Source organism: Rhodococcus sp. FW305-130, assembly GCF_058788335.1.
Genome location: NZ_JBYTAP010000003.1, coordinates 170740 through 227546 on the forward strand (window position 1 = coordinate 170740; position 56807 = coordinate 227546).

At 62.0% G+C, this 56807-nt stretch carries 53 protein-coding genes (2 of these 53 only partly in view); 28 read left to right on the forward strand and 25 right to left on the reverse strand.

The window, feature by feature from the left end; translation table 11 throughout:
* Positions 1-655 carry the 5' end (the start) of an ABC transporter ATP-binding protein gene (locus tag AC3WQS_RS10825; RefSeq protein ID WP_492741459.1) on the reverse strand. 1127 nt of this gene lie to the left of the window's left edge, so only the first 655 of its 1782 coding nucleotides appear in the window; it begins with the start codon at positions 653-655; its stop codon lies beyond the left edge, outside the window.
* Entirely contained in the window at positions 652-2280 is a 1629-nt protein-coding gene (locus AC3WQS_RS10830; RefSeq protein ID WP_492713513.1) for an ABC transporter transmembrane domain-containing protein, read from the reverse strand. Before AC3WQS_RS10830 ends, AC3WQS_RS10825 begins: the two co-directional genes overlap by 4 nt.
* 199 nt (positions 2281-2479) lie before the next feature.
* Here AC3WQS_RS10830 and AC3WQS_RS10835 point away from each other — a divergent pair, with 199 nt between their 5' ends.
* Positions 2480-3469, forward strand: coding sequence for an iron-siderophore ABC transporter substrate-binding protein (locus AC3WQS_RS10835; RefSeq protein WP_202022448.1), 990 nt, complete (start codon positions 2480-2482; stop codon positions 3467-3469).
* A 4-nt stretch (positions 3470-3473) separates the two neighbouring features.
* Here the strand turns inward: AC3WQS_RS10835 and AC3WQS_RS10840 are convergent, their stop codons facing one another.
* Together AC3WQS_RS10840 and AC3WQS_RS10845 are read right to left on the reverse strand one after the other, a co-directional pair.
* Entirely contained in the window at positions 3474-4271 is a 798-nt protein-coding gene (locus AC3WQS_RS10840; protein ID WP_031332820.1) for a helix-turn-helix domain-containing protein, read from the reverse strand.
* Positions 4272-4443: 172 nt separating this feature from the next.
* Complete coding sequence (locus AC3WQS_RS10845; RefSeq protein ID WP_225989632.1) at positions 4444-5166, reverse strand: hypothetical protein; 723 nt, start codon at positions 5164-5166, stop codon at positions 4444-4446.
* A gap of 366 nt (positions 5167-5532) precedes the next feature.
* Here AC3WQS_RS10845 and AC3WQS_RS10850 point away from each other — a divergent pair, with 366 nt between their 5' ends.
* Positions 5533-6174, forward strand: a complete 642-nt coding sequence (locus AC3WQS_RS10850; RefSeq protein WP_060939425.1) for a hypothetical protein — start codon at positions 5533-5535, stop codon at positions 6172-6174.
* A gap of 88 nt (positions 6175-6262) precedes the next feature.
* On the opposite strand, the gene AC3WQS_RS10855 is transcribed toward AC3WQS_RS10850, so the two are convergent.
* From AC3WQS_RS10855 to AC3WQS_RS10885, 7 genes are all read right to left on the reverse strand, one after another.
* Positions 6263-6955: an LpqN/LpqT family lipoprotein gene (locus AC3WQS_RS10855; RefSeq protein WP_020968394.1), complete on the reverse strand. Its 693-nt coding sequence runs from the start codon at positions 6953-6955 to the stop codon at positions 6263-6265.
* Positions 6956-7032: 77 nt separating this feature from the next.
* Complete coding sequence (locus AC3WQS_RS10860) at positions 7033-7905, reverse strand: 5-oxoprolinase subunit C family protein (protein WP_172932251.1); 873 nt, start codon at positions 7903-7905, stop codon at positions 7033-7035.
* Positions 7906-7962: 57 nt separating this feature from the next.
* The gene (pxpB, locus tag AC3WQS_RS10865) at positions 7963-8577 is read right to left on the reverse strand and encodes a 5-oxoprolinase subunit PxpB (RefSeq protein ID WP_020968396.1); all 615 of its coding nucleotides are present in this window, start codon (positions 8575-8577) and stop codon (positions 7963-7965) included.
* Positions 8574-9335 carry a LamB/YcsF family protein gene (locus tag AC3WQS_RS10870; protein ID WP_153213487.1) on the reverse strand — a complete coding sequence of 254 codons (762 nt, stop codon included), beginning with the start codon at positions 9333-9335 and terminating at the stop codon, positions 8574-8576. The genes pxpB and AC3WQS_RS10870 overlap by 4 nt, the downstream gene beginning before the upstream one ends.
* A gap of 34 nt (positions 9336-9369) precedes the next feature.
* Complete coding sequence (locus tag AC3WQS_RS10875; RefSeq protein ID WP_003945811.1) at positions 9370-10251, reverse strand: metal ABC transporter permease; 882 nt, start codon at positions 10249-10251, stop codon at positions 9370-9372.
* Entirely contained in the window at positions 10248-11090 is an 843-nt protein-coding gene (locus tag AC3WQS_RS10880) for a metal ABC transporter ATP-binding protein (protein WP_492713515.1), read from the reverse strand. Before AC3WQS_RS10880 ends, AC3WQS_RS10875 begins: the two co-directional genes overlap by 4 nt.
* Positions 11091-11192: 102 nt before the next feature.
* Positions 11193-12143: a metal ABC transporter solute-binding protein, Zn/Mn family gene (locus AC3WQS_RS10885; protein WP_019746850.1), complete on the reverse strand. Its 951-nt coding sequence runs from the start codon at positions 12141-12143 to the stop codon at positions 11193-11195.
* A gap of 139 nt (positions 12144-12282) precedes the next feature.
* On the opposite strand from AC3WQS_RS10885, the gene AC3WQS_RS10890 reads away from it, so the two are divergent.
* On the forward strand, positions 12283-13371 hold the full coding sequence (locus AC3WQS_RS10890; RefSeq protein ID WP_007733995.1) for a LacI family DNA-binding transcriptional regulator: 1089 nt from the start codon (positions 12283-12285) through the stop codon (positions 13369-13371).
* Positions 13372-13374: 3 nt separating this feature from the next.
* Here the strand turns inward: AC3WQS_RS10890 and otsB are convergent, their stop codons facing one another.
* Both otsB and kstR read right to left on the reverse strand, forming a co-directional pair.
* Positions 13375-15915, reverse strand: coding sequence for a trehalose-phosphatase (otsB, locus tag AC3WQS_RS10895; protein WP_019746851.1), 2541 nt, complete (start codon positions 15913-15915; stop codon positions 13375-13377).
* 87 nt (positions 15916-16002) lie between these two features.
* Positions 16003-16641 (reverse strand): cholesterol catabolism transcriptional regulator KstR, encoded by a 639-nt coding sequence (gene kstR, locus AC3WQS_RS10900; RefSeq protein ID WP_003945752.1) that lies wholly within the window; start codon positions 16639-16641, stop codon positions 16003-16005.
* A gap of 94 nt (positions 16642-16735) precedes the next feature.
* Between kstR and AC3WQS_RS10905 the strand changes: the two genes are divergently transcribed.
* From AC3WQS_RS10905 to AC3WQS_RS10930, 6 genes are all read left to right on the forward strand, one after another.
* Positions 16736-18898, forward strand: coding sequence for an acyl-CoA dehydrogenase family protein (locus AC3WQS_RS10905; protein WP_019746852.1), 2163 nt, complete (start codon positions 16736-16738; stop codon positions 18896-18898).
* 83 nt (positions 18899-18981) lie between these two features.
* Positions 18982-20022, forward strand: a complete 1041-nt coding sequence (locus AC3WQS_RS10910; RefSeq protein WP_020968401.1) for an acyl-CoA dehydrogenase family protein — start codon at positions 18982-18984, stop codon at positions 20020-20022.
* Positions 20007-21158 (forward strand): acyl-CoA dehydrogenase family protein, encoded by a 1152-nt coding sequence (locus AC3WQS_RS10915; protein WP_020968402.1) that lies wholly within the window; start codon positions 20007-20009, stop codon positions 21156-21158. The genes AC3WQS_RS10910 and AC3WQS_RS10915 overlap by 16 nt, the downstream gene beginning before the upstream one ends.
* 10 nt (positions 21159-21168) lie before the next feature.
* Positions 21169-22176, forward strand: coding sequence for a bifunctional MaoC family dehydratase N-terminal/OB-fold nucleic acid binding domain-containing protein (locus AC3WQS_RS10920; protein WP_492713514.1), 1008 nt, complete (start codon positions 21169-21171; stop codon positions 22174-22176).
* A gap of 2 nt (positions 22177-22178) precedes the next feature.
* The gene (locus AC3WQS_RS10925) at positions 22179-22619 is read left to right on the forward strand and encodes a MaoC family dehydratase (RefSeq protein ID WP_020968404.1); all 441 of its coding nucleotides are present in this window, start codon (positions 22179-22181) and stop codon (positions 22617-22619) included.
* Positions 22616-23785, forward strand: a complete 1170-nt coding sequence (locus AC3WQS_RS10930; RefSeq protein ID WP_397524793.1) for a lipid-transfer protein — start codon at positions 22616-22618, stop codon at positions 23783-23785. The genes AC3WQS_RS10925 and AC3WQS_RS10930 overlap by 4 nt, the downstream gene beginning before the upstream one ends.
* Positions 23786-23892: 107 nt before the next feature.
* Here the strand turns inward: AC3WQS_RS10930 and AC3WQS_RS10935 are convergent, their stop codons facing one another.
* A complete protein-coding gene (locus AC3WQS_RS10935; RefSeq protein WP_492741462.1) occupies positions 23893-25197 on the reverse strand; it encodes an HNH endonuclease signature motif containing protein in 1305 nt (434 codons plus the stop codon).
* Between the two features lie 85 nt (positions 25198-25282).
* On the opposite strand from AC3WQS_RS10935, the gene AC3WQS_RS10940 reads away from it, so the two are divergent.
* The 6 genes from AC3WQS_RS10940 (at position 25283) to AC3WQS_RS10965 (ending at position 31156) form a co-directional block, all read left to right on the forward strand.
* The gene (locus tag AC3WQS_RS10940; protein ID WP_031332825.1) at positions 25283-25825 is read left to right on the forward strand and encodes a GNAT family N-acetyltransferase; all 543 of its coding nucleotides are present in this window, start codon (positions 25283-25285) and stop codon (positions 25823-25825) included.
* Positions 25826-25880: 55 nt separating this feature from the next.
* Complete coding sequence (locus AC3WQS_RS10945) at positions 25881-26882, forward strand: AraC family transcriptional regulator (protein WP_492712717.1); 1002 nt, start codon at positions 25881-25883, stop codon at positions 26880-26882.
* Between the two features lie 134 nt (positions 26883-27016).
* The gene (locus AC3WQS_RS10950; protein ID WP_003945857.1) at positions 27017-27427 is read left to right on the forward strand and encodes a VOC family protein; all 411 of its coding nucleotides are present in this window, start codon (positions 27017-27019) and stop codon (positions 27425-27427) included.
* 126 nt (positions 27428-27553) lie between these two features.
* A complete protein-coding gene (gene acmB / locus AC3WQS_RS10955) occupies positions 27554-28747 on the forward strand; it encodes a methyl acetate hydrolase AcmB (protein ID WP_084326827.1) in 1194 nt (397 codons plus the stop codon).
* Positions 28748-28850: 103 nt separating this feature from the next.
* Positions 28851-29699 (forward strand): mycofactocin-coupled SDR family oxidoreductase, encoded by an 849-nt coding sequence (locus AC3WQS_RS10960; RefSeq protein WP_003945658.1) that lies wholly within the window; start codon positions 28851-28853, stop codon positions 29697-29699.
* The gene (locus AC3WQS_RS10965) at positions 29696-31156 is read left to right on the forward strand and encodes an MFS transporter (protein ID WP_151530705.1); all 1461 of its coding nucleotides are present in this window, start codon (positions 29696-29698) and stop codon (positions 31154-31156) included. Before AC3WQS_RS10960 ends, AC3WQS_RS10965 begins: the two co-directional genes overlap by 4 nt.
* Positions 31157-31189: 33 nt before the next feature.
* On the opposite strand, the gene AC3WQS_RS10970 is transcribed toward AC3WQS_RS10965, so the two are convergent.
* Positions 31190-32752, reverse strand: coding sequence for a glycoside hydrolase family 71 protein (locus tag AC3WQS_RS10970; RefSeq protein WP_047890317.1), 1563 nt, complete (start codon positions 32750-32752; stop codon positions 31190-31192).
* A 440-nt stretch (positions 32753-33192) separates the two neighbouring features.
* Here AC3WQS_RS10970 and AC3WQS_RS10975 point away from each other — a divergent pair, with 440 nt between their 5' ends.
* From AC3WQS_RS10975 to AC3WQS_RS10985, 3 genes are read left to right on the forward strand one after another with little or no spacing between them, the layout of a single operon-like run.
* Positions 33193-34149, forward strand: a complete 957-nt coding sequence (locus AC3WQS_RS10975) for a daunorubicin resistance protein DrrA family ABC transporter ATP-binding protein (protein WP_003945489.1) — start codon at positions 33193-33195, stop codon at positions 34147-34149.
* On the forward strand, positions 34146-34946 hold the full coding sequence (locus AC3WQS_RS10980; protein ID WP_003945537.1) for an ABC transporter permease: 801 nt from the start codon (positions 34146-34148) through the stop codon (positions 34944-34946). Before AC3WQS_RS10975 ends, AC3WQS_RS10980 begins: the two co-directional genes overlap by 4 nt.
* Before the next feature lie 30 nt (positions 34947-34976).
* Complete coding sequence (locus AC3WQS_RS10985; protein ID WP_019746866.1) at positions 34977-35606, forward strand: TetR/AcrR family transcriptional regulator; 630 nt, start codon at positions 34977-34979, stop codon at positions 35604-35606.
* Here the strand turns inward: AC3WQS_RS10985 and AC3WQS_RS10990 are convergent.
* A complete protein-coding gene (locus tag AC3WQS_RS10990) occupies positions 35597-36391 on the reverse strand; it encodes a putative protein N(5)-glutamine methyltransferase (protein ID WP_020906129.1) in 795 nt (264 codons plus the stop codon). The two genes, AC3WQS_RS10985 and AC3WQS_RS10990, sit on opposite strands and share 10 nt — an antisense overlap.
* Positions 36392-36598: 207 nt before the next feature.
* On the opposite strand from AC3WQS_RS10990, the gene AC3WQS_RS10995 reads away from it, so the two are divergent.
* Positions 36599-37759 carry a lipase family protein gene (locus AC3WQS_RS10995; RefSeq protein ID WP_492712719.1) on the forward strand — a complete coding sequence of 387 codons (1161 nt, stop codon included), beginning with the start codon at positions 36599-36601 and terminating at the stop codon, positions 37757-37759.
* Positions 37760-37769: 10 nt separating this feature from the next.
* On the opposite strand, the gene AC3WQS_RS11000 is transcribed toward AC3WQS_RS10995, so the two are convergent.
* Positions 37770-38336, reverse strand: a complete 567-nt coding sequence (locus AC3WQS_RS11000) for a TetR/AcrR family transcriptional regulator (protein WP_438472930.1) — start codon at positions 38334-38336, stop codon at positions 37770-37772.
* A 127-nt stretch (positions 38337-38463) separates the two neighbouring features.
* Here AC3WQS_RS11000 and zapE point away from each other — a divergent pair, with 127 nt between their 5' ends.
* On the forward strand, positions 38464-39453 hold the full coding sequence (zapE, locus tag AC3WQS_RS11005; protein ID WP_492712720.1) for a cell division protein ZapE: 990 nt from the start codon (positions 38464-38466) through the stop codon (positions 39451-39453).
* Here zapE and AC3WQS_RS11010 read toward each other — a convergent pair.
* Positions 39440-40189: a helix-turn-helix domain-containing protein gene (locus AC3WQS_RS11010; RefSeq protein WP_070796446.1), complete on the reverse strand. Its 750-nt coding sequence runs from the start codon at positions 40187-40189 to the stop codon at positions 39440-39442. The genes zapE and AC3WQS_RS11010 overlap by 14 nt on opposite strands.
* Here AC3WQS_RS11010 and AC3WQS_RS11015 point away from each other — a divergent pair.
* Positions 40164-41009: an ABC transporter ATP-binding protein gene (locus AC3WQS_RS11015; protein ID WP_070796382.1), complete on the forward strand. Its 846-nt coding sequence runs from the start codon at positions 40164-40166 to the stop codon at positions 41007-41009. The genes AC3WQS_RS11010 and AC3WQS_RS11015 overlap by 26 nt on opposite strands.
* Entirely contained in the window at positions 41006-42313 is a 1308-nt protein-coding gene (locus AC3WQS_RS11020) for an FtsX-like permease family protein (protein ID WP_070796381.1), read from the forward strand. The genes AC3WQS_RS11015 and AC3WQS_RS11020 overlap by 4 nt, the downstream gene beginning before the upstream one ends.
* Positions 42314-42331: 18 nt before the next feature.
* Here AC3WQS_RS11020 and AC3WQS_RS11025 read toward each other — a convergent pair whose 3' ends face one another.
* The 7 genes from AC3WQS_RS11025 to kstD all read right to left on the reverse strand — a co-directional run bounded on the left by AC3WQS_RS11025 (position 42332) and on the right by kstD (position 51140).
* Positions 42332-43180 (reverse strand): sterol desaturase family protein, encoded by an 849-nt coding sequence (locus AC3WQS_RS11025; RefSeq protein WP_019746874.1) that lies wholly within the window; start codon positions 43178-43180, stop codon positions 42332-42334.
* Positions 43181-43262: 82 nt separating this feature from the next.
* Positions 43263-44072 (reverse strand): PE-PPE domain-containing protein, encoded by an 810-nt coding sequence (locus AC3WQS_RS11030; protein ID WP_020968420.1) that lies wholly within the window; start codon positions 44070-44072, stop codon positions 43263-43265.
* A 188-nt stretch (positions 44073-44260) separates the two neighbouring features.
* Positions 44261-45448 carry a serine hydrolase domain-containing protein gene (locus tag AC3WQS_RS11035; RefSeq protein WP_021342855.1) on the reverse strand — a complete coding sequence of 396 codons (1188 nt, stop codon included), beginning with the start codon at positions 45446-45448 and terminating at the stop codon, positions 44261-44263.
* Positions 45449-45592: 144 nt separating this feature from the next.
* Positions 45593-45880: a MerR family transcriptional regulator gene (locus AC3WQS_RS11040; protein ID WP_020906139.1), complete on the reverse strand. Its 288-nt coding sequence runs from the start codon at positions 45878-45880 to the stop codon at positions 45593-45595.
* Between the two features lie 855 nt (positions 45881-46735).
* Positions 46736-48499 (reverse strand): cholesterol oxidase substrate-binding domain-containing protein, encoded by a 1764-nt coding sequence (locus tag AC3WQS_RS11045; RefSeq protein WP_020906140.1) that lies wholly within the window; start codon positions 48497-48499, stop codon positions 46736-46738.
* 69 nt (positions 48500-48568) lie between these two features.
* Positions 48569-49426: a MaoC/PaaZ C-terminal domain-containing protein gene (locus tag AC3WQS_RS11050; RefSeq protein WP_003945880.1), complete on the reverse strand. Its 858-nt coding sequence runs from the start codon at positions 49424-49426 to the stop codon at positions 48569-48571.
* Positions 49416-51140: a 3-oxosteroid 1-dehydrogenase gene (gene kstD / locus AC3WQS_RS11055; protein ID WP_172932259.1), complete on the reverse strand. Its 1725-nt coding sequence runs from the start codon at positions 51138-51140 to the stop codon at positions 49416-49418. Before kstD ends, AC3WQS_RS11050 begins: the two co-directional genes overlap by 11 nt.
* A 115-nt stretch (positions 51141-51255) precedes the next feature.
* On the opposite strand from kstD, the gene AC3WQS_RS11060 reads away from it, so the two are divergent.
* The 6 genes in view from AC3WQS_RS11060 to AC3WQS_RS11085 are tightly spaced (at most 8 nt apart) and all read left to right on the forward strand, a layout consistent with a single transcriptional unit that may run on beyond the window.
* Positions 51256-52854, forward strand: coding sequence for an FAD-binding protein (locus tag AC3WQS_RS11060; protein WP_042950817.1), 1599 nt, complete (start codon positions 51256-51258; stop codon positions 52852-52854).
* Positions 52855-52857: 3 nt separating this feature from the next.
* The gene (locus AC3WQS_RS11065) at positions 52858-53643 is read left to right on the forward strand and encodes a 2-keto-4-pentenoate hydratase (protein ID WP_492712721.1); all 786 of its coding nucleotides are present in this window, start codon (positions 52858-52860) and stop codon (positions 53641-53643) included.
* Between the two features lie 8 nt (positions 53644-53651).
* Positions 53652-54554 (forward strand): acetaldehyde dehydrogenase (acetylating), encoded by a 903-nt coding sequence (locus tag AC3WQS_RS11070; RefSeq protein WP_019746894.1) that lies wholly within the window; start codon positions 53652-53654, stop codon positions 54552-54554.
* The gene (dmpG, locus tag AC3WQS_RS11075; protein WP_020906144.1) at positions 54551-55594 is read left to right on the forward strand and encodes a 4-hydroxy-2-oxovalerate aldolase; all 1044 of its coding nucleotides are present in this window, start codon (positions 54551-54553) and stop codon (positions 55592-55594) included. Before AC3WQS_RS11070 ends, dmpG begins: the two co-directional genes overlap by 4 nt.
* A gap of 3 nt (positions 55595-55597) precedes the next feature.
* Positions 55598-56350 carry an SDR family NAD(P)-dependent oxidoreductase gene (locus tag AC3WQS_RS11080; protein ID WP_020968425.1) on the forward strand — a complete coding sequence of 251 codons (753 nt, stop codon included), beginning with the start codon at positions 55598-55600 and terminating at the stop codon, positions 56348-56350.
* A protein-coding gene (locus AC3WQS_RS11085; RefSeq protein WP_020906146.1) for a VOC family protein crosses the window boundary here: on the forward strand, positions 56347-56807 show its 5' portion. It continues 28 nt past the right edge of the window; 461 of the gene's 489 nt are visible here — the first part of the coding sequence; the start codon lies at positions 56347-56349; the stop codon falls past the right edge of the window. The genes AC3WQS_RS11080 and AC3WQS_RS11085 overlap by 4 nt, the downstream gene beginning before the upstream one ends.

The window sequence follows — 56807 nt, forward strand, 5'->3', positions numbered from 1 at the left end:
GCTGTCCCCGCCTGGCCTGCGCAGCGCGAGAGCGTCGGTAGACGGGTCCGGAGCGTCGGAGGAAATGGCGAAGAGCGAAATAGTGAATTGGTGCAACGGCAACGATTGCCACGGTGAATCGCCAATCGATCACTCCCACACCGACAAGCGTCAGTGAAATCATGAACAGGGCGGACACCGTTGCGGGCAGCACCCGTGCGATAACGGTGTTGACCGCTTCGACGTCACCCGAGACCCGGGAAATCAGATCACCGGTTCCGGCATCCTCGACCAGTGGCGACGGCTGCGCGAGCGTGGCGGCGAACACGTCCTCACGAAGATCGGCCAGCACGTTCTGCGCGACATTCGCGAGAAGCTGTGTGCTCCACCAAGTCAGCGCAACTCCTGCTGCCGCTGCACCGAGCATGAATGCGGTGATACGCAGAAGTGAGACAAACGGTTTGCCCTCCGTAACCGCATCGACCATGAGCCCGAGCAGCGCCGGGGTGGACAGGCCGCAGGCCGTAGCGGAGAGAAGTACGACGGTCGTGAGTGCGAGCGCTCGCCCCCGTGGCCGAAGCAGTGCGATCAATGCGCGGACCGTCTGTGTGGTCGACGCGATCGGCAAGGCAGATGTAGCCGGAACAGCAGATGCATCCGGAAGGGTGTCGGTCACAGTGAGTCTCCGTCCCGAGCGGCGTGGTCGATCGTGACGACACGGTCACACGAATGGAGCAAGGTCGGACTCGAGGTGATCACCACAATGGCCTTGTCGGGAAAGTTTCTCAGTGAGTGTGCAATTCGATGTTCGGTGACAGAGTCCACGGAAGTGGTGGGTTCGTGGAGGACCAGGATCGGCTGGGGTTGATGCAAAGCGCGGGCGAGGAGAAGGCGTTGCCGCTGACCTCCGGAGAGTTTCTTTCCTTGCTCACCTACCTCGGAGAGGTGGCCGTCGGGCAGATGCGTCAACACGTCGTCGAGCGCAGATGACGTCATTGCCGACGAGTCGACGTTCGGTGCAGCCAGATTGTCGAAGACGGTGCCGGTGAACACGGTTCCTTCATGAGCGGAGACGAACACCTGATCGCGAACTCCGTCCGGACCGAGTTCGGTTGCATCGGTGCCGAATACGAAGTAGCGGTCGGGGTCCAGCGGAGTCTGAAAGGCGAGTTGGCGTGCCAGTCGGTGAGCGGAATCGTCCGCGCGCACGCCCACCACCTCGCCGCGGCGAGCTGAGACGACAGTTCCGTTGTCCGTCGAAATCAGCAGGGCGTCTTCACTTCTGACAGCGCTGATCGGGGCGGTGGAGGGCGGCGATTCGATCAGGTGCGGCTCGGCCAGGAGTTCGGACAGCCTGCGTGCGGAGCCTCGCTTGGCAGCGAGTTCTGCACCGAAGAACCCCAGAGTTTCCATCGGACCGGCAATGACCCTGCTCAAGCCGACAACGGTGACGAAGTTGCCCACGGTGATCGTGCCTTGATGCGCCATCCACGCGGCTCCAAGTGCGACCGACGCCAGCACCAACGCGGAGACCCCGGAATTGAGCGCGGTCAGACTGGACATTGCTCTGACCGTCCGGATCGCTGCTTTCATCGACGCCCGGCTCGCCTTGACGTATCGCGACAGGGCAGTGGGCTCAGCCCCGAAACCCTTCAGTACTCGCAGGCCCAGCGTGAAATCAGTTGCAAGCATGCCTGCCTCGGCTGCCTTCTTCTGCTCTGCATACACACGCTCGTCCAGTGGACCGCTGATCTTGTGAATGAATACGAGCTGCGCAGCAGTGATGAGTACGACGATCAGTGCGAGCGGCCACGAGACGAAGGCAAGCGAAATCACTGCCGCGGCGAGCCCCGCAAAAGCTGAGCCCTGTTCGGCGACAACCCAGGAGAAGCCCGAGACGTGTGAGGCGTCCGAGGTGGAGATGGTGAGAACTTCACCCGTCGAGCGCTGAGCTTGCATGCCTCTGGCATCGAGTACCCGTCTGGCAGCGTTCAATCGTAGGTCGTGTTCGCCGTAGACGAAGACCTGCGTGTTCAGGCGAACCGCGATGCGCCACGACAGAGCAAGTCCCACGAACAGAGCACACAACACAGCAAGCCAGATGAGAAGTGCTGTGCTGTCGGACTTTCCGATTGCACGGTCGACGACGGTACCGATCAGCACCGGAATGAGGGCTTGAGCTACCTGATACGACGCCTGGCCGGTGACGGCTGCAACCAGTCGCGGGCCGCGTCCGGAGGAGAACGATCCGACTCTGATCATCTCCATCGGACCGGAACGAGTTTCGGGCAGCGCTGACACTCGTGAAACTCCTCGCCCAGATCTGAACACTCGTTGTGCAGTTCTACGGTAGAGCCGGAGCGAGTGTGGAAAGTGCTCGCAGATGCCAAGGGCTACGCGGCAGCGGACAGATGGAGTATCGACACCCCATTACCGGGATCAGGTCTCGATATACCTGCCTGGTCGAAACAAGTACGTTTGCGAAGAGAGCTGACAGAAGATGAAAAGCACTACCCGAATAGTGGCTGCGTTGGCCGCGATTGCCCTGCTCGCAGGCTGCCAGAGCAGCACCGAGTCAACAGCGTCGGAGGACACGACGCAGTTGGCCGAGGCCGGCGCGCTGCCGGCGACCATCGCCCATGCGTACGGCTCGACCACCATCGAGACCGAACCTCAGCGGATCGTGACCATCGGCTGGAACAGCCAGGATTCGGTCCTCGCACTGGGCAAGACGCCCGTCGCCATGGAGTCGTTCAGCGGGGCAGGCTTGGAGAACGGAATCCTGCCGTGGGACGAAGAAGTGTTGGGCGACGTCGAACCCACGTTGCTCGACAGCACTTCCGGTGTGCCGTTCGAGCAGATCCTGGCGTTGGAGCCGGACGTGATCATCGCGGTGGTCTCGGGAATCACCGAAGACGACTACGCACGTCTTTCTCAGATCGCACCCACGATTCCGTTCAAGGAGACCGCCTGGGCGACTACGTGGCAGGAGCAGATGTCGACCATCGGTTCAGTACTCGGACAACCGAAGCGGGCGGCTGAGCTGATCGAGGAAACTGACGATTCCATAGCCGACCTGGCTGCTGGGTCCCCGAATCTGAACGGGAAAACCTTGACCTTCCTGTCGGGAAACATCGACGGCCTCACCAATTACTGCGCCGACGACGGCAGAGTCATCCTGATGTCCCAGCTCGGACTGAAGCAGTCGGCCGGAAGCGCAGAGCTGTGCGGCGACACCCAGGGGTCGGTGACTGCATCGCGCGAACAGTACAACGAACTGGACGCGGACGTGATCGTGCTCAACGACGCGAGTGGTCAGGGGCTCCCCGGATTGATGGGGGACAAGTTGTTTGCCGACCTGCCGGCAGTCAAGGACGGCAGGCTGATTCAGCAGCTCGGTCTGGCCCGAGTGATGGCACTGGCTTCGCCCACGTCGCTGAGCGTCAAATATGCCTTCGCCGAACTGGTCTCGAAGATGAACGGCTTCTGACCAGTTAGGCTGACAATTCGCACGCGTCCGAGTAATAGTTCTTCGGTGTTCGTCCGGTGACCTTGCGGAACACGCTGGTGAAGGCGCTGGGGGTTTCGTATCCGACGCGACGGCTAACCGTCGAAACAGGAACGCCCGCAGCGAGATAGGACATCGCGGCGCGGACGCGAACTTGAATCCTCCACTCGGTGAAGGACATCCCCGTTCCCTGAGAGAACACGCGGCTCAGGGTACGGGGGCTTCCGCCGACCACATAGGCCCAATCGGCAAGCCCGCGTTGATCGGCGGGGTCGGCGATCAAGCGGCGTGCAACGGCGAGGGCCCGGGGATCGGCGGGCATCGGCACTGCGACATCAGCCGCCTCGATGGGCGCGAGCGTGTCGAAGACTACGGATTCCGCCCGCAAGCGAGCCTCGGTAGGCATGTTTCGCTGGTGCAGATGGATGAGCATCGTCTTGACCACGTCGTCGATGCCGATGATCGCGGGCTTCGTCCACGGGTGGGGGAACGACTCGGGCCGGAAATAGGTGAAACGAGCTTCGGTGGATGCGCCGAGCGTGATGCGCCGTGGAGTTCCAGCCGGAATCCACATGCCGACCGTCGGTGGGATCTGCCAACGAACGTCGTCGATGTACGCGCTCATCTCTCCGGAAGCGCCCCACAGGAGTTCGTGCTCGGGATGGCGGATCTCACGCCACGCGCGCTTCTGATCGCGCCCGATGGTGGACGTCGTCATCGAGAAGGGGAGCGGAACGTACCGGCCTGCCGGCACAGCCCAGTACGGAAATCCTGTGGAACTCATCGGTGGATCATACCGCGAATGACTTAGGTAATGCTTTCCTATTTGGTTCTTCGACGCAGGGCACGACGGAGTGCGGTCGCGACAAAAGGCCGAGGGTGGCACCGAGTCCGAAGACTCGATGCCACCCTCGATCACATTCCCCGACGGAGTGTTTACAGGTGGAGCAGGTGAATCAGCTGCCGTTGGCCAGGACACCGCTGATGATGTCGGAGATGAAGCCGGCCGGGTTGTCGAGGATGGAGGAGCCGGCCGAACCGGTTCCGCCCTCGCCGTCAGAAGAGCCGAAGCCCAGATCTGCCGAGCCCGATGCGGCAGCCTCGCCGGGGTTCTTGGCGCGGATCTTGGCGTAGACATCGCCGATGTTCTGATCACTGCCCCACAGCGAGATGCCGATGGAACTGGGGAGCTCGACGTAAGTTCCCGGCTGTGCGTTGTCCGGAACCAAGTAGCTCACTTCGAAAGTGACTGTCTTGCTGCCGGTGATCGAGACATTCCAACCCGCATCGGGAATTGTGACGGTGCGCGCCGCATTGTCGACGGTGGGGGACACCTTCTCGGTTTTCTGAGTCAGTCCGAGAAAGTGCCATGAATCGATCGAGGCGCTGTCCTTGATGTAGGTGTATCCGGCCGGGAAACGGTCGACGAACTTGTTGACGAAGAAGTCCGGATGGCCGTTGGCCGAAACCGTGGTGCGGACGGTCAATTTTCCGCCGGGCGCCACTTCTCCGTCGCCTACGACGCTCTTGGTGATCGTGACTTGGTTCGAAGTCACGGTGTTGGTCTTCGGGTGCGCGGCATCTGCGTGCGCAGCTCCGGTGCCGATGAGAAGTCCGCTGGTTGCAAGCGCAGCGATTGCTACTCCGGTGAGTGTTTTGCGCATTGAGAAACGTGACATGAAATTCTCCGTTCGAGGGGTTCACGCTGACGGCGATGGGGATGACTCTTCAAAGGTTGCGCCGTGGTAACCATTGAAACCTATCGGACGCTTGCCTATGTGTCAGTTCGGCAGAATTTACGGAAAAGTCCGAATTGAGAGGACTTTTTCGACCTTGATTGCCTGTTGTTAACTGATTGGCGACCAAGTCGGCGAAAAGCTGGGCGAATGTCCAGGTCGACTGTATCGTACTTCGAGAGTCGGGTTGCAACAAGTTTCAGTAATCAACGAATTCGGTTGTCCTGGAACCTCACAGAGTGGAGATTGTTCGTGGCAAAGTTTGGATCCAGGAATCGTAGACTGTCCACCGTTGGAGCTGGTTTGGGGGTGATTGCTCTTGCTGTGGGCGCAAGCGCGCTGGGTGCGGGAGTCGCGACTGCCGAGACGGCAACTTCTGGTGCCTACACATTTACTCGCACCGTGGACAATGCGTCCCCGAAGGTCGGTGACACGATCACTTACACGACAGTGTCGAAGAAGAGCGGAATCGACGGATATATCAGCAGGTTCACCGAGACGCATGCCGCATGCTTGACCTTTGTCCCGGGCTCGGCGAAGGTCACGAAGTTTCACGTTGGCGGGACGATGACCGAAACCACTGAAACGCCGGAACTGACAGCCACGACGCTCGAGGTGACCAGTGCCGGCTGGATCAACAACGGCAGCAAACCGGTGACCATGAAGACCAGCTACACGGTCACTGCTTCGTGTGCGCCGGGAACCGTGTACGGAAGTGGATTGGCGGTAGGTGCCACGGTGATGGGCAACGGATTCCAGTCGAGTGCGAATTTCGCCAACTTGGGCCCGTCCATCACTGTCCGCGCCGCGGATGTGGTCGATCCCGTTGACCCGGTTGATCCCGTTGATCCGGTTGATCCCACTGGCCCCGGAACCGGTGGCGGAACCGGATCGCTCGGCTCGTTGAGTGGTGGCCTCGGTTCCCTCAGCGGACTGTTCGGGAAGAGTTAGCCGAGAATTGTGAAACGGCGGGCCGAGACTGTCGTAGTCTCGGCCCGCCGCGGTTGGTCGGTGATCAAGCGCTCAAATCATGAGGTGCTCAGCCGAATTCGATCGAGGTGTTGATTTCCTCCACCTGGTTGGAGGTCTGCATGTTCGTCGTGTCGGTGAACTGATTCGCAAAGCTGACCAGGTAGACCGGCGAGTTGTCGTCGGCTTGGTAAGCGACGACTGTCATGACGGCGTAGAGCGGAACGTCCAGGTTTGGGGCGGTCCAGGTTCCGGAGAGGCGGAACCCCTGCTGTCCGTCGACGTCGATCTCGGTGTACTTCACCTCGGTCCATCCGTCGAGGGTGGCGATCGTTTCACGCGCAGCGGCAAGAACCTCGTCTTTTGTTGCGGTGCCTTGGTTTTCGACCGTCACGGTGGTGTTCGGCATGAAACCGCTGGGTTCCTGGCTGTTGCTGGACAACGCATCTGTAACGCCGGCAGGGATGTTCTCGCCGTGAGTCCAGCTCGGCGGGAGGCTGACGCTGATGCTCGGCGCTTCGGGGTCGTCGCCGGTTTCGATCGTCGTCCGCTCACCGATGAACGGTGTTCCGTCCCTCAAGGTCGGCGTCGCGGCAGCGGCAGACGACGAGGATGCAGAACTTTCGGAAGCAGTGGTCTCACTGGTGCTGGTATCACTGGAGACAGCGTCGCCGCTTTCCGAACTGCTGCATCCGGACAGGACGAGTGCAGCAGTGATCATTGACGCTATTCCGAGAGCAAGTGTGCTGCTCTTAGGGCTCATAGTGTGAAAGTCCTTCAGGTTCTGGCGACGGCCGAGCGCCGCCGGCAGCATTGCTGGCGCGGCTGAGACTATCAGCGCTAGGACGGCCTGGTAGTGGCCTTCAAGGTAATGGTGCTGCCGGGCCGCAGCTGTGCCAGCGATGCAATCCCTGCGTCGGAAACGACGGCGATGACCGGGTATCCGCCGGTCACGGGATGGTCTGCCAGAAACACGACGGGCTGGCCGCCTGGCGGCACTTGGATGGATCCCATCACGACGCCTTCGCTCGGCAATTCCTCGGTGCGTGAGCGATGTAAAGGCCCTTGGCCCTGCAACCGGACCCCGACTCGGTTGGTGTGTTCGGTGACTTTCCACGTGGTGTGAAGGAGCGCGTGAACGGATGCGGCGGTGAACCAGGAATTTCGGGGGCCGAGCGTGATCTCGATCGGAACCGCGCCGAGTGCAGGTGCGGGCGGTGGAATCAACTCTTCGGTGGGCCACGTCCCTTCCTCTGCCCCGAGGAGGAGTAGATCGCCGGCGGCGAGCGGCGGCGGCCCGAGCCCGGAGAGTGTGTCGGTGGATCTGCTGCCGAGTACCTGTGGGACGTCGACGCCACCGCGTGCAGAGATATACGTTCTCAACCCGGTTGTGCTGTAACCCAATTCGATAGTGCTGCCACCGCCCAGGTGGATGCTCGCGTAGTCAGGTGCCGGCCGTCCGTCGACGACCAGCGGCACCCGCGCGCCTGTCACTGCCACCGTCATCGAACCGACGGCCCGCATAGCAAAACCCCCAGTGGTGACTTCGATGGTTGCTGCTCGAAAAGTGTTGCCTACGAGTCTGTTCGCGCTGTCGTGCGAGATCATGTCGACGGCGCCGGATCTGCCGACCCCGAGAGCGCCGTAGCCTCTCCGCCCGCGGTCCTGAACTGTGGCGAGCGGGCCGGTACGCACTACCTCGAGCCAGGCCATGAATCCATTGTCCCGCAACAACGCGATGAAGACACCAAAATCATGCTTGCACCGAAATCATGCACGGACAAACGTGACTGTGGTGCCGGGTAGAAGCAGCGCCGGCGGGCGGCGCTCGGCATCCCATACCGACAGTTCCGTCGTTCCGATCAACTGCCAGCCGCCCGGGGAACTACGCGGGTAGACGCCCGAGAACGGTCCGGCCAACCCGACTGCACCGGCCGGGACCTGCCTGCGCGGGTCCGATCGACGTGGAACTTCGAGCTTTCTCTCGTTGCTGGTCAGATACGCGAAGCCGGGGGCGAAACCGATGAACGCGACGGTCCACGACGCAGACGTGTGAGCCTCGATGACACCGTCGACCCCGAGTCCGGTCAGCTTGCCCACTTCGACGAGATCGTCGCCGTCGTAGCGGACCGGAATCGCGACAGCAGGCCCGCTCTCATCTGCTGTGAGTTCGATGGGTACGGCCCCACGTACCCATTTCTCCACGAGTTTGCGTCCGGTAATCGTGTTGTCGTACTCGATCAGGATGGTTCGCGCCGCGGGAATCAGATCGATCACTCCGGGGATCCGACTGGCGTCGAGAGCCCTGAAGTTGCCCAGCACGCTCGGCAGTTCGTCGTATTCGACGAGGACTGCGGATTCACCGGCTGGCAGGATCGTGATCATGTGAACGGCGTGATCTCGACGTCGGAGGATTCGAGGAGAGCGCGGATCGCTGCGGCCATGTCGACGGCTGCCGGACTGTCACCGTGTACGCACACCGACTCCGCGGTGATTTTGAGGGTGCTCCCGTCGACCGCATCCAACTCGCCGTCGACGACCATTCGCCGAACCCGTTCTGCAACAAGCGCCGGGTCGTTCAGAACGGCGCCCGACTCGGTGCGGGGGACCAAAGTGCCTTCTGCCGTGTACGCGCGATCGGCAAAAGCCTCGGCGACCACGTCGAGGCCGGCTTCGCGCGCCTCTTCCAGAAACACCGAACCAGGTAGTCCGAGAACAGGTAGCGAACTGTCGTAGGCAACGACGGCGGCGACCACGGCCCGCGCCTGCCGTCGGTGATGGACTATTGCGTTGTAAAGCGCACCGTGGGGTTTGACGTACGTGACCCGCGATCCGGCGACGCGAGCCAAACCGTCGAGTGCCCCTATTTGATAAATGACGTCGGCGGTGAGGTCTTTCGGGGACATGTCGATGAAGCGTCGGCCGAAACCGGCGAGGTCTCGGTAACCCACCTGCGCGCCGATCCGCACGCCGCGGGTGGCTGCGGATTCGCAAGTCGCCAACAGCGTTGTCGGGTCACCGGCATGGAATCCGCAGGCGATGTTCGCACTGGTGACAAGTTCGAGCATGGCGTCGTCGTCGCCCAGAGTCCAGGCTCCGAAGCCCTCGCCGAGGTCGCTGTTCAGATCAACGCTGTAGCCCATACCTCGATTCTAGGTAGGTATGGGCTCTCGGTGTTCAGGCGTGCGCCGGAATCCGTCCCGCATTCTTGCGACGTGCGGATCCGAAGAGTCGGCATATCAGGTAGATCACGAACGAGACCGAGGTGACGAAACTCGAGACGGGAACGCCGGGTGCCAGCGAGAGAAGGATGCCGCCGACGGCTGCCAGTTCGGCGAACACGACGGAGAGAATTGTCGCCTTGAGTGGGCTTGCCGTGACGTACGCGGCGGCCGCTGCGGGGGTGATCAGCAGCGACATCACCAGCAGCGCACCGACGATCTGTACGCCGAGTGCTGCGGTGATGCCGACCAACACTGCGAACACGATCGACAGTGCCCGAACCGGAACGCCGCGAGCTGCAGCAACTTCGGGGTCGGTGCTTGCGAACAGCAAAGGGCGGTAGATGAATCCGAGTGTGCCGATCACGATGACCGCGCACAGCAGCAGAAGTTCGAGACCGCTGTTTCCCGGCGCCACGATCTGTCCGACCAACAGTGAGAAGCTGGTTCCCGTGCGACCGTCGTACGCCCAGAGGAACAACACCGACAAGCCGAGACCGAAAGCCATGATCACGCCGATCACCGAATCTCGGTCGCGCGCTTTGGCTCCGAGCAGCCCGAACAGCACAGCTGCGACCACGGATCCGACGATGGCACCGAAGCCGACGCCCACACCGACGAGAAGTGCGGCGGATGCGCCCGTCAGTGACAGCTCACTCGTTCCGTGCACCGAGAACGACATCTGACGGCTCACGATCAGCGGCCCGATAATGCCTGCCAACAATCCGAGGATGGCACCGGCAATCAACGCCTGTTGGACGAAGTCGTACTGCAGTAGGTCGACGGTGGCGGACACGTCGAACATCCGCGACATCGCGTCGGTGAACTTGTTACTCACTGGTGGTGATCCTCATCAGAATGGTGAACGCCTTCTCCCGGCCGTAGTCCGCCTGCGCTGCCGAGCGCGTCGATGGCGTCTCCGGTGCCGATCACGACGAGGCGGCCACGAACCTGCAACACTTCGACGTCGGTGTTGTACAGATCCGAGAGAACCTCGGACGTCATCACTTCGGCCGGCGTCCCGATCCGGAATTTGCCGTCCACCAGATAGAGCACTCGATCGACCAAAGGCAGGATCGGATTGATCTCGTGCGTCACGAACAGCACTGCGGTTTCATGGCTGCGCCGACGCTTGTCGATCAGCGTCGAGACCAGGTGCTGGTTGGCGAGGTCGAGGCTGAGCAGCGGCTCGTCGCACAGCAGGATCCGCGGGTCGCCGACCAAAGCCTGTGCGATCCGCAGTCGCTGCTGCTCACCGCCGGACATGGAACCGATGGGAGCGTCGGCAAACGACTGGGCGCTGACCTGTGCGATGGCGTCGTCGACGATCTTGCGGCGACGCCCCCGGCGCAGTAGGCCCGTACCCCACTGGTGACCGTCGACGCCGAGGCCTACCAGGTCGCGGCCGCGGAGCGGGAGGCCGTCGTCGATGGATTTCTGCTGCGGGATGTACCCGACGTGTGAGTTCCCGGCCCGTGCCGGCGTGCCGACGATCTGTGCGCTACCGCCGCTGAGTTGTAGTTGGCCCAGCAGAATCTTCAGGAGCGAGGTCTTGCCCGACCCGTTCGGTCCGAGTACGGCGATGAACTCGCCTGGCTGTACCTCGAGATCGAGTCCGTCCCAGAGGGTGCGGGCACCGAAGGACAATCGAGCGTCCTTCAGCGTCACAGCGGGCACGGTGTTATCAGAAGGCACGGTGTTACCAGGGGGCACAGGAGTATTCGCGGAAGTTTCTGTCACAAGCCGATCGGTTCTTCTCGGAAATGGTGGGGCAAATAATTACTGGGCAGAGAGGGCGTTTGCGAGCGACTCCGCGGTCTGCGTCTGCCACTGAATGTAGTCCAGGCCCTCGGGGAGAGTCTCCGTAACCTCGACGACGGGCACTCCGGCGGTTTCGGCTGTGGTGCGCATGTCCTGGGTCACTTTGTCCTGCGTCTGGATGTTGTAGACCAGTGCGCGGGCCTGCTTCTCCGAGAGGAGCTGGCGCGTTGCGGCGATTGCGGCAGGTGAAGGATCGTTGCCGTCTTCGATGGCACTGGTGAACTCTTCGGGAGTTGCGTCCTTCAGTTCAGCTGCGACCAGGAGGTAGTGCGCGATCGGCTCGGTCTGCGCCACCGGTGCGCCTGCGTGGGCAGCGGCTATGGAATCGGTGATCGCTGTGACGCCGGCGAGCTTCTGGCTGTATGCCTTCGCGTTGTCCTCGTAGGTCGCCGCGTTGTCCGGATCGAGAGCGCTCAGCTGATCGGCAACCGAATGTGCGACGGCGTCGACGGTCGGAATGTCGAACCAGACGTGTTCGTTGACTGCGCCGTGGGTGTGACCGTCATGCGATTCGCCCGCGGTTTCGCCGGCGTGGATGCCGCCGTCGAGCAGGTTGTAGGCGTTGACCGTCTTCTGCTCACCCTTGCCCGCGTCGAGGACGTCGGTGATGAACTGGTCGTAGCCGCCGCCGTTGTAGACGACAAGCGATGCGTCGGTGATCTTGGCGGCATCGGCGGGAGTCGCCTCGAACGAGTGCGGGTCCGCGGACGGCTCGTTGATGATCGACGTCACGGTCAGCTTGTCGCCGGCGACGGCCTGCGCGACGTCGCCCCACACGTTCGTCGATGCGACGACGGTGATGCCTTCGTCTTTCGACGAGCTGGAGCTGCACGCGGTGAGCGCGAATGCTGCGGCGACCGAGACGGCCGCGAGGGCGGTGGCGGTGCGGAATTTCGACGACGAACGCACGTGCTTTTCTCCTGAACAAAGGCTGGGCTAAATGCTATTGGAAACCGTTACCGTTACACATTAGCGCATAGTCGCTGGTAGTTCACCTTCGGTTCAGCCCCAACGCGCCGTCTGCGGGCACTACGGCTAACGTCCGTTTATGCCCCGGTCCCGTCAGCCACGCCGTCAAGCCACTTTGGCGTCGCTTGCCGCCGAGCTCAATGTGTCGAGAACTACAGTCTCGAACGCGTACAACCGACCCGATCAGCTCTCCGTCGAGCTGCGGGATCGAGTGCTCCAAGCGGCCAAGCGACGCGGATATCCCGGACCCGATCCGGTCGCCCGCTCCTTGCGAACTCGCAAAGCCGGTGCCGTCGGTCTCCTGCTCACCGAAGCACTCAGTTATTCGTTCCGCGACCCGGCCGCCATGAGCTTCCTTGCCGGTCTCTCGGAATCGTGTGAGGACGCCGGCCAGGGCTTGCTGCTCATCCCGGCCGGGCCCGGCCGCGACGAGGTGGATGCTGCAGCCGTGGTCCAGCAGGCGGGCGTCGACGGCTTCGTCGTCTACTCCGTGGCCGACGACGATCCGTATCTCGCTGCCGTGCTCGAGCGTCACATTCCGATCGTGGTGTGCGACCAGCCGCGCGAGATTCCCGGTGCATCCCTCGTGGGCATCGACGACCGCGCTGCCATGCGCAAGGTCGCCGATTACCTCATCGGGCTCGGCCACCGTGACATCGGCGTGCTCTGCATGAGGCTGGGGCGCGACCGGATGGACGGCGTTGTCAGCCAGGAACGACTCAAGTCCCCGCACTTCCACGTCCAGCGTGAGCGGATCGAAGGAGTGCGCGACGCGATGGTGGCGTCCGACATGGACCCACTCTCACTCACGGTGATCGAGCGGTACGTCCACACATCGCAGTCCGGGCACTCGGCGGCGGCGGAAGCTCTCGCGACCAACCCTGAGATCACCGCACTGGTCTGTACCACCGACGTGCTGGCTCTCGGCGCCTTGGACTGGGCGCGCTGGCAGGGCATCGATGTACCTGGCCAACTGTCGATCACCGGATTCGACGGCGTCGACGAGGCGCTGCGCGAATCACTGACAACGGTGCGCCAGCCCCAGGAAGAGAAGGGCCGGCGCGCCGGTGCGCTCCTGATGTCGCCGTCTGGATCCGGCGTTCCGATAGTCGAGATGCTCGACACCGAACTACTGGCAGGGCGAACATCAGGTCGGATCAAGGGGTAGCGCTCACGCCAGGAGTTGCGCGCACCGCAACAATCCCAGATGGCTGTACGCCTGGGGATGGTTGCCCAGCGAGCGTTCCGCGATGGGGTCGTACTCCTCCGCGAGTAGTCCGGTGGGACCCGCTGCCGCGACCAACTGATCGAACAGTGCCTCTGCTTGCAGGCGTTGTCCGATCAGTAGGTAGGCCTCGACGAGCCAGGCGGCGCAGAGGTGGAACCCACCTTCGATGCCGGGCAAACCGTCGTCGTGATGGTATCGGTATACCGTTGAGCCGCTGCGTAGTTCAGCTTCGGTGGCTACGACGGTCGCTGCAAAGCGTGGATCCGTCGGATCGATCAGTCCCGACAGCCCGATGTGCAGAGTAGCGGCGTCGAGATCGGTACCGTCGTAGGCCGCGGTGTACGACTGGACGTCGTCCTTCCAGCCTTTGTGTCGTACTTCGTCGGCGATCTGGTCACGCAGTTCCGCCCACTCGGGCAGAGCCTCGCGAGAAAAGCGAGTAGCAAGATCGACGGCGCGGTCGACGGTGACCCAACCCATCACCTTGGAATAGACGTGGTGGCGCGGGTTGTCGCGAATTTCCCAGATGCCGTGGTCCGGTTCGAACCAGCGCCGCTGCACTGCTTCGACCATGGCGCACACCAGTTCCCAGTCGCGGTCACTCAAAGGATCGGGAGCACCGGCCTTTTCGCGTGCATTCGCCAGTTCGACGATCAATTCGACGATCGGGCCGAACACGTCCAGTTGAACCTGCTGATTCGCGGCGTTTCCGACGCGGACCGGTCTGGAGCCGGCGTATCCGGGAAGTGAATCGATGACGGCCTCTGGCGGTAGCGAGGTCCCGTAGAGCGTGTAGAGGGGGTGCAGGCGCTCGGGTCCCGGCAGCGTTTCGAGCACGCGGTGGACCCAGTCGAGGTAGTTCTCGGCTTCGTCGGTGGATCCGACGCTCACGAGAGCTGTTGCGGTGAGGGCGGCGTCGCGCAACCAGCAGTAGCGGTAGTCCCAGTTGCGGACTCCGCCGATCTCTTCCGGCAGGGATGTTGTGGCGGCGGCCATGATGGAACCGGAATCGGCATGAACCAGCCCGCGCAAGGTCAACGCAGAGCGTTTCATCAAGTCCGGCTTCAGCTTCGGCAGTTCGAGCGTCTTGGCCCAATCGGACCAGTACGCCTCCGAAGTCGCTCGACGCTCGAGTTCCGGAACTTCGGAAGGGCCGAGTTCTTCTGTTCCGCAGCGCAATTCGAGTACGACGTCGCCCTTGGACGGCTCGACGATGGCGTGGGCAGTCTGCTGGTTTCCGTCGGTGGCGATGTTCCACAGCACACCAGGGGAGCGGAGCACGTACGGCTCGTTGGTGCCGAGGACCCGAATGCCCTCGTCGACGACCTCGAGCGTGACCTGACCCTGGCCGAACTCGGGACGGGGTGCAAACGAGACGATCGCGTCTGCCTGACCGGAAATGATGCGGGTCAGGTCGGTTCGCCCCTGCGGGACGTCGTGCGGGAGGTAGTCGGTGACGGACAGGCTCGCCCAGCGGGTCTGAACGGTCATCGTGCTGTCGATGTACTTCTGGCTCAGTGGCAAGGCTGTTCGGCGAGGCCCGACCGAGAAGTGGCCGGCCCCGGTTCCGCCGAGAAGGTGCGCGAAGACCGCCGCGGAATCCGGTTCCGGGTGACACAACCAGGTCAGCGTCGCATCCGGGGTCACCAAAGCGACGGTGCGCGGACTGGCGAGCATCGAGAGTCGCTCGATGGGCGGAGCGTCGGCACCGGAAAGCCACGTACGACGCTCGTCGAGCAGGAACGCCAGAGCAGCAGCGACATCCTCGGTGCTGTCGACGCGATAGTCGGCGACGGTGTCCCCGCTGCCGACCTTGATTCCGATGTCCGGCCCCTGCAGCCTGCTGAACGCCTTTTCGTCGGTCACGTCGTCCCCGATGAAGACGGCAGCGGTAGCGCCGTCCTGATGGCGGATCAAGTCGAGTGCGTGGCCCTTGTCGGTGGCGATGACCGCCAACTCGACCACCGACTTACCCTCGGTGACCTGAACACCCGGCCAGAGGGCCGATTCGGTGCGAACGGCGATGAGCGCTTTCTCGGCGTCGTCGGCGCTGGTGTTGCGTACGTGCAAGGCGACGCTGGCGGGCTTCTTCTCCACAGTTGCGCCGGGGGTATCGGCGGCGATTCGGCCCAACTCGGTGACGATCTCGTCGAGCAGTTTCCTGGCGTCGGCGTCGATCGCGTGAACGAATCCGATGTCGAACTCGGAGCCGTGGCTGCCGACCAATTGCACTTCGGCGGGAAGCCGGGACAGCGCCGCCAGATCCTTGAGGGCGCGGCCCGAGATCACGGCAGCAGTCGTCGACGCCAGGCTGGCGAGGGAGCGGAGCGCACGCACCGTTTCCGCGCGGGGATACGCCTTGTCCGGGTTGGCGACTATGGGTGCCATCGTCCCGTCGTAGTCGGAGGCTACGAGCAGACGCGGCGTGCGTGCCACGCCCGACAGCGCTCGGCGGAGTTCGATGGACAGATCTTGTGCGCTCACCTCTTCAAATCTAGGTGATGCAGCGACTCCTGGCTCGATACGTTTCTGCCAGATCAGCGCAAAAATGACAGATGCGACAAAGGATGTCTATTCGGGTTTCCGTGTTCCATCACCGAGCAGCAGTTCAACCGTCAATTCCAGTCGATTGGCGACATCGGTAGCCGAAGAACGTCGCGTGAGCCAGGCCACCAAATTGGACAGCCACACATCGGAGATCACGCGCGCGATTGCCAACTGCTCTTCGGTCGGCTCCTCTTCGGTCATCGCTCGTGCGAAGAGGCGGTCCATCAACTGGCCCACCTGATCGACCTCTGCCGCTGCGGAGGCATCGGCGAACATGAACGCGCGAGTCATGGCTTCGGTGAGGAGCGGATCGCGCTGCATCGCGCGGGTGATGAGGCTGAGGATCAGCTGCATCCGCTCGAGCGGGCTGGTTCCAGGTGGGATCTTGCCCTTGGAATCGATCTTCTCGAATTCGCGTGCCAGAGCGGACACCAACAGGTGAACCTTGGACGGGAAGTAGCGATAGAGCGTTCCGACTGCGACGTCGGCGCGCTCGGCCACGGCGCGCATTTGAACAGCCTCGTAGCCACCCTTGGACGCCAGGGCGAGGGTTGCGTCGAGAATCCGCTTGCGGCGTTCACGTTGCGCGTTGGAGCTGAGATCGTCGTCCCCGAGCGTTGCAGAAGCAACCGCGTTGGAGCGGGATCGGGATGTTGTGGTCATCGACAAATTCCTTCGCGCCTTGACTCTTGGCCAGGTGTCATATTAGAACACGTTCTAAACAATTGTGTCACTTATCGAGAGGCGGGAACCAGTTGTGACAATCGCCACGACCGATGAACAGCGGGCGGTCCAGGAATCGATAGAGGCCTGGGCTCGCTCGGCCACGCCGATGGACATGGTACGCCGTGGACCAGCAGTTTCGTGGCGGGAGAAATGGTCCGAGTTCGCGTCTCTCGGGATATTTTCGGTCGCCGTTCCTGAATCGGTAGGCGGAGCCGGAGCCGAAATCGTCGATCTCGCAGCAATGCTCGAGCAGGCGGCAATCGAACTCGTGCCGGGTCCTGTTCTCACGACTGCGCTTGCAGCTCTGGTGGTTGGGCGTAGTTCGTCGCCCGCTGCCAAACGCTGGTCCGAAATGCTCGCCGACGGTGCGTTGCCGTGTGCCGTCGTATTGGACGAAAGTCCAGTTGCGGCAACGGCGAATGCGTCCGGCGGCATCGAGCTTCATGGCGAAGGAGGTTACGCCTGGGGTGGAGACTCGGGCGTATCGGTCCTCGTGTCGGCAGGCGTGGTGTCCGAAGGTGAAGGCTCGCGTGTCGTCTGGGCTCTCGTCGACGGAGACAGCGAAGGTGTGACCTACGAAGCGGTCGACACGATCGACAAGTCGCGACCACTGGCGCGAGTCTCCTTCGACCGAGTGACGGTCGACGCCGACCGAATCCTCGATGACATTGCGCCAGGATCGGTTTCCGACCTAGCGGCGGTACTTGGGGCTGCCGAAGCTGCCGGAATTGCGGCGTGGAGTCTGCGTACTGCGGTGGAGTACGCGAAGATTCGCGAACAATTCGGAAAGCCCATCGGTTCGTTCCAGGCGATCAAACATATCTGTGCCGAAATGCTGTGCCGAGTGGAAAATGCCGGAGCTGTCGCCTGGGATGGTGCGGTCGCTGCCGAGTCGGGCGACGAACTTCCGATCGCGGCGGCGGTGGCGGCCGCGGTGTCTCTGGACGCCGCTGTCGACACGGCGAAAGACTGCATTCAAGTGCTCGGCGGCATCGGATTCACCTGGGAGCACGAGGCGCACTTCTACCTTCGCCGAGCACTGTCGCTCCGGCAGATTCTGGGCGGATCGTCCCGCTGGCGCGCACGCGTCGCTGAATTGACGATCGGCGGCGCACGGCGTCACCTTCAGATCGACTTGAGTGAGCTGGAATCCGACCGGTCCGACATTCGCGAAGAGGTAGCGCAATTGGTGGCGCTGCCTGAATCCGAACAGCGCAACGCGTTGGCCGAATCGGGCTACCTTGCGCCGCACTGGCCGAAGCCGTACGGCCGGGGCGCCAAGGCCGCGCAACAGATTTTGATCGAGGAAGAGTTGGCGGCCGTCGGTATCGGCCGGCCCGATCTCGTGATCGGGTGGTGGGCAGTTCCCACCATCCTCGAGCACGGCAGTGCGGAGCAGATCGAAAGATTTGCGACACCGACGCTCAAGGGTGAGATCACCTGGTGTCAGCTCTTCAGTGAACCTGGCGCAGGTTCGGATCTTGCCGCGCTGCGTACGACCGCGGAGAAGGTCGACGGCGGTTGGAAGCTGAACGGCCAGAAAGTCTGGACTTCGCTTGCGCGTGAAGCTGACTGGGCCATCTGCCTCGCCAGAACCGATCGCGAGGTTCCCAAGCACAAGGGCATCACGTACTTCCTTCTCGACATGAAGACGGCCGGGATTCGGATCTCGCCGCTGCGTGAGATCACCGGCGATGCTCTGTTCAACGAAGTCTTCCTCGACGACGTCTTCGTGCCGGACGACTGCGTCGTCGGCCAGCTCGGCGGAGGCTGGAAACTGGCCCGAACGACCCTCGCCAACGAGCGAGTCGCGATGAGCGGGGGCTCTTCGCTCGGCGGTGCGATGGAGGAATTGCTCGAGCTGGCGGGCGATCCCGATCCTGTGGTTGCAGACAAGCTCGGTGGGCTGATCGGAACCGCCATGGTGGGCTCGTTGCTGGAATTGCGCACGACACTGCGGCAATTGGATGGTCAGGATCCGGGCCCGGCGTCGAGCGTCCGCAAGCTGGTGGGCGTGCGCCAGCGTCAGAATGTCGCAGAGTTCGCCATGGAATTGGGTGGCCCAGCCGGATGGGTGGAGGGTCCGCTCTCGCGTGAGTTCCTCAACACGCGATGCCTGTCGATTGCCGGCGGCACCACGCAGATTCTGTTGACCGTCGCCGCGGAGAGAATTCTGGGTCTGCCCCGTGATTAGACGGCGTGAGTAGAGGCCTTTAGAAATGTCCACGTTGGTGATACAACTAGAACACGTTCTACATCAGAGACAGGATTGCCAGCGTGGACTTCACTCCCGATGAAACCCAGGAAGCGGTAGCCGAGGTGGCTACCGCGCTCCTTGCCCGCGAACTGGAGCCGGACGCGCTCTGGGCGGCATTCGCCGAAGCCGACCTGCTCACGTTGGCACTGCCCGAGCGTCTGGGCGGCGAGGGCCTCTCGGTCACCGACGTCGGCTCTCTTCTCGTCGAGGTCGGCCGAGCCGCCGCTCCCATTCCGGCTCTCGCAACCCTCGGCTTCGGCGTACTCCCCATAGTCGCTCTGGGGACCGACGCTCAGCAGGACGAATTGCTCACCGGAGTCAGCGCCGGACGGGTGTTCACCGCGGCGCTCGGTGAGCCGGGTCAGCAATTCCCGGCGCAGCCGTCGACCACCGCCCATCAGTCGGGCGACTGGTATCGCGTCAGCGGGACGGTGCTTGCCGTGCCTTTCGCGGCGAGCGCACACAGAATTCTTGTGCCAACCGACGCCGGAGTCGTGCTCGTCGATCCGACCGCCGCCGGCGTCGCATTGACGCCGACACCCAGTGCGTCCGGCAGTCCCGAGTTCGCAGTCACCATGGACGAGGCAGTCGGTGAACTTCTCGGTGCCGGCGAGGAAGCCGTCCAGACGCTGTACCGGATCGCTACGGCGAGTATCGGAGCCGTTGCAGACGGTTTGGTGTCCGGTGCCGTCGATCTCACTGCGGCACATGTCGGCTCACGCGAGCAATTCGGCAAGCCGCTCGCAACGTTCCAGGCGGTCTCACAGCAGATCGCCGACGCCTATGTCACCTCGCGGACTCTTCACGTCGCGGCGTTGTCGGCGTCCTGGCGCGTGTCGGAGGGCCTGGATGCCCAGTCGGACCTCGACGTCATGGCGTACTGGATCGCCCAGGAAGTACCCGCCACAATGCAGGTGCTTCACCACCTGCACGGCGGTCTGGGCGTCGACGTCACGTATCCGCTTCATCGTTACTACTCGACTGCAAAAGACTTGGCGCGCCTGCTCGGCGGCGCTTCGCAGCGACTCGACCTCGTGGGGGCCCGGTGTTCATCGATCTGACCGACAGTCAGCGCGCATTGCAAGCTGAACTTCGACGCTACTTCTCGACGCTGATCTCGCCCGAGGAGGCCAAGATCATGCGTGTGGAGCGGCATGGCCCTACCTATCGTGAGGTCATCCGTCGTATGGGCAAGGACGGTTGGCTCGGCGTCGGCTGGCCGGTGGAGTACGGCGGACGTGGGTTCGGTGAAGTCGAGCAGCAGATTTTTGTCAACGAGGCTGTGCGGGCGGATGTCCCACTGCCTTCGGTGACGTTGCAGACAGTCGGTCCGACTCTGCAGAAGTACGGCAGCGAGGAGCAGAAGCAGAAATTCCTGCCCGCGATCCTCGCCGGTGAAGTGCACTTCGCGATCGGCTACACCGAACCGGAAGCCGGCACCGACCTTGCAGCCCTGCGTACTTCGGCGACACGAAATGGTGACGAGTACGTCGTCAACGGCCAGAAGATTTTCACCACCGGCGGGCATGACGCCGATTACGTGTGGCTCGCCGTGCGGACCGGATCTGCCGATTCACGGCACCGCGGCATCTCGATCCTGATCATGGATACCAAAGATCCCGGCTACACCTGGACCCCGATCATCACTTGCGACGGTGCGCATCACGTCAATGCCACCTACTACGAGGACGTTCGCGTTCCGGCGAACATGCTTGTGGGTGAAGAGAATCAGGGTTGGCGCCTGATAACGACGCAGCTCAACCACGAACGCGTCATGCTCGGTCCGGCAGGTCGTGTCGCAGGGATTTACGACCACGTCTTCGATTGGGCCAAGCGTGAAAACCTGCTTGATCACGTTGACGTACGACGCGCGCTCGGTGAGATTCACGCGACGTATCGCCTCAACGAACTGCTCAACTGGCAAGTGGCATCGAGTGATTCGGAGTCGGTGGACATTGCCGACGCTTCGGCAACCAAAGTATTTGCGACCGAACGCATCCAGCGAGTCGGTCGACTCGCGGAAGAGATCGTCGGACGGTACGGAAATCCGATCGATCCCGAAACGGCTGATCTCATGGAGTGGCTGGACATGCAGATCAAGCGCAACCTGGTGATCACCTTCGGCGGTGGAGTCAACGAGGTGATGCGTGAATTGATCGCTACCGCCGGCCTGAAGCTTCCCCGCGTTCCGAGATAGGAAACAAATCGTGTCAGATCCCATTCTCACTGCTGCCGAGCGGGTTCGAGAGGACGGGCCAAGCGCTCCTCGCGCCGGCCGGGACCCCGTGAACTTGCCGATGATCCGCAACTGGGTCGAGGCGATCGGTGACGAGAACCCGATCTACGTCGACGAATCGGCCGCCCGCGCCGCCGGACACGACGGAATAGTCGCGCCGCCGGCGATGGCGCAGGTATGGACGATGCGCGGTCTGGGGGCAATTCGAGAAGCCGACGATCCGTTGGGCCGGATGACGGACATTCTCGACGAGGCCGGATTCACGTCCGTCGTCGCGACCAACTGCGATCAGATCTACCACCGCTATTTGAAGCCGGGTGAAGAAGTCACCATCTCCTCGGTGTTGGAAGACGTAGTGGGACCGAAGAAGACAGGTCTTGGTGAAGGGTGGTTCTTCACTACCCGCAGCTTCTGGCGGGTCGGCGAAGAACTGGTCTCGGAGATGATGTTCCGGATCTTGAAGTTCGCGCCGCCGGTAAGTGAGCGTCCCTCCACTGACGTGCCTGCGGACCTGGACGCATCTCGGATGCTGCGCCCGACGGCGTCTCTCGACACACAGTTCTTCTGGGACGGTGTCGCCGCACACGAGTTGCGTATTCAACTGCGTGCGGATGGTTCGGTGCAGCACCCACCAGTGCCCGCGATCTGGAAGGACAAGTCGGAGCAGACCGACTACGTGGTCGCGTCAGGGCGGGGAACGGTCTTCAGTTTTGTCGTTCACCACGCGCCCAAGGTTCCTGGTCGGTCGTTGCCGTTCGTCGTTGCCCTGGTCGAACTGCCTGAGGGTGTGCGGATGCTCGGCGAATTGCGCGGCGTCGATCCCTCGAGTGTGTCGATCGGAATGGAGGTGGAGGCGATCTACTTCGACTTCCCCGGAGACGACGAGACCGGGGGAACTCCCTGGACTTTGTACGCCTGGCAGCCGGTTGGGGCTTCTGCGGTTTCGGCGGTTCCTGTGGTTTCTGCGGGGAAGGAGTGACGATGACTTTGACGACGGATATCACTGTGGGAGAAGTTCTTCCGCAGCTCTCGATTTACGGCGACCCGACGTTTGTGGTCTCGGCAGCGCTCGCTACCCGCGACTTTCAAGATGTTCACCACGACCGTGATCTCGCACAGAAACGCGGCTCGAAAGACATTTTTGTCAACATCCTCACGGACACCGGCCTGGTGCAGCGATTCGTGACCGACTGGGCAGGACCGCGGGCAGTACTCACGTCGATCAAGCTCCGCCTCGGGGTCCCCTGGTACGCCTACGACACTTTGACGCTCTCCGGCACGGTGACCTCCTACGACGAGGATCTCGTTTCGCTCGCGGTGGTCGGCAAGAACAGTCTGGGAGATCACATCACTGCGCAGGTCACACTGGCATTTCCGGCGTCGGGCTCGAATGGAGACATTGAAAACGGAGACATTGAATGAGCGCATTGTCCGGCAAGGCCGCGATCGTCGGAATCGGAGCCACGGATTTCTCGAAGGAATCCGGTCGCAGTGAACTGCGACTGGCCGCCGAGGCTGTTCAAGCCGCGTTGGACGACGCCGGTCTGACACCCGCCGACGTCGACGGTCTTACCTCGTTCACCATGGACACCAACACCGAAGTGGCAGTAGCTCGTTCGGTGGGTATCCCGAACCTCAAGTTCTTCAGTCGTATTCACTACGGTGGCGGTGCCGCTGCGGCGACGATTCAGCAGGCGGCCATGGCGGTCGCCACTGGCGTCGCAGACGTCGTCGTCGCTTACCGTGCGTTCAACGAGCGATCGGGTGCGCGTTTCGGGCAGGTGAACTCCGGCCTTGTGGCGCAGGTCAATTCGTCGGGAACGGACAACGCTTTTTCCTATCCTCACGGATTGGGTACTCCCGCATCGTTTGTCGCGATGGTCGCGCAGCGATACATGCACGTATACGGAGCGTCCAGCGAGGACTTCGGTCGAATCGCCGTCGCGGACCGTAAGCATGCAGCCACCAATCCGAAGGCGTTCTTCTACGGAAAACCGATCACCCTCGAGGACCATCAGAACTCGCGATTCATCGCTGAACCTTTGCATCTCCTCGATTGCTGCCAGGAATCCGACGGCGGCATCGCCATCGTCGTCACCTCGCCAGAACGAGCCAAAGATCTGAAGAACACCCCTGCCGTTATCGCTGCCGCGGCACAGGGCAGCGGGGCAGATCAATACATCATGACCAGCTATTACCGCGACGGTTTGACCGGCCTACCGGAGATGGGCCTTGTCGGCGATCAACTCTGGTCACAAAGTGGGCTGCGCCCGTCGGACATGCAGACGGCGATCTTCTACGACCACTTCACGCCCTATGTTCTGATGCAGCTCGAGGAACTCGGTTTCTGCGGTAGGGGAGAGGCCAAGGACTTCATCGCCGGTGGCGCAATCGAACTCGGAGGCAAGCTTCCGATCAACACCCATGGTGGACAGCTCGGCGAGGCATACATCCACGGGATGAACGGTATCGCCGAGGGAGTTCGGCAGATCCGCGGTACTTCGGTCAACCAGGTCGACTCCGTCGAGAATGTACTGGTGACTGCGGGAACGGGCGTTCCGACATCAGGGCTTGTTCTGACTCGCTGATCGTTGTGAGCACAGCTTCATCAAGCGTCACGGCCTGTTGGCACCGCACCGAGGTTTCCTTCGATGCGGTGCTGGGCCGTGTTCTGTTGTGCCCGAGGAGTACTACCTCAGGTTTTGAATGTGGTGTTCGCCGGCCGCGGATGCCGCTGCGGGTCGATCGAGGGTGGTGGGATGAACCACGGTTTGTTGTCGACCCCGATCCGGATCACCCACTTCCCGACGAACCCGGACTTGCGGTGCATCAGCCGGTGATGTGAACGGCACAGCAGGACAAGGTTGTTCATCACCGTCGGCCCGCCGTTCGCCCAGTGCCGAATATGGTGCGCATCGGTCCAGGCCGGTACACACGTGCAGCCGGGGAACGCGCAGCCTCTGTCGCGGGCGATCAACGCCACTCGCTGCTCCGCGGTGACCAACCGTTTCCCGGGTCTCGCATCCAAGGGCGCGCCGTGATCATCGAGCAGAACAGTCGACAGGAAACAATCACAACCGAGGAGTCTGGTCTGCGAGACGGACAGTGGTCCGAGCCAGGGCATATGCCCGACGTCGAGATCCGACACAGCCGCTCCACCATCAGGAGCAGCGGGTGTTGCGGCGCAGTCCCGATGCTCCGCGAGATCGCGGGCGTTGATGTGCACGTTCACGTGCGGACGCTGGCCACCATCGTTACCGGTCTTCGCGCAGTCCAGGTAACGCCGGATCAGTTCGGTGAACCCGTCCGCGGTCCGCTTCGCTGCCGACCGGGCATCGGGGGTTCCATCGGGTGCCGGGGTGGGCATCGTCAGATTCGACAACGCCGACAACAGCATTTCGCCGGTGAGGGCGTCGAAATCTCCGCGCACCACCACCCGGCCGTTCAATGTCGACGCGATGCGGAGCTCGTTGCGGTCGATGTCTTCGGCGGGCGGAATCTCATCGGATTCGAAAATGCGCTCCAAGGTCGCGATGACGTTGCGGACCTTCGTGGTCGTGGCCTCGACACCGGAAGCAGCAGCCAACAGTAGGTCGATACAGCGAGGGAGCGCTTCGTCCGGCATTCCCTTCGGTGGTGATTCGCAGAACGCCACGATCAGCACGGCGTGCTCGAAGGAGCAGTCCCCGACGTCGAACCGGGCCGTCACCGCGGGAAACGGTCGTAGCGCTGCACCGAGGGCGGCGATCTTCTTCCCGTCCCGAACCTGCAGCATCGTGTTCGCCGCCAACCAGGCACCGACACCGCGGCTGGCGATCAGCTGATCATCGGGCCGCATCGAGAGTTCGTCGACCACCGCCACCCGAACGGCCTCGAGCCGCAGAATCTCCGCGCTCGCCGACACCGCAGCGGCACGTAACTCAGAAGCAGACAACCGCCACAGTCGTCCGCGCAACCCCACCGCAGAACCCGACACCACATCCGACAACAGAACACTCATTGAATCCCCCGATCCCCTCCCCGAATCATACTCGAACATGCGTTCGAGTCAAGAGGTGCTTTCGGGCTCGCTCTAGGATCGCTGGATGTTCACGTTGACTACGGAACGACTTGTTCTTCGAGATTTCACTGCCGCGGATGAAGATGCCGTCCATCAGTACGCGTCCGACCCTGCCGTCTGTAGATATGTTGATTGGGGGCCGAACACCCCCGCGATGACCAGGGCATTCCTGGCTGACGCGGCACTCGAAGCTGAGCTCGTCGAACGTCGCACGTTCACCCTGGCCATCACGTCGAAGGCTGATGGAACGGTCATCGGTTCCGTAGCTGTGTGGGAAGTATCCGCCGCGCACCGGCGGGCGGAACTCGGTTTTGTCGTGAACCCGAAGTCCCAAGGACGAGGTTATGCATCCGAGGCAGGGAGCGCGGTCCTGGGACTCGCCTTCGCTCGCCTTGGAGCACAGCGCGTGCAGGCAACGTGTCGTCCGGAGAACTCGGCGTCGGCGTCGGTGCTCACCAAAATCGGAATGGTGGAGGAGGGGCGGATGAGGGCACACATGGTGATCCGGGGGACCGCGGTGGATTCGCTGCTTTTTGCTGCAACACGATCTGCCGCCGTACAGCCATAGACCGCGTCAGCTCACTTTTCGTGACCTTCCCGGGCCCTGGTGCGATACTCGAACCATGTTCGAGGATGCCTTGCTCATCGACGCGGCCGGCCGGCCCACTATGCAGCATCACCAGGCCTTTTCTCGGGACTGGGACCGCATCAAGGAATGGTCCGACAACATCTACATGCCGTATACGGTCACGCCGATAGGAAGTCGGTTGAAGCCGGCTTCGGACATGTACTCGGCGGCGGTGGGCAAGATCGACGTCACCCGATTCTGCTACGGCATTCCGGTCTCTGTCGGTGAATGTTCTCCTGAGGCCGGAAACATTCTGGTTCTGACGACTATCAGAGGCAACGGCCGACATGCCCTTGGCCGGGGAGCTGCGGCAAATACTGCCGTGGGGGAGACTTTTGTCGCCGACTGTAGTCGGACCGACTATTTCGTCGAATTCGACGCGGATCATCTGCAGCTGAATCTCACTGTGCCGCATCAGCTTGTCGCCGACCACGCCCAGCAGTGGTACGGGGCGGTTCCCGACGATCGTCTGTGGCGGCACAAGTGCACCATCGGCGGGCGTGGCTCGAGTTGGCTCGCATTGATGGACTACGTCGTTCGCGCGATTGCAGAGTCGCCTGACGCGATGTCGAGTGAAAGGCTGGGCGCCAGGGTTCAAGAACTCATCACGGCTCAGCTTCTCGACGAGTGGGCGACGCAGGCCGGTTTGCAACTCGGCGCCGACGTCGCCTCCGCCGAACCGGCATACGTGCGATCGGCGGAGGAGTACATCGATACCTTCGCGCGCTCGGTGCCGACGGCGTCCGAGATCGCGGCTGCGGTGGGTGTCAGTGTTCGGGCGCTCACTGCGGGATTTCGGCGGTACCGAGACACCACGCCGGGGCAACGATTGCGCGCGCGTCGACTGGAGGGGGTACGCAGCGAATTGTTGCGTTCCGAGGGGAGAACCGTCTCCGAAATCGCAAACGCCTGGGGCTACGTCAATCTGGGCATGTTTGCGGCCGCCTACCGGAAACGGTTCGGAGAGTTGCCTTCCGAGACTCGGAACCCACTCTGAGGACAGTTGTTTGAACGGTCATGACGATCGGTTTACGCACTCGATGAACTGCGATGATCCGTTGTTTCGTGTCGGAGCGTTCTGCAAGGATTGAAATCGAACGTGACAGCAATCCCACGAGCTAGGAGTACGTCATGGCAACTCGACTCAATCCGTACATCAGTTTCAACGGTAACGCGCGTGAAGCGTTGGAGTTCTACAAGGGCATTTTCGGTGGCACGCTGGCGCTGAGCACGTTCGGTGAATTCGGCAATCCCGGCGAAGGCGGGGACAAGATCATGCACGGAATGCTCGAGACCGATCAGGGATACACCCTGATGGGTGCTGACACTCCGCCAGGCATGCCGTACAACCCCGGCGACAACATCACGGTCAGCCTCAGCGGCGACGACGGCGATGTGCTGCGCGGGTACTGGGAGCAACTGTCGGGAACAGGTACGGTCAGCGTTCCGCTCGAGAAGCAGATGTGGGGCGACGAATTCGGCGCCTGTACAGACAAATTCGGTATTTCCTGGCTGGTGAATATCGGAGCGCCCCAGAGCTGACTCCAGACTCTGCCCGGTTCTGCCGAAACGAGACAGTTTTCCTGCCGTTTCGAGGCAGAGCCGGGTGTGTGATCGCCGTTACATTCTGTTCGACAAGACAAGTTGCAAGTCGGATGGAGAAATGCAGTGACGATCGAAGATATTGCGCGGAAGCCCCTTTCGAAGCAGCGCCTCGACGACGTGCTGGCGCGAGCAACTCAGGGGGCTGATCGCGTCCCGGGTGTGGTCGCGATGATCACGGATCGAGAAGGCAACATCTACGAGGGTGCTGCGGGCGAGCGGACTCTCGGTTCCGGCGTTCCGATGACCCTCGATACAACCTTTGCGCTCTTCTCCACCACCAAGGCGATCACCGGTACCGCTGTCCTGCAATGTGTGGAGGAGGGATTGCTCGATCTCGATGCACCTGCAGCGACCTATGTTCCCGACATCGGTGAGCTGAAGGTCCTGGACGGTTTCGACGCCGGCGGAAACCCCGTTCTTCGGGAACCCAAGCGTGACATCACCACTCGCATGCTGCTCCTTCACACTGCAGGGTTCGGCTACGACTTCTTCAACGAGTCGTACAACCGGCTCTCGCAGGAACATGGGCAGCCCAGCGTGATCACGTGTAGCAAAGCGGCGCTCACGACACCGCTGCTCTTCGACCCGGGTGAGAAATGGGAGTACGGCACCAACATCGACTGGGCCGGACAGGTCGTCGAGTCGATTCGAGGTCAGCGACTCGGCGATGTCATGCGTCAGCGCATCTTCGAACCTCTCGAGATGGCCGATACGGCATTCACGATGAGCCCGTCGATGAAGGATCGACTTGCGCCGATTCATCAGCGCGAGGGCGACGGAAGCCTCACTCCGCTCATCGGATTCGAGCTTCCGGCCGAACCCGAGGTGCACATGGGTGGTCACGGTTTGCACGGCACTGTCGGCGACTACATGAAGTTCATTCGTATGTGGCTCAACGACGGCGCGGGCACATCCGGTCGCGTGTTGTCGCCGGAGACGGTAGCTGCAGCCGTTCAGAACGGGCTCGAAGGCCAGCACGTGGGGTTGTTGCCCGGAGTTCTCCCGACGCTGTCCAACGATGCGGAATTCTTCCCCGGTGTACCCAAGGGATGGGCATACTCCTTCATGACAAATGAAGAGGTGGCACCCACCGGTAGGCCGGCCGGATCGCTGGCTTGGGCGGGTCTTGCCAACCTCTATTACTGGATCGACCGGCAGACCGGCGTCGGCGGGTTCTGGGCAACGCAGATTCTGCCGTTCGCGGACGCTGGATCCATCAACGGATACCTGGAATTCGAGACCGCCGTTTACCAGTGATCGGCTGGATTCCCGCTGTCCGGGATCGACTGTTTCTTTCGGGCGCGTTCGGAGTACGCATGCAGTACAGCGCACGCTTGCATACGACGAACTAGGAGACGGCATGAACAGCCTCGAAGGCAGCTTCGAAGGAAAAGTTGCACTGATCACCGGCGCCGCACGCGGTCAGGGGCGCGCCCACGCTGTCGCATTCGCGGAGCGTGGCGCGGACATCGTGATCTGCGACCGGTGCGAGAACAGTGATGTCGTCGCCTACCCCCTCGCAAACGAGGAGGATCTGAAGGAAACTGTTCGTTTGGTGGAAGCCACCGGTCGTCGGTGCATTGCCGTCAAGGCAGACACCGCTGATCGCGACGCAATGGACGCGCTCGTTGCCCGCGCTGAAGCCGAGTTCGGCCGTGTCGACATCGCCGTCGCGAATGCCGGTGTGTCCGTGCCCGCTCCGATCACGTCGATGACGTCGGCACAGTGGAACGAAGTCATCTCGTCGAACCTGACCGGTGTGTTCAACACCGTTGCGGCCGTGTCAGGTGGAATGGCGGAACGTGGTTACGGTCGCATCATCACGATTTCCTCGATGATGGGTCGATCAGGTGGCACCCAGATGGCGGCGTACGGCGCCTCCAAATGGGGCGTCATCGGCTTGACGAAGAGTGTGTCGCTCGAACTGGCCAACTCGGGTGTGACCGTGAATGCTATTGCACCGGGAAATATCTCGACGCCGATGATTCACAACGACATGATGTACGCAATGATGCGGCCTGACCTCGAATCGCCGACGGCAGACGACGTCGAACCCGTGTACGCGACTCTGCATGCGCAGCCGGTCGGTTGGCTGGATCCCTTCGAGATCACGCGAGTAGTCCTGTTCCTCGCCGCCGACGCGAGTGCCCACATGAGTGGCATCGTGGTTCCTGTCGACGCCGGAGTAGCCGCTCGCTCGAACGCTTGACGGACAAGACTGTTCGCGCGAAAGCGCGGACCGGGTGGGTCGTCGGCGTCCTGAGTCTGAGCGGTGTGGTGGTCGCGCTGCAACAGACCTTGGTGGTGCCGGTCCTGCCTGCGTTCGCGACGGCATCGGGAGTATCGTCGTCCACCGCTTCCTGGCTGGTGACCTCGACGTTGCTGACCGGTGCCGTCGCAACCCCTCTCATCGGCAGACTCGCCGACATGTTCGGCAAGCGCGCGATGATGCTCGTCTGTCTTGCCGTGATGATCGTCGGCTGCATGGTTGCTGCGCTCAGCCAGAGTTTCTGGTTACTGATCCTCGGGCGCTCGTTGCAGGGGTTCGCGACGGCACTTCTGCCCGTCGGAATCAGCATCATGCGCGATGTCCTTCCTCCGGAAAAGCTCAGTGGTGCAGTAGCTCTCATGAGTGCGACGTTGGGGATCGGTGGCATGTTCGGTATGCCGATGGCTGGGGTGATCTCGGCGCACTGGGGACTACCCGCGCTTTTCTGGGTCACCGGTGGATTCGGGGTCGTACTGATAGTCGTCTTGCCGCTGGTGGTGCCGGAATCGACTGTGAAGAGTCGCGGACGCTTCGACTTTCTGGGAGCCACAGTCCTCACGCTCGCTATGACTGCACTGCTGCTGGCCGTTTCGAAAGGAACCGAATGGGGCTGGGCAAGCCCCGAGGTTCTGGTTCTGATCGCGTCCGGCGTGGTCTTGCTCTGTGGATGGATTCCGTGGGAACTGCACACGCCGGCACCGCTGGTCGATCTGCGGACTTCCCTTCGCGCTCCGATTCTGGTTTCGAACGTCTGCGCAGTATTACTCGGTTTTGCCATGTTCATCAGCGCGTTGGCGGCAACGCAGGAACTTCAGTTGCCCGTGGCGTCGGCGGACGGTCTCGGACTCTCGGCTGCCGAAGCCGGACTGGCGATGATGCCGGGCGGAGTCCTGATGATCGGATTGGCGCCGGTGTCGTCCAAAGTGACGAGGCGATGGGGAGCGAAGGCTACGTTGGCGTCGGGTGCGATCGTCATTGCAATCGGATATGTCTTGCGTGTGCTGTTGGCGCCGACGTTGGTCAATATCGTGATCGGCGCTGCCGTGGTATCGGCCGGTGTGGCATTTTCCCTGGCGGCCATGCCGACTCTGATCACCGAATCTGCGCCGATCCATCAGACTGCCTCGGCCAACGGATTCAACAGCCTGCTCCGTTCGGTCGGTACCTCCACCGGAAGCGCCGTTGCGGCAGCGGTATTGGCCAGTTCAACGGTGGTGATCGGTGCGAGCGCTGTGCCGACCCTGCATTCGTTCGCGGTTTTGTACTGGATCGGAGCGGGCGTATCAGCACTGGCCGCCGCGGTGACGTTGGCAGTGAAGGTGGAGCGGACGGGGGCGGTATCGCTGCCCGAGTTACCAATTGCAGCCGAAACCGATGGCGCAACGAAGATCGGGTGAGTCGACGGACTGACCCGATCTTCGTCGTCACCGCTATCTTCGACTGGAATCAACCAGGTACTCGAGATTCTGGTTGTACGGGGTGGCCGTTACCGCAGCGTGCGAACTCACCCGGGACACCTCGGTAGTGCCGCGAACGACAGAAGCCTTGATGGAACCTACTTTCAACGGTGCTATGCAGCTGCTCATCCCGGCCGGGGCATTGCAGGTGGTTGTCGTGGTTCCCACCGTCACTTTGACGACCGCCGGCGCCGTTAAGAAGGAAAGGACTTCGACGGTATCGCGAGCGGGGGACGACCATTGGCGCAGTGTCATAGGGGCAGCAGAGCGATTGACGGGGACCGCGGAGACCGACTGATTGCGGTAGATGAGATACGCGGTGTCGCGAACAATCGCGGGTGAGGCGCCGGTGCGGAAGCTGTACAACCCGTAGGAACTCATGTCGAGCAACGCACGCCCATGGCCGACGCTGGGCGCGAACGACGTTCCCTCGCTGTAGTCGTTCCAGGTGACGAGCTGTACCCATTCGCTGTTGGACGCAATCGCAATCTGCCACATGTTCTGCAGATTCTGTGAATTCTGTGCCTCGTCGTAGATCGACTGACTTGGACGAACATCTTGGAAGGCGACTGGTTGCATCCATATCTTTCCCAAGGAGTGAGCGGCAGCGGCAAGTCCCATCGGAGAGTTCGGGTTCGATCCCGAGAGCGGATTTCCTGCCGGATTTCGATTACCCCAATTCGACATCCCGTAGCTGATCGATGCAAAAGAATTCCGGTTGGCTGCAGCGTCGAGGAAAACCGGAACAAATGCCACATTTATGCCGTAAGAATTCTTCATAAGAGTGATGAACTCCGACCACCAGCCCGCTGTCTTGTTTTCGGCAAGGAATGGAGATATCACGAGCCGTCCGTCGTTCAATTTGAACGATGATGCCATGGTCGAATACGGTTTCATCTCGGCTGCCATTTGAGCTGCGGTCATGTTTTTGAACGCGCCGTTCATATCAGGCATGAGCATGATCTTGAAATTCGGATCGACTGCTGCGGCCGCTTTGATCAGGGCGGTGGGCACGGTGGAACCCCACCAACTGGTGTCGGTTGCCTTGGCGATGATGTCGACGGAGAATCCGTCGATGCCCGCGGCGATTGCCGAACGAACTTCGTTTTCGAGGTCGCGTTGGCGCCACTGCGTATCGGCGATGGGTTGCCGCGGTGTCGGCCGATCGCGGAGGAATCCCCCGTAGCGAACGTGTTTGTTGTTCTCGCCGTTGACCGTAAGATATTGTGTCGCATAGTAATCGCCAGACGGATTCGCATTGTCGATCGAAACCGGATAGGGCGGGAAGTAGTGAGCGAAAACCAACTTTCCGTTCAGTGCTGACTTGGGTGGAATGTCGAATGGCAGCGCTGCAGATTCAGGATTCGCCGAGAACGAGGTAAGCGTGTACGTCGGCGCGGAGCGCGGTTGTGTGTTGTACGCGGCGATCAGTGCGGCCGCGACAATCACGGCCAGGGTGAAGCAGATGGTCTCGAAGGAATATTTCGCCGTTTTTCGGATCCACGGAGTTCGGATGTATCGAGTTCTGATACTCATGGCACAGTCAGCCTTTCTCGATCCCCCGAAGTATGAGTCTTCCCCGCGTGCACTGAATCGGTGATTCAATTCTTTTCGGCCTCTGTCTGATTTGTAATTCGAGATTCGACACCATAAGTCAACCGTCACCGGCCCGAGTGTCACTTGCTGTACGAGTGTAACGCTGCCGCGTTCATCATGAATACCTGAAAGCGGTCTTTGTTCAAGAATTTCGGGTTTTTCTTTCCGGTATATATCCGTCGAAAGGTCGGTGAAATTTATCGGCTGTATTGGACAGGACTGGGACGTGTGGTCTGTTCCGTACCTCGTGGTCGAAAGGCACCGGCGAAACCAGGGAGGTGATTGCAGCCGGACAACTGACGAAATTTCCTGGAATGTGTCGGCCTCCTGGGTCACACTGGGGAACGGACTACCGACGGATTACCGATGCGGGAGGGCTCATGACCGAAGCGATTGTGGCCGAGGGGCTGGTCAAGAAGTACGGCGACGTCACGGCATTGGACGGCATCGACCTGGAAGTGCGCGAGGGTTCGGTGATGGCCCTGTTGGGCCCCAACGGCGCCGGAAAAACCACTGCAGTAAGGATATTCACGACGCTGCTCATTCCGGACGGTGGACGCGCCAAGGTTGCCGGGCTGGACGTGGTCGAGGATGCGCGGGCGTTGCGATCCAAGATCGGTGCTTCGGGTCAGTATGCCGCGGTCGACGAGTACCTGACGGGCTATGAGAACTTGGACATGGTCGGGAGGCTGTATCACCTCGGCGCCCGAAGCAGTAAGGCCCGAGCGCGTGAATTGCTCGAGCAGTTCGATCTCGTCGAGGCTGGAGATCGGCCGGTCAAGGGCTATTCCGGCGGAATGCGGCGACGTCTCGATCTCGCCGGCGCATTGGTTGCTCGGCCGCAGGTGTTGTTTCTGGACGAGCCGACCACCGGCCTCGATCCTCGTGCGCGACTCGGCCTCTGGGATGTCATCGAAGGGTTGGTGGCGCAGGGGACAACACTGTTGCTCACGACGCAATACATGGAGGAAGCCGAGAGGTTGGCCGACCAGATCGCCGTCATCGACCGCGGCTCGGTCATCGCGCGCGGTACTGCAGATCAGCTGAAGGCTCGGGTCGGGGGTGAGCGCATCGAACTGAGTGTGCACGAGGTCGAGCATCTCGACATCGTCCGCGAGGAATTGCGCTCGCTTGCCGTGGGGGACATTCAGGTTCAAGAGAATGTCCGTCGCGTCACCGTTCCTGTCGACGACGGCACCGATGCGTTGGTCGCAGCGCTGAATCTCCTGTCGGCACGAGGCATCCGGGTGTTCGACGTCGGTCTGCGCCGGCCCACTCTCGACGATGTCTTTCTCACACTGACCGGGCACCAGGCTGAACTGGAGGATCAGAAATGACCGTGCAGATGGCGCTCGAAGACGGTTTGACCATCGCCAGGCGAAACTTGATCAAGATCAAACGCGTTCCGGATCTGCTGGTGTTCACCACTTTGTCGCCGATCATGTTCGTGCTCTTGTTCGCATACGTGTTCGGCAGCGCGATCTCCGTCCCGGGCACGTCGTATCGAGAGTTCCTGATCGCCGGAATCTTCACGCAGACGGTCATATTCGGTGCAACCTGGACTGGTTTGGGGATGGTCGAAGACATTCAGAAAGGAATCATCGACAGATTTCGATCGCTGCCCATGGCCCCGTCTGCCGTGCTGACCGGCCGAACATCGAGTGACGTGTTGATCAACGTCATCAGCTTGGTGGTCATGTCGTTGACCGGTCTTCTGGTGGGGTGGCGCATCCATTCCAGCTTCCTCGAGGCGGTGGCCGGGTATGCGCTGCTTCTGTTCTTCGCGTACGCATTGTCATGGGTCATGGCTGTTGTCGGGCTTTGGATCCGCACGCCGGAAGTGTTCAACAACGCGAGTTTCATCGTCATCTTTCCGCTGTCGTTCATCGCGAACACTTTTGTCGAGACCACCAATCTTCCCGGCCCGCTCAAAGTGATCGCCGAATGGAATCCGGTGTCGGCGGTGACTCAGGCGGTGCGTGAATTGTTCGGCAATACCAATCCTGCGATGACGGTTCCGGATGCGTGGCCACTGCAGAATCCGGTCATCGCGTCGCTGTTGTGGACTTTCGGTTTGCTGATCGTCTTCGTGCCGTTCGCTATTCGTCGGTATCAGAAGGCAGTCAGCCGCTGACCTGGTGATTCCGGCCGGTAGGGTGGGTATGTGCCGGAGCCCGAACGCATCGACAAACGCAGCCTGAGATACGCCGGGCGACGTGAGGAGTTGCTCGACGCGCTGACCCGCTATGTCATCGACAACGGTGTCGGGGAACTGACGGTGAGGCAGCTCGCCAAGGCCGTAGGTGTGTCGCATGCGTCGTTGCTCAACCATTTCGAGAGCAAGGAGAACCTGCTCTCCGAGGTCATCGAGAACATGCGTGGTGAGTCCATTCCGATTGCGGTTCCGATGAAACCGGGGGTCGATCCGGCGACAGTGCTGACCGCGTGGTGGACCGAACGTACGACGCCGGAGGTCCTGCCGCGGTTCCGAGTGATGGTCGAGATTTACGCCCTCGCGCTCGGCGACCGCGAACGCTACGGACGGTTCCTGGACCGTTTTGTAGGCGATTGGATCGAGGCACTGGAAGCCGGTCTACGACAAGCGGGTTGCCCCGAGGACGATGTTGCCTCTGTCGCTACTCTGTTGCTCTCGCAAATGCGGGGTCTGTCGATGGATCTTCTGGCCACTGGGGACCGGGCCCGCGTCGATCGTGCGTTCGGGCTTTTTGTCGACGGCTTTGCCGCCCGCGCTCGGGAGTGGTCCACGCCAGGATCCGATCGCCTTCAACACTGACCGATCACCACGGTCGACGCGGTCTCACTGTAGGTTGCCACTCGAGTGAGAAACCCTCCTCGAGTGAATGTTTCAACAGTCATTTCGACCTGCTCCGTACTCGTCTCGACGAGAAGACAGCCACCCGGTCGTAGCCACGGCGCAGCGTCCGCGATGATGCGTCGCTGCAGGTCCAGTCCGTCGGTGCCGCCGTCCAACGAGACCAGCGGTTCGTGAAGACGGGCTTCGGGCGGCATCAGCCTGATCGAATCGGTGGGGACGTAAGGTGCATTGGCAACGACGACATCCACGCGACCGAGTAATTCCGTTGGTAGTGGTTCGAAGAGATCGCCTTCGAGTACGCGCTCGGGCGGTGTGATGTTTCGGCGAGCGCACCGCACCGCGGCTGGTTCCACATCTACCGCGTACAAATCGACGGCATCGAGCGTCGACTGCAGGACGGTACCGACAGCTCCTGAGCCACAACACATGTCGACGACGACGCTTCCCGAGACGACGAGTGAGCAGGCCTGCCGGGCGAGGAACTCGGTGCGCCGGCGTGGGACGAAGACTCCAGAGTCGATGTGAATACGCAAGCCGCAGAACTCGACCCATCCGAGGACAGGTTCGAGTGGTTCGCCGGCAACTCGTCGGTCGACCATCGCGTCGAGTTCATCGAGAGAGCGTGCGGTGTGAAGAAGTAGGCGAGCCTCGTCTTCGGCGAATACGCAACCTGCTGCTCGGAGAATCGCGGCCACCGACTTCTGCTGCGAAGCAGGGAAGGTCGGGAGATCAGGTGCTGACATGAGAGAGCCTTTCGGCCTCCTGATCTCGCTGGGACCTGCACGTATCGAACACCGCCACCCTACCCGAGCAGGCGTGTCACGACGGTAGATGCGGAATGGGAATCTAGGTTGACCAATTGGTAAGGCTGTTCTATGGTCTGAACTCGATCGGCTGATGTGGGGCCGATCACCACAGATGCACCGTCACCGCAATCGTAGGAGAAGTACGTGAGTAAGCGACTGGGTAGGACGCTCGTCGGGCTGAGTGCGAGTGCTTTGGTGGCGTTGACAGTTGCGGCGCCGGCCGGAGCGGAACCGAATGATGCTCCGGGTGCTGTCGTGAGTCGGGAGTTACTCGGTCCCGATCGGGTGATCCCGGGTGCCGTGAGCGCAACAAAGGTGACGTACTGGTCGACGGGCCCGAAGGACGCGCCGATGACGAGCGCCGGTGTGGTGTATCGCCCAGAGGGAGCTCCGCCCGAGGGTGGTTGGCCGGTCATCTCCTATGCGCACGGAACGGTGGGTGTGGCGGATCAGTGTGCGCCGAGCAGCAGTGTTCCGCTCGAACGGACCGCGACGCATCTGGGTCACTGGCTGGAGCAGGGATACGCGGTGGTGACGACCGACTACGTGGGGCTCGGAACACCTGGTGTTCACCCGTATCTCGACGGTCGTTCCGCTGCACACAGCGTTGTGGACATGGTGCGCGCCGCTCGTGCGGTCGACGACGACCTGTCGAGCGAATGGGTTGCGATGGGACAGTCGCAGGGCGGGCAGGCGACTATGTTCACCGCTTCGCTTGCCACTGATTACGCGCCGGAGCTGGACTACCGCGGCGCTGTCGCCACTGGTGTCCCCTCGAACATCGAAAATCTTCTACCGCTCGGTGGTCCGGCTTTCCCGGCGCTTCCGCTCAAGGGTGCGACGGTCTACATCGCGAACGTTCTTGACGGACTGCGTGCTTCGCGGCCGGACATCGACATCGACTCGTATCTGACCCCGCTCGGCAAGACCATCCTCGACGACGTCGAGAACAACATGTGCTACACCGAGGCGCGCACGAAGTACGGAACCGTCACACTCGGGCAGGTGCTGACAAAGTCGCTGGACAATCCAGTATTCACGGAGGCTGCGCGTGAACTGCTCACTGTGCCGACCGCAGGATACGACCGCCCGTTCTTCATTGGTCAGGGGTTGTCGGACATCGATGTTCCGGCTCCGCTGACACTGAAGTTCGCGGCTGACCTCGCTGCCAACGGTGTGGATTTTGCATTCCATACCTATCCCACTGATCATCTGGGAACCGTCCCGGCTTCGGTTCCAGACAGCACTCCCTTTGTTGCGGCGCTGTTCTCTGGTCGACAACCCTGTACCGGAAGCCTCTGCTGACCGAAGTCTTTCAGATGACCCCCACTCCGCGAAGGTAGATGTCGATCGGGATCCGAAGTTGCCGAACGGTTTCGCTGGAGTGAGGGTCCCGGCTACGTGATCCCAGGCAATAGTCGAAGATCAAGCCCTCCAGCAGGCTCAGGAAATTTGCGGCAGAGACATCAGGGTCGCCAACACCAGCGGTTTCGAAGACGGGTCTTGCCTTCTCCGGCGAAAACAGACTGCCTTCGAGGAGTTGGTGCAATGCCGAATCTCGGGGAGATTCCACGAGTAGTGCATAGCGCGCGATCAATTCGTGTCTGCGGTGCGAGAGAAGATCGTCGAGATACTCGGCCGTCAGGGCAGCAGGATCGCTGGGCCTCTCGCGGAGTTCGCCGAAAGTCGAACGTGACCGGTGCACGATGTGCAATGCGGTTGCTTCGAGAAGTGCCTCGCGAGTGCGGAAATAGTACGACGTCGAACCGGCAGGAAGTTCCAGGGACTGATCAATCGCCCGATGGGTGAGTGCACGCGGGCCCTGCTCGGCGATGATCGTGACGGCGGATGCCGCAATGAGGGCTCTGCGATCGGGCTTCATGTCGTTCCTTGCTGTCGATGTTGCATGCTGCCGGAGTTGCATGCTGCAGATGGTGCGTCGTGAGGGTCACATTGACTCGATTTGCCTTCGGTCACTAGCCTCGACTCTACAGATGTAGAGGAGCCTCATGTTACTGGACGAAGAGCAGTTGGCGGCACGTGAAGCTCTCGATGCCCTGCGAGCCCGGATATCCGGCGGTGAGGTCGGCGGAGGGATCTACCTCTGGGGTAGCGTCGGCCGCGGCAAGACGATGCTCATGGACGAGTTCTACGAGAGCATCCGAGTCGGCAAGCGGCGCATTCACTTTCATCGGTTCTTTGCAGATCTGCACTCTCGGGCGCACGAACTCGGGTCGATGGGCGCGGCACTGGACCACGTCGTCGACGGAATCCGCGTGCTCTGTTTCGACGAGTTCCACATCGACGACGTCGCCGACGCCATGTTCATGGCAAGGGTTCTCGACACAATCGTCGCGAAAGGCGTGACTGTTGTTGTCACGTCGAATGTCCCGCCGACCGATCTTCTTCCGAATCCGCTTTTTCACGAGCAGTTCGTTCCGTCGATCGAGTTGATCGAGCGGACTCTCGAGGTGATCGAATTGGGTGGCTCCGTCGACTATCGGACGGCGGGTCAGCCAGGTGCCGGGGACTACCGTTTTGCGACAGGGGAATTCCTCGTCGGCTCGGGAATCACGTGGCCTTCGGGCGAAAGTGTCGAATTGACGATAGGCACACGCACATTGGAGTGCTCGGCGATTCGAGACGGTGTTGTCTGGTTCGACTTCGAGGTGCTGTGCGCTGGCTCGACCTCGGCTGCCGACTATCTCGAGCTCGCCTCCCGCTTCGACGACTGGGTGATCTTCGGAGTACCGGTGCTCGCCGAAGCTTCGGAATTTGCCCTTCGCCGTTTCGGAAATGTCGTCGATGTTCTCTACGACGTCGATGCGCGACTGACGGTGTATGCCGCTGCCGGTGTGGAGGACGTTGCGGGCAGTCTTCGGAACATTCCCGGATTGGCGCGCCTCTACAGTCGTCTGTCGTTGCTCGCGAGGACGGAGATGGACAGCGTCAACGGGGACGGACAGCGTCAGTTGAGGAGTAGCGTCAATTCCAGGTGAGGCCGCCGGTCGCGGCGCTGGGCGTGAGCCCGAACATGCTGTGGCAGATACGGTTGAGATGGGCGCTGTCGGTGAAACCGGCCTCGTGTGCACTGGTTGTCAGGGTTGCGCCACTGCTCATCACTTCCATGGCACGTCGTAACCGTAACCAGCGGATGTAGGTCGAAAAGCTCATCTGCAGTTGATCGTTGAAGATTCTTCCCAGCCGTCCGGGCGAGATGGAGACCAGGGCGGCGATGTCCGTCAGTGTGACCTGCCCCGAGATTCTCTCGGGAAGTAGCGTCAGGGCATGCTCGAGGGCCGGGTGAAGAGCGCGCAGGCTCGACGCCTTTTCGCGTTCGGATAGTGAATCGATCAGCCTCGCTGCGTATTCCAGATCCGAATCAGCGCCGCGGTCCGTCATCGCTACTGCGGTCTGCCCACGGTCCGACCAGTCGGCCACACCACCGCGGCCCGGCTCCGGTGGCCTGATGCGCAGACCCATCCCGGTGGTGGAGTCAACGTAGATCGCCCGTCCCCACGCACCCTCGGAGGCGGACAACGCGTGGACCGCCCCGGATGGAATGACCACGGACCGCACGACTTCACTGTGGCCGTCCCCGTCCGTGACCGTGACGTCCCCGTCGTCGATGATCATGATCTGAACAGCGGCGTGCGAATGCATGTGCGCGGATCCCACTGCGCCGGTGAACATGAGAATTCCGGGCTGCATGTGGACGGCGCCGGACCAGGTCATGTCGGAAATCATAGTGACGACCCTGACAGAGCTCGGGGTCCGGTCATCCTCCGGTAGGACCGAGCTCAGTCCGAAGATCGTGCGCTGGGCCGATGTGTTCGCGAGGGGTTCACGAGAAGGTGGAATCATGAACAACGCACAAGCACCCGCAGTCCTGTCGGTCCACGCGCTGGGCAAGTCGTACGGCGACGTTCCGGTGCTCCGAGGTGTATCGCTGGAAGTGCGCGCCGGTACTGCCACGGCCATCATGGGTCCTTCAGGATCGGGGAAGTCGACACTGCTGCATTGCATGTCAGGAATCGTCAAGCCCGACTCGGGAGCAATCTTGCTGAGCGGCCGGCATATCGAGAACCTCGGTGAGAACGACCGCAGCCGGCTCCGACGGGAGTCGTACGGGTTCGTTTTTCAATCGGGCCAACTGTTGCCGGAGCTTCCGGCGATCGAGAATGTCGCGCTGCCTCTCGTACTCAACGGGTTGTCCATCGCAGAAGCCAAGCGGACGGCGCACGGCTTCTTCGCGCCCTTGGGGCTGGATGGGCTGCAGGATCGTCGCCCGGGTCAGATGTCGGGTGGGCAGTCGCAACGTGTCGCGATTGCGCGAGCGTTGGTAACCAAACCCGCAGTTCTCTTCGCAGACGAGCCGACCGGTGCCCTCGACGCGCGGACGAGTTGGGAAGTGATGAGGGTGTTGCGTGATTCGGCTCAACAGATCGGTTCTGCGTTGGTCGTCGTCACTCACGATGCGGAAGTCGCTCGGTGGTGTGATCGCACGATGATGATGCAGGCCGGTTCGCTCGTCGGGACACAGGTGGCGGCATGAAGGCCACAGCGCGCGTTGCATTGATGACGGTGCGCGGTGAAGGGCGAAAGGCCTTGAGTACCTTCGCGCTCCCAGTGTCCGCATTTGCCGCCTCGACGACGTTGTTGCTGACGGTGCTCGGCGGCTACGGTGCATTCGCGGGCAGATCGAGCGAACCCGAAGCCGAGGCGTACCTAGCGCTCGCAGGGGTTGCTTCGGTGTTGATGATCGTTCCAGCCGTCACTCTCGGTCTGGCGGCGGCCCGCTTGGGCGCGCGCCGTCGCGACGAACGACTCGCCTCGCTGCGACTCATCGGATCCACCCCTCGCCAGATCGTTGCGCTGTGCGCTGCGGAATCGGGTATCCAGGGCTTGGCCGGTGCGTTGATCGGTGTGGTGGGATACCTCCTCGCGTTGCCGCTCGTAGCTCTCTTGAGATTTCAAGGTCGGACATTCGAGTGGAGTGAGCTTTGGGTAGGCGCACTTCCGCTGGTGGGCATCGTATTCGGAATGACCATCCTGGCTGCTTTGACGTCGATGCTCGGGATGCGCCAGGTGTTCGTGAGCCCGTTGGGCGTCACGGCGGGCAATCCCAGCGCCGCACCGAAGATGATCTTCGCTGTGGCTGGGGTGGGGGTCCTTGTGGGATGGAGTGCATTCGGGGGCTCCGCGGCAAGCATCGCGGCAATCCTGGTGGGCCTTGGTCTCTGCTTCGGCGTTGTTGCGTTGGTCGGTCCGTTCGTCATTTCGCTGCTTGGACGGATCATGCTCAAATGCGCCAAAGACGGTGCTTCGCTGATTGCGGCGCGTCGGGTCTTGGATAATCCGAAGGCTGTGTGGCGCACGGTCAGCGGTGTGACGATGGCCAGCTTTGTTGCCGCAGGCACATCTCTCCTCGCCGCGATAGGCAACGGGGAAGGACAGGATTTGCAGCCAGGGCAGGAGTTCCTGTTCGCGGACATGAGAACCGGGGTGTTGTTCACTCTCGGAGCAACATTCACGTTGGCGGCCATCTCGTCTGCGCTCACCCAGGTATCCGGGATCCTCGACAACCGTGAGCTGTATCGGAGTCTGACTTTGGCCGGCACACCTGTCGAGGTGATGGACAGCGCCCGCGTGAGGCACGTTCGCACTCCCGTGGTGGTGATGGCACTGGCCGGCGCCGGCGCTGCACTGCTGTTCCTCTTCCCGCTGGCAGGGGCAGCCGTATTGACCACTCCGATGGCGCTGGTTCAGTTGGGCGTCACCCTGGCTGTGGGGATCGCGTTGGTGTTGGCCAGTGCGTTTGCAGCCAAGCCCGTCATGCGACGGGTACTCGCGGGCTGAATCTCCACCGATCGTCCGTCAGTTCTGTTTCCGGAACGGTTCGGCCAACTGGCCGAGGTAGTCGTCCGGGTAGTCGGGTTTGGCCGCCATTCCGAGATCGTCACTGCTGAAGCGCTTTTCCGGATCGAAAGAATAAGTGCGGAAAAGGTGATCCCAGATCAGAGTGAACAAACCGAAATTGACGTCACCGATTCCCGCCCACTTCAGGTGATGGAATCGGTGGCCGGCGTTGAGGGCGAGTATCGGACGCAGGGGGCCGATGCGGTAATCGGCATTCGAATGCTGAAGCAGGAGTTGGACAGCGACACAAACCGCGAGCGCCGAGGCAACTGGAACGGGCATCCCGAGGAGGATCAGTGGCAGGACGCCGCCGGCGGTTTCGAAAGTCTGATGCACGGGGTGCTTCATCAGTCCGTTCATACCGTAGAACCGTTCGAGGCTGTGATGAACCGCGTGGAAACGCCACAACCATCCAACCTTGTGGCTGATCAAATGCACCACGGTGATGCCGAAATCGGCAACCAACACTGCGAAGACGACCTGAAGGACAAACGGAAGACCGCTCGGCCACAGCCCGTCGAACGGAATCACCGCGGCCATCAACGGGATTACCGCGACGCTGACCAAGATGAGGGATTCGTTAACAAACGCATGGACAGCGTCGCGAAACCTGTCCGGTCCCGGGGCATTCCACGAAGATTCGTAGGGAAGCGCCCGTTCGGCCGCGAAAGAGCAGGCCACTGCGAAGAGAATCAATGCCACCAGTGACCATTTCGGCGCGCCGGATGCCGCCAGCGCGATTGCGGCTCCGTTGATTCCCAAGAGCATGAACGGGACGTACCCGTATCTGACGATGAAGGTGAGCATGTGATCGATGGTGCTCGATGCCGGTGGCTCTCGACTTGTACGAATCGGTCGACTTTCAGTCAACCGAACAGGCGGTATCGCGTTACTTCGTCAGTACGGTGGCGAGTGCAGCGCTCAGATACGGAGTGATGTTCTCGACGACCCGCGTCACGATCGCAGTGGCAACGTCAGCGGGTTGCAGTGGCACAGACGGCGTCTGCGGCAGTGCCGGGGGAGCAGGCGGAGCGGGCTCGGACATCATCGGCGTATAGGTGTTGTGCTTCGTGAAGTAGCCGAAGACCGAATCCACGAACACCTCGGGCGCATCACGCGGCTTGGGCATGTTGCAGATGCCATCACCCTCGATGCAGACTTCCTGCACTGCGATGTCTCCGAATCCGCCGCGTGCTCCGGACATCGTCGCTCCCGGAACGACATTGGGCACTACGGTTTCGATGCCCCCGGCCGAGTTGCGAGGGTCGGCGTAGAGGACGCCTTCGACTTGCGACTGCGGAATGGATCCGTCGCGTGCGATGTCACCGAGAACGTCGCCGGCAATACGCGCTCCCTGTGAGTATCCGGTGACGACGATCTCGCTGCCCGGGCACTGAGCGTGGAAAGCGTTGACTTCAGTGCGAAGCGTCTGGGCGCCGGCGGCAACGCTCTGGTCGTACGTCTGATCGCCGAGCGGCCAGAAGCTGGCGGGGTAGGTCACCGGCTTGGAGGCGTAACCCTGGGCCACGTAGCGGTCGGTGACGGGTTGCGTCGTTTGTCCCGTCGGATCCCACGTTCCGCCGACCGCGAATACCGCACCGGCAGGGCACGACCCACTGTCATTCGGGTCCGCTCCGGCAGGCACCGACATCACAAGAGTCACCCCCGCTGTGACTGCAACCGTGCATGCCACTGACATCGCGTATTTCCTCATCGGGCCTGTCCCCATCTATCTACGTTCTCGTTCACTGGCGAGACAACCCGCGGTCCGACGCGTTTCGTTCGGTACTGAAGAGAATGGTGATGGGGCGATAAGTCCTGGAGGTAATCCGTGCGTAAACAGGAAGTTGCCGACCGACGCTGTTTGCTACCAGCGTGTGTGGCGCGTCACGGCGTCGGGACCTGCGGTGGGTGATCCGGTTCGAGGAGGGTTCCGATCGCCTTGCCCATCGGCACGGCGTTGTTGAGGTCCGCGTTGGTTGTCGGCCCGAGCGTGGCGTAGACGACGATCGTCGTCTTCGAGTCGGGGTAATAGAGCGCAAGCCCGTTGTAGCCGCCGTACGACGGGTTCATCACAAGCCAACCGTCGAGGTGCCCGGTCCCGAAGGAAAAGAACTTGTCCGCCGTCATACTTCCCAAGCCCGCAGTCGTCGGTGCCATCTGCTGCTCGAAAGCTTTGTCGGAGAGCAACTCTCCCGTTCCGAGTGCGCGCACCCACTTTCCGACGTCGGCGACAGGCGCGTTCATGTTTCCGCTGTGCAGGAAAGCCGTCGGATTCCAGAAAGTGGAGTCTTCGAATACTCCGCGTTCATTGGTGTAGCCGTGCAAAATCGGCTCGTCCATCTGCGACGTGAGCACAACGCTGCTGTGATCCATCCCGAGTGGATCGAAGACGCGCTGCTGAAGTAGGTCGCCCAGCGGTTTTCCAGTCGCTTTCTCCATGACGTCGCCGAGCAGCGTCAGGTCGCTGTGCGCGTACGCCCAACCGGTGCCGGGTTCGAACAGCGGTGGGCGGGAGTTGGCAAGATTCAGGATCTCCTGAGAAGTCCAGCCTTTCATCGGGTTGTCCGTGAAGAGTTTGAGGAACTGTGGATCGGTCACGTAGTCGGAGATGCCCGACGTGCTGTTGGCCAGCATTCGTGGAGTGATGGTCTCTGCGCGTGGAAAGTTCGGTTCCCACTTCGCGATCGGTTGATCGAGGGGAAGCGTTCCCTCTTCGTCGAGTTGCAGCAGAACTGTCGAGAGCATCGGTTCCATCGGCTGACCGACGCGCAACTGCATGTCGGTTGTCGCCGGAACTCCGATAGGGGACTCTCCGACGGCACCGAGAGCAATCTCGTCGTCGCCCCGCCACACTCCGAACACGGCGGCACTGAGGCCCAAGTCGGCCACTTGACGGCGGACGAGGTCCGCGATCTCGTTGGATTCCTGACTGCTCGCGGTGCTGGGAGATGCGCTGCTCGTGTTTGTTGCCGAGTCCTCGTCGGAACTGCACGCAGCGGTTGCAATGGCAAGGGTCAAGGCGATCGACAGAGCAGCTAGCCGCACCCGAGTGCGGTGGTGGGAGGAATTCATGCCTGCGATCCCTTCGATGTGGAAATCGAGCAACCGACGCCTAGCAATGTCCCAATTGACTGAATTTAGCGCAGTTCGAAGGGGGAGGGAACAGATTGACGGTTAGGGGTGACTGCTACTCCCAGTGCCTGATCACGTCAGTCCTCAGTCCGGCGTTGCGTCCGATTCCGCTCGTCGGTCCTGCGCTTGCTGGAGCTCGGCGTTGATGCGACGAGCCTCGGTGAGTTGGTCTTCGAGGATGATGATGCGGCAAGCCGCGTCGAGCGCCGTGCCGTTGGCTACGAGTTCGTGCGCGCGGGCCGCGATGCGCAGCTGGTACCGGGAGTAGCGGCGATGTCCGCCCTCAGAGCGTTGTGGGGTAAGCAGTTTCGCGGCATCGAGGCTACGAAGGAAAGCTTGCCTGACACCGAGGATCTCGGCCGCATGTCCCATGCTGTACGCAGGATAGTTCTCGTCGTCGAATCTGCCGGAGGGGTCCCCCGGTGGTGTATCTGCCGGAATGGCTCGCTTCTTTCGCTGAACGGACGGGGCCCCCGGCGCGAGGTGCGCCGGGGGCCGGATGGGGTTGAACTTACTTACATAACTGCATTCTTTCGAACTTCCGGACTCGCACAAGACATCCGGTAGCCGCTTTGAAGGGGGGTGCCGGGTCCGACTACACACTCACACACGAATTCGGCCCCGGCACGTCCCTGCCCTGCGGTACTGCTTGCGGGTAGTTCATCTCTCCCGCATCTCTTGACTCGTTCCTTGCTACGAGAAAAAAGATACAACAGCCTCGCGAGAATGTCTACCCTGACCGCTGTAGATATTTTGTTGCGAACTTTCTAGGTATCGGAGTTCAGGAACGGCCTGGTCACCGGGGGTGAGAGCGCTCCATGTGAGTCATGGGAGATGAATCTGGGACAATGCTCCGATGCGAAATACCCCGAAGTCCGAGTCGTTGTTGCGTGCCCGCGCGGAGAGGGAAGAGCGCACCGGCTCCTCCGAGCAGCCCGGAGGTGGCGCGTCGAACCCCGGAGAGGACTCGTCGTCGTCCGAGCCGGGGGCACGCAGCGACAGCGCCACGATTCGGTCGGCTAGATCCGAGCTCTCAACTCATGCCAGGGCAGTGGAAAGTATGCACGAGGCGATCCATCCTGATCGCGATTGAGGCAGTTGCCTGGTCGGGATGGGGGGGACTACTTCATCCCGCTCACTGCAACGCACGACGGCCGCCGCACTCCCGAAAGTAGGGGAGTGGCGACGACCGTCGAGTTGTCAGAGTGCGTGCCTGGTGCTTGGACCTCAGGGCAGCAACTGGTCCAGGAAGGTGTTGCTGAAGACCTTGTGCGGATCCAACGCGTTGTATGCGGCGTTGGCGGTGTCCCAGTTGTCGCTCGATGGGACGCCGTCGCGGTAGGTCTGGGGGAGGCCCTGGGTGATGATGGGGGCGTCGGTGTACGGCTTGTCGGGGCCGAACGCCCAGCCTTTGGACCACTCGGGGCGGAAGGTGGCGTCGTTGTTGTTGTAGTGATTACGCATCCACTGTTCCATTTCGCGGTAGAACGCGAACATGCCGGGGGTTCCGGGGACGCCGAGGACGTTGAGCCAGATGGCGGTGTCCCATTCCGGATGGTCTGGGCGCGGGCGCATGGCCGAGATGGTGGGGGCGCCTGCCGAGTCGACCTCGACGTCCGAGGGTTGATCGAGTCCGCAGCAACGGATTTCGACGGGGCCGTTGAGGGGGAACTGTCCGATAGAGCGGTAGTACTCCATGCGACCGTTGAACCACTGGGTGAAGTCGTGGATGACCTGGCCGATGTTGGCGCGGGAGGTGATGACGGCTCCGCCGCCCTCGGTCAGACGAAGGGTGGTGGCCCGGATGTAGAACTGGACGTCCTTGGACCATCCCCACAGGTCGTTGGAGAAGGTCGCGGCGAGTCCGGCAACGGTGGTGGCGTACATGATCTGCCCGAATGCCGGTGCGATGCCCGGGTTTCCGGCGTTGATCTGCCCGATCATGTCGGTGACCGGCTCCGGGAGGTTGTCGGAGAAGATGTAGTTGTAGGGCCCGGTCACCTCACGCGAGAACGGCGGCTTGGTGGGGGCAAGTGACCACACCTTCATCCACGGGCGTTCGGTGAAGGGGTACCAGATTGCTTCTGCGCGACCGTTTTCGCGGACGAACTTCTCGAAGGTGCGTCCGGACGCTCCGCGGGCACCGAAGAGTTCCTGCCAACCGATGTCGGTGTGGCTGACGCAGCGCATGCGGTAGTTGGGAGCGGCCTGCAAGGTCACGGAGGTGAGGAAGGTGCGTCCGAGGTGAGTCAGCAGCGGCTTGATCGCTGCATCGCTACGCGCGTACGTCTCGAGCGCGTACTCACTGCCGTTCCAGACCACTGCGGTCAGGGAGGTGACGAGGTTGGAGAGCGAGCCGAAAGTCTGTCCGGGAACGTGTGCTTCGCCTTCGGCGGGGAGCGCTGCACCGTGAGCGTCGACGGCGAGGCAGCCGGCGATGGTCAACACACCGGGCGCCGGCAGGTTCGCGAACCCGAGGCCCTGTGCCTGCAGTGCGGTGGTGATGGCGTCGAGGGTCGCGCCGGGTCCTGCGGTGACGGTAGCCGGGCTGCCCCCGGCGTTGACGGAGACGCCGGTGAGGTGGACCGTGGTGTCGGCGAGGATGACCTTGTCGACCGGCGCACCGTTGACGATGGTCAGCGGCGTCCAGCCGTGCATGGCACCGCGGGGACGAATGGTGTAGCCGTTGGCATGACCCCAGTTGGCGAGGCGGACTACGTCTTCGGGCGTCTTGGGCGAACAGGTCCAGATCGCGTCGAGCATGATCTCTTTGGACCAGTTCTGATACGCCTGCTGGTACAGCGCGATGCCTTCGGGGAAGGCAGGCGGCGGCGTGAGGGTGGAGACAGGACCACCCGCGGAGCCGGAGGAGCCGGCGGGGACGGCGTAGGCCGGCGTCCAGCCGGCGAATGCGGTCGCTGCCACGGCGCCGGCTCCAGCGGCCATGAAACCTCGTCGGGACAGTCGGAACTTTTCGTCTTGTGCCGTCATCTTCGGGCTACTCCATCGGGTTCGAGAACTACGGTGAGTTCTAACAGGTGGGTATCAGACAGGTTGGTATCAGACAAGAGTGAGAACTACGTCAGCCAGGGCAGGAGCTTCGCGCTCCAGTACGGAAGCTGAGATCAGGAGTCGCCCATTGTCTTTCCAGATCTGGATACTCAAGTTCTCGCCGGGAAATACGACCCCGGCAAAGCGGGCCCGAAATCCGGCTACCCGACTGCTGTCGCCGTCGAGCATGGTATCCACTGCGGTCTTGCAGACCATTCCGTAAGTACACAGTCCATGCAGGATAGGCGCTGGAAAGCCTGCCGCGGAGGCGAATTGCGGATCCGAGTGCAACGGATTCCGATCACCACACATCCGGTACAGCAAAGCCTGCTGTGGAAGCACAGGCGTCACCACTGTCTCATCTGCTTCGCGATCCGGAAGCGTAATCGACTCCGACGGACCACGTTCACCCCCGAAACCACCCTCGCCGCGGGCGAAAATGGACGAGCGAGCTGTCCACAGCGGGTTGCCCTCGGCGTCGACCGTGACGGATTCCTGCACGATCACCGCGGCCTTGCCCTTGTCCCAGACCTCGGCGATTCGAGTTGTGGTGCGGCCACTTCCACTTGCCGGGATCGGCTGATGGACAGTGACTTCCTGGCTCCCGTGGACTACCTTCGCCAGATCGATTTCGACGCCGGGGAACGAGACCTTCGGCGCTTCGGTGGCGTGGAAGTTGGCGGCGACGGTGGCAAAGGTGGGTAGTACCTGAGGCTTTTCGTCGTCGAGGTATCGAAGCTCGTTCGGATCGAGCGGCCGAGCACCTGCCCCTAGTGCCAGGTGGTAGTGCTGCACGTCCGACGGTGTCCATGAGAACTCTTGTGGCGCAAGCTCGGCGCCGAGTGCGATCTTCGGATCAATTGGCATGGTCGACCGCCGTCTTTTCAGCTGCCGGTGCCTCGGTGCTCTCAGCCTTCTTCGCACGCTCGACGATGTCGAGTACTGCCAGGTAACCGAAAGTCATTGCGGGACCGATGGTCGCGCCTGGTCCGGCGTAGGTGTGGCCCATGACCGGAGCGCTCGCGTTGCCAGCGGCGTAGAGGCCGTCGATGACGCTTCCGTCTTCGCGTAGTGCTCGGCCGTTGACGTCGGTGCAGATACCACCCTTGGTGCCGAGGTCACCCGGAACCATCTTGATGGCGTAGAACGGAGCCTTGCTGATTTCGGCGAGGCTGGGGTTCTTCAGTCGGGGATCGCCGTAGTACGCGTCGTAACCACTGTCACCGCGTCCGAAGTCCTCGTCCTTGCCGTTGCGTGCGAAGCCGTTGAACCGGTCGACGGTTTCGGTCAGCGATGCGACGGGAAGCCCTGTCTTCTCGGCCAATTCGGCGATTGTTCCCGCCTTGACCACGATGCCGGCCTTGAGCCAGCGGCCGGGGAAGGGGGAGCGGGGAGTGATACCGGCAAACGTGTAGCGGTTGCGGTAGCGCTGATCGAGGATCATCCACGTCGGGATGTTCTCGCCGGCGCCTTCGCCCTGACCGTACTCACCGCCGTACATCGCATGGGTTGCCTCGACGTACGGAGCAGCCTCGTTGCCGAAGCGCTTGCCCGACATGTTGACCATCATGCAGCCCGGGAGGGTGCGCTCGGAGAGAGCGAACCACGGTCCGCCGGTCAGCGGAATGGACGGGCCCCACCAGGCGTCGTCCATGAAATCGACTGCAGCGCCGACTTCTTGGCCTGCGCGGATACCGTCGCCGGTGTTTGCCTTCGCGCCGACGGTCCATTCGGTGCCGATGGGTGCGCGCTGGTACTTCTCACGCATTTCCTTGTTGTGCTCGAATCCGCCGGATCCCAACACAACTCCGTGGCGAGCGCGGATGACCTGCTCCTCGCCGTCGATTAGGACGTTGACGCCGCGAACTGCGCCGTCTTCGGTGTACAGGGAGGTCAGCGGGGTGTTCAGCAGGATGGGTACTCCGGCGGACTGAAGTCCGAGTCGAATACCGGCGACCAGTGCCTGGCCGCGAACCAGCAGATCCTTCTTTGTGGCCTTGGCTGCGAGGAATCGCATGCCGACCTTCATGGCGCGCAGGGGTCCGCGAGGATTGCGCATCAGCAGGTTGAGCCACTTGTAGTCGGCCTGGGTGATGACGAAGTTCTTGGGGGCCTTGACGTAGTCGGGCTCGAGGTTCTTGCGGTCGGCGCCCAACTTGTTGCCGTCGAACGGGGTGGGCTCGACACTGCGGCCACCGAGGCGTCCGCCGGGAGCTTCCGGGTAGTAGTCGGAGTAGCCGGGCACCCACTGCAGTTCGAGAGGGCTGTTCTTCAGCACGAACGAGAGCATCTCGGGACCGCGCTCGAGATAGGTGTCGATGCGTTCGGGAGCGACGACGTCGCCGATGATGCTGTGCAGGTAGGAACGTGCGGCCTCCGGGGTATCGGTGACACCGTCCGCCTGAAGTGCCTCGTTGTTGGGGATCCAGACCCCACCACCGGAACGGGCGGTCGATCCGCCGTAGTGGGCGGCTTTCTCCACGATGACCACACTCAAGCCCTGGTGGGCTGCGGTCAAGGCCGCTGTCATACCTGCGGCACCACTGCCGACGACGACGATGTCGTATTCCTGCTTGCTCATGTAGAACACGTTATAGAATGATGGGGGTGTCAGTCCATGCTTTCTGCCAGGAAGTATTTCCGGACGTTGTCATTGATAACGAAACACGTTGCAGTGAGATTGAGGATGGTGCGGTGTGACCTGGGATACTTCGGTTGACGTCCTTGTGGTCGGGTTCGGTGTGGCGGGCGCCAGCGCGGCCCTCGAAGCGGTAGCGGCCGGTTCGTCGGTTTTGGCGATCGACCGAGCGCTCGGCGGTGGGGCCAGCACGATTTCCGGAGGAATCTACTACGCCGGCGGCGGCACCGTGATTCAAAAGGAAGCCGGTGTCGATGACAGTCCCGAAGCCATGCTCGCCTACCTGAACCGCGAGGTCGGTGACGCGGTGACGCCGCAGACTCTGCGCCGGTTCGTCGACGAGAGCCCGGCGTCGATCGACTGGCTGCGCAGTCACGGTGTCCCGTTCGAGGCCTCACTCTGTCCGTACAAGACGTCGTACCCGAGCAACAAGCACTACCTCTACTTCTCGGGCAGCGAATCTGCCGGCGGGTTCCGTGACATCGCAAAACCTGCTCCGCGCGGCCATCGCGCCAAGGGGCGTGGCACGTCGGGAAAGATGCTCTACGGCCCGCTCGCGAAGTCCGCGGAGGCCAAGGGCGTCCAGTTGCTCGGCCAGACGAGAGCGGACCGGCTGATCATCGAGGACGGCCGGGTGATCGGCGTCGAAGTACTGACTCTTCGTGACGCACCTGCCGGAGTTCGTCGCCGTCACGCGACGCTCGGATCTCTGTCCTCCAAGCCCGGCGTCTACGCGCCGCAGTTGCGCACGATTCTCGACGCACTCATCGCGAAGATCGAGAAGAAGCACGCTAAGCGGATTCGCATCCAGGCACGCGGCGGCGTGATCCTCAGCGCCGGCGGCTTCGTGTCCAATCGCGAGATGATGCGCACCCATGCCCCCGCCTACAAGGGCGGTATCCCGCTCGGCACCTCCGGGGACGACGGCAAAGGCATCAACCTCGGTATCGAAGCCGGGGGAGCCACCGACAAGCTCGGCAATGTTTCCGCCTGGCGATTCATCGTCCCGCCGAGTGCTTTTCTCGGTTCCATCCTGGTGGGTGAATCCGGTGCGCGAATCGTCGACGAGTCACGTTACGGTGCCGCTCTCGGTCAGGCGATGGCAGAGAAGAGCAACGGAATCGGTTGGCTGCTGGCAGATTCCGAACTCGTTCGCGAAGCGAAATCGCAGATCGGTGACCAGTCGATGTGGTTCCAGCGGGTACAGACCACTGGCATGATGCGTACCGCAGTGCGTGGCAACACCATTGCCGAGGTCGCCCGTAAAGCGGGGATAGACGTCGCCGGCCTTCAAGCCACCGTCGACGCGCACAACTCCGCTGCCGCTGCCGGACAACCTGATCCGATGGGCAAACCGTCGGACTTCGTCAGGCCGATACTGTCTGCGCCGTTCACGATGTACGACGTCTCGATCAAGCCCAACATGATGAATCCGTGCCCGATGCTCACGCTCGGTGGATTGGTGGTCGACGAATCGTCCGGCATGGTGAAAAACGAGGCCGGGGAGGGTATCCCTGGCCTGTATGCCGCCGGCCGTACCGCCGTCGGTATCTGTTCCAACTCGTATGTGAGCGGCTTGTCGCTCGCCGACTGCGTGTTCTCCGGACGACGAGCCGGTCAGCATGCAGCCGCATTCTCCACAGTCGGAAAGGCCTGAACGATGCTCTCGACGCAGATCCGCGGCGAACTTGCCGACCATCTTGATTCGGCGGAACGGGATCGCGCTCCGATCAGCCCGCTGATCGCCACGTATCCGGACATCGACGTCGTCGACGCCTACGAGATCCAGCTCATCAACATCAGGCGTCGTGTTGCCGGTGGCGCAAAGGTGGTCGGACACAAGGTCGGGCTCTCGTCACTGGCGATGCAGCAGATGATGGGCGTCGACGAGCCAGATTACGGTCACCTGCTCGCCGAGATGGAAGAGTTCGAGGACCGTCCGGTCGACACGTCGCGCTTCTGCTTCCCACGCGTCGAGGTGGAGGTCGCCTTCATTCTGGGAGCAGATCTGGCGGGCGCCGGGTGCACCGAACAAGACGTCATCGACGCCACTGTCGCCTATGCGCCGTCCATCGAGTTGATCGACAGCCGGATCAAGGACTGGAAGATCGGCCTCTCGGACACCATCGCGGACAACGCGTCCTCCGCCGGGTTCATTCTCGGCAAGGAACGAGTTCGCCCGTCGGACATCGACATCAAGGCGATCGATGCGGTGCTGACCTGCAACGGCGAGCGGATTGCGGAGGGGCGCAGCGATGCGGTTCTCGGTAACCCGGTCACCGCTGTCGCGTGGTTGGCGCAGAAGGTCGACACGTTCGGAGTTCGGCTCAAGGCCGGCGACATCGTTCTGCCGGGTTCGTGCACGCGAGCGATCGACGCTCATCCAGGCGACAACTTCCGAGCCGAGTTCAGCGGCCTCGGTTCCGTCTCTCTTCAGTTCACGTAGGAGTAGTCATGACCAAGGCAAGTGTGGCGATCGTCGGATCGGGAAACATCAGTACCGATCTGTTGTACAAACTGCAGCGTTCCGAGTGGCTCGAACCGCGATGGATGATCGGAATCGATCCCGAGAGTGAAGGATTGGCGCGCGCCCGCAAGATGGGACTCGAGACCTCCGCCGAGGGCGTCGACTGGTTGCTGAACCAGGCGGAGAAACCGGACCTGGTCTTCGAGGCGACGTCGGCATACGTGCACCGCGAGGCAGCACCACGCTACGAGGCCGCCGGTATCCGTGCCATCGACCTGACTCCGGCCGCGGTCGGCCCGGCTGTGGTTCCGCCCGCGAACCTGCGTGAGCACCTGGACGCACCCAACGTCAACATGATCACCTGCGGTGGGCAGGCAACCATCCCGATCGTCTATGCGGTATCGCGAGTCGTCGACGTGGCGTACGCCGAGATCGTCGCCTCCGTTGCATCGTTGTCCGCCGGCCCGGGAACTCGCGCGAACATCGACGAGTTCACCAAGACCACGAGCCGCGGTATCGAGACCATCGGCGGCGCACAGCGCGGTAAGGCGATCATCATCCTCAACCCCGCAGACCCGCCGATGATCATGCGCGACACCATCTTCTGCGCTATCCCCGAAGACGCCGATCAGGCCGCGATCACCGACTCCATTCACCGTGTCGTCAAGGACATCCAGCAGTACGTGCCCGGCTACCGGTTGCTCAACGAACCGCAGTTCGACAAACCGAGCGTCGTTTCCGGTGGCTATGCAACGGTCACCACGTTCGTCGAGGTCGAAGGCGCAGGCGATTTCCTGCCGCCGTACGCGGGCAACCTCGACATCATGACGGCAGCAGCCACCAAGGTGGGCGAGGAAATCGCCCAGAAGCTTCTGAGTGTGAAGGCATGAGCGACATGATTCATTTCGATTCGAGCTGGGACATCCGCGTCACCGACACGTCACTGCGCGACGGCTCCCACCACAAGCGTCATCAGTTCACCGTCGAAGAAGTACGAGCCATCGTCGGTGCCCTCGACGGAGCCGGAGTGCCGGTCATCGAGGTCACTCACGGCGACGGCCTCGGCGGGTCCTCCTTCAACTACGGCTTCTCGAAGACTCCCGAGCAGGAACTGATCAAAGCTGCAGTCGAGACGGCGACCAACGCGAAGATCGCCTTCCTGATGCTGCCCGGGTTGGGCATCAAGGACGACATCGTCATCGCACAGGACAACGGTGCGTCCATCTGCCGCATCGCAACTCACTGCACCGAGGCAGACGTATCCATCCAGCACTTCGGCCTCGCGCGTGAGCGTGGACTCGAAACAGTCGGATTCCTCATGATGGCTCACTCGATTCCGCCGGAGAAGCTGGCCAAGCAGGCTCGCATCATGGCCGACGCGGGTTGCCAGTGTGTGTACGTGGTCGACTCGGCCGGCGCGCTGGTACTCGAGCAGGTATCCGATCGCGTCGAGGCGCTGGTTCAGGAACTCGGCAACGACGCTCAGGTCGGCTTCCACGGCCACGAGAACCTGGGCCTGGGCGTCGCCAATTCCATTGCGGCAGTTCGTGCGGGAGCCAAGCAGATCGACGGTAGTACCCGTCGGTTCGGTGCCGGCGCCGGCAACGCCCCGGTCGAGGCCTTCGTCGGTGTTTGCGACAAGATCGGCGTCAAGACCGGTATCGACTTCTTCGCCATCGCCGATGCAGCCGAAGATGTTGTGCGCCCGGCAATGCCGCAGGAATGCCTGCTCGATCGTCAAGCGCTGATGATGGGCTACGCCGGCGTGTACTCGAGCTTCCTCAAGCATGCCGAGCGTCAGGCAGAACGGTACGGAGTGTCGTCTGCCGAGCTTCTGGTGCGCGCAGGCAAGCGCAAGTTGGTCGGCGGCCAGGAAGATCAGTTGATCGACATCGCGCTGGAACTCCAGCGCGAAGCAGCGGCTTCCTAGGCCATGGCAGACGTACTGGCCGGAAAAGTGGCCTTGGTGACCGGCGCGTCCTCAGGATTGGGGCGCGCGGTGACCGAGATCCTCCACCGCAGGGGCGCACAGGTTTTCGGTATCGCCCGTGACAAGGAAAAGCTGCGGCAGTCGATGGTCGAGGTGGTCGGCACGGACGGTGAGCGTCGTTACGCAGCGACGGACGTCTCGGATTCTGCTCAGTGTGATGTGGCCGTGCAAGCGTGTGTCGACGCGCTCGGTGGTATCGACATCCTCGTCAACGTGGCGGGATCGCACTCGCTTCGTCATACGGCGGATATTGCGGATTCCGAATGGGCACATGACCTTGCGGTCAATCTGAACGGACCGTTCTTCCTTTCCCGAGCAGCACTGCCGCACTTGCTGGAACGGGGCGGCAACATCGTCAACGTCTCCTCGATCGCGGGGCTGGAAGGGCAGGCGTACTCGGCTGGATACTGTGCTGCCAAGCACGGACTCATCGGACTGACCCGTGCGATGGCGATGGAGTTCACCGGAAAGTCTCTGCGTGTCAACGCAATCTGCCCCGGCGGCATGATGACTCCTCAAGTCACCGGATTCACTTTCCCCGACGGAGTCGACTTCGATCTCGTCATGAAGGTTGCGTCGCCGCGTGGCTTGATGGAAGCCGAGGACGTTGCGAAGATGGTGGCTTTCGTGGCCTCCGACGACGCCTCGGCGATACACGGGGCCGTTTACTCGGTCGACAACGGAAAAATGGCATGAACCCGTTGGTCTCGGGACCGATCTTCCAGATCTGCTGGGTGGTCGAGGACATCGAGGCTGCCGAACAGGAGTTCACTCGGCAGTGGGGAGTGGAGCGGTGGCTGCGTATGCCAGGCATCGTCTTTGGCCCCGAGACCACAACGTATCGCGGGGAGCCCGCGGACTATGTCGTGCACGTATCGATCGGATATGCGGGCAGCCAACAGCTCGAGCTGATCCAACCAGTGTCCGGACGCAACCTGTACACGGAGTTCCTGGAGACTCACGGCGTCGGAGTTCATCACATGGCTTGGGTTCCAGACGATTACGAGGCGACGTTGCTAGAGGCCGAGCGTCGCGGAATGTCGGTGGTGCAACAAGGTCGGGTAGAGGGCGCCGGCATGGAGTTCTCCTACCTCGATGCCGGGCCATTGGGTGGATACGTCGAGTTGATGAAGCTCTCACCCGAGATCCGGTT

What these genes read in the sequence shown, in the direction of transcription:
- AC3WQS_RS10835 (WP_202022448.1), top strand. Translation starts at nt 2,480, where the DNA reads ATGAAAAGCACTACCCGAATAGTGGCTGCGTTGGCCGCGATTGCCCTG.
- AC3WQS_RS10840 (WP_031332820.1), bottom strand. Translation starts at nt 4,271, where the DNA reads ATGAGTTCCACAGGATTTCCGTACTGGGCTGTGCCGGCAGGCCGGTAC.
- AC3WQS_RS10845 (WP_225989632.1), bottom strand. Translation starts at nt 5,166, where the DNA reads ATGTCACGTTTCTCAATGCGCAAAACACTCACCGGAGTAGCAATCGCT.
- AC3WQS_RS10855 (WP_020968394.1), bottom strand. Translation starts at nt 6,955, where the DNA reads ATGAGCCCTAAGAGCAGCACACTTGCTCTCGGAATAGCGTCAATGATC.
- AC3WQS_RS10860 (WP_172932251.1), bottom strand. Translation starts at nt 7,905, where the DNA reads ATGGCCTGGCTCGAGGTAGTGCGTACCGGCCCGCTCGCCACAGTTCAG.
- pxpB (WP_020968396.1), bottom strand. Translation starts at nt 8,577, where the DNA reads ATGATCACGATCCTGCCAGCCGGTGAATCCGCAGTCCTCGTCGAATAC.
- AC3WQS_RS10870 (WP_153213487.1), bottom strand. Translation starts at nt 9,335, where the DNA reads ATGGGCTACAGCGTTGATCTGAACAGCGACCTCGGCGAGGGCTTCGGA.
- AC3WQS_RS10890 (WP_007733995.1), top strand. Translation starts at nt 12,283, where the DNA reads ATGCCCCGGTCCCGTCAGCCACGCCGTCAAGCCACTTTGGCGTCGCTT.
- kstR (WP_003945752.1), bottom strand. Translation starts at nt 16,641, where the DNA reads ATGACCACAACATCCCGATCCCGCTCCAACGCGGTTGCTTCTGCAACG.
- AC3WQS_RS10925 (WP_020968404.1), top strand. Translation starts at nt 22,179, where the DNA reads ATGACTTTGACGACGGATATCACTGTGGGAGAAGTTCTTCCGCAGCTC.
- AC3WQS_RS10930 (WP_397524793.1), top strand. Translation starts at nt 22,616, where the DNA reads ATGAGCGCATTGTCCGGCAAGGCCGCGATCGTCGGAATCGGAGCCACG.
- AC3WQS_RS10935 (WP_492741462.1), bottom strand. Translation starts at nt 25,197, where the DNA reads ATGAGTGTTCTGTTGTCGGATGTGGTGTCGGGTTCTGCGGTGGGGTTG.
- AC3WQS_RS10940 (WP_031332825.1), top strand. Translation starts at nt 25,283, where the DNA reads ATGTTCACGTTGACTACGGAACGACTTGTTCTTCGAGATTTCACTGCC.
- AC3WQS_RS10945 (WP_492712717.1), top strand. Translation starts at nt 25,881, where the DNA reads ATGTTCGAGGATGCCTTGCTCATCGACGCGGCCGGCCGGCCCACTATG.
- AC3WQS_RS10950 (WP_003945857.1), top strand. Translation starts at nt 27,017, where the DNA reads ATGGCAACTCGACTCAATCCGTACATCAGTTTCAACGGTAACGCGCGT.
- AC3WQS_RS10960 (WP_003945658.1), top strand. Translation starts at nt 28,851, where the DNA reads ATGAACAGCCTCGAAGGCAGCTTCGAAGGAAAAGTTGCACTGATCACC.
- AC3WQS_RS10970 (WP_047890317.1), bottom strand. Translation starts at nt 32,752, where the DNA reads ATGAGTATCAGAACTCGATACATCCGAACTCCGTGGATCCGAAAAACG.
- AC3WQS_RS10975 (WP_003945489.1), top strand. Translation starts at nt 33,193, where the DNA reads ATGACCGAAGCGATTGTGGCCGAGGGGCTGGTCAAGAAGTACGGCGAC.
- AC3WQS_RS10980 (WP_003945537.1), top strand. Translation starts at nt 34,146, where the DNA reads ATGACCGTGCAGATGGCGCTCGAAGACGGTTTGACCATCGCCAGGCGA.
- AC3WQS_RS10990 (WP_020906129.1), bottom strand. Translation starts at nt 36,391, where the DNA reads ATGTCAGCACCTGATCTCCCGACCTTCCCTGCTTCGCAGCAGAAGTCG.
- AC3WQS_RS11000 (WP_438472930.1), bottom strand. Translation starts at nt 38,336, where the DNA reads ATGAAGCCCGATCGCAGAGCCCTCATTGCGGCATCCGCCGTCACGATC.
- zapE (WP_492712720.1), top strand. Translation starts at nt 38,464, where the DNA reads ATGTTACTGGACGAAGAGCAGTTGGCGGCACGTGAAGCTCTCGATGCC.
- AC3WQS_RS11015 (WP_070796382.1), top strand. Translation starts at nt 40,164, where the DNA reads ATGTGGACGGCGCCGGACCAGGTCATGTCGGAAATCATAGTGACGACC.
- AC3WQS_RS11010 (WP_070796446.1), bottom strand. Translation starts at nt 40,189, where the DNA reads ATGACCTGGTCCGGCGCCGTCCACATGCAGCCCGGAATTCTCATGTTC.
- AC3WQS_RS11020 (WP_070796381.1), top strand. Translation starts at nt 41,006, where the DNA reads ATGAAGGCCACAGCGCGCGTTGCATTGATGACGGTGCGCGGTGAAGGG.
- AC3WQS_RS11025 (WP_019746874.1), bottom strand. Translation starts at nt 43,180, where the DNA reads ATGCTCACCTTCATCGTCAGATACGGGTACGTCCCGTTCATGCTCTTG.
- AC3WQS_RS11030 (WP_020968420.1), bottom strand. Translation starts at nt 44,072, where the DNA reads ATGTCAGTGGCATGCACGGTTGCAGTCACAGCGGGGGTGACTCTTGTG.
- AC3WQS_RS11035 (WP_021342855.1), bottom strand. Translation starts at nt 45,448, where the DNA reads ATGAATTCCTCCCACCACCGCACTCGGGTGCGGCTAGCTGCTCTGTCG.
- AC3WQS_RS11040 (WP_020906139.1), bottom strand. Translation starts at nt 45,880, where the DNA reads ATGGGACATGCGGCCGAGATCCTCGGTGTCAGGCAAGCTTTCCTTCGT.
- AC3WQS_RS11045 (WP_020906140.1), bottom strand. Translation starts at nt 48,499, where the DNA reads ATGACGGCACAAGACGAAAAGTTCCGACTGTCCCGACGAGGTTTCATG.
- AC3WQS_RS11050 (WP_003945880.1), bottom strand. Translation starts at nt 49,426, where the DNA reads ATGCCAATTGATCCGAAGATCGCACTCGGCGCCGAGCTTGCGCCACAA.
- kstD (WP_172932259.1), bottom strand. Translation starts at nt 51,140, where the DNA reads ATGAGCAAGCAGGAATACGACATCGTCGTCGTCGGCAGTGGTGCCGCA.
- AC3WQS_RS11065 (WP_492712721.1), top strand. Translation starts at nt 52,858, where the DNA reads ATGCTCTCGACGCAGATCCGCGGCGAACTTGCCGACCATCTTGATTCG.
- AC3WQS_RS11070 (WP_019746894.1), top strand. Translation starts at nt 53,652, where the DNA reads ATGACCAAGGCAAGTGTGGCGATCGTCGGATCGGGAAACATCAGTACC.
- dmpG (WP_020906144.1), top strand. Translation starts at nt 54,551, where the DNA reads ATGAGCGACATGATTCATTTCGATTCGAGCTGGGACATCCGCGTCACC.
- AC3WQS_RS11080 (WP_020968425.1), top strand. Translation starts at nt 55,598, where the DNA reads ATGGCAGACGTACTGGCCGGAAAAGTGGCCTTGGTGACCGGCGCGTCC.